Raw genomic sequence first — 57,671 nt, 5'->3', positions numbered from 1 at the left:
CCACTTTCAGCGCTTGCTTCACGGAACCGGATTCAAATTCGTTACCGCACGCACATGTAACGGTTACAATGTTGTACTTTGGATGAATACCTTGTTTCATCTCGCTACACCTCTTTTTGCCCTGAATCGTTTGCCGAAACAGAGTTATTAAACACACCTTACAGATTAGCATGCCTAGCGGCGATTTGCAACAATCTGCCGTGTTATTCCATGCTTTTCCTGCGGCGCAATTCTTCTGGCGGAACATGCGTAAACGATCCGATGATCACATCAGGCAGCTCTTCCTGGTAGATCTCAATCGCTTGCTTCATGCCGAAGACTTCTCCCTGTGCCTTGGGGATCATCGACAGGTAGCTTTCCGGATCGATGTTCAGATTGCGCAACTGAATCAGCTTGATCCCAGTGCGGCGAATAAAGTTGATCATCGCTTCCATCTCTTCCTCGCGATCGAAAACGCCAGGGAAGCAGAGATAATTGATCGAGGTGTACACGCCTTTGGAGGAAGCGTACTCAGCGGATCTGGCTACATTCTCCAGCGTGTAGTTGCGCGGGCGGTAATAGGCATTGTAATGCTCATCGATCGCACTGATAATGCTGACGCGCATCAGGTCGAGACCAGCATCGACGATTCCTTTGATGTGATCAGTCAATCCTGCATTTGTGTTGATATTGATAAAACCCATGTCTGTCTGTTCACGGACACGGCGCATGGCAGGCACAATGATGGATGCCATCGTGGAAGGCTCGCCTTCACAGCCTTGTCCAAAGCTGATGATGCTCTCAGGAGTCTGCAGATGGTGCAGCATGACCTCCACCAGCTCGTCCTCTGTCGGCTTGAAGTTCATCCGGGTCTGTGGAGACGGAAAGCCGCTGTCTTCTGGCTGCTCGGAAATACAGCCGTAGCAACCTGCATTGCAGGTATACGATACTGGCAGGCTGCCTTCCCAGCGGTGGAAAAAGTTGTTGGAAGCAGTCAGGCATTCGTATTCCAGCGCGCAGTGGGACAGATGCTGGAGAATGCGGTTTTGCGGAAACAACTCGAGCGTTTTCTCTACACGCTGCCGCAGCTCGTCCATCGGAAAATTAAGCGGATCCCATTTGTAGATGTCATCGCTCGCTCTGCCCGCTACCCAAAAGCTGCCATCTTTCCAAACGACTGCCGAATACCCGAAGAGAGGAAGTTTGCTCTCTTTTTTGCTCTTTACATAGCCAGGCAGCAACAAGCGGGTGATCCCTTGTGGAACCAACGCCCCCACCGCCGTACAGCCGTCGAGCTTTACCATTTCACCTGTATCCGGGTCCATTCCGATCGGCACGGTATCCGGCAGACTGACCAATGTCGCACCTTCTGGCAGCGGAATCAGCTCTTCCTCGAGAATCTCTGTCAATATATCACCATTTCGCGCCACCGCAAGCAATCCGGGGTGGTCGTATACATGGCCTTTTTCATTTGCATATACCAAATACATGGGAAAAGTCTCCTCGTTTCTTTGCTTTGCCCATTGTATCGTATTGAAAATGCAAAGTAAATTGGGGAAGGTTTTACCTGCTTAAATACGGCAGCGGGTTGATCGGCACATCATCCTGGCGTACTTCAAAATGCAGATGGTATCCTGTCGAATCTCCCGTTCTTCCCATGAACCCCAAGACCTCCCCGGCTTCTACTGACTGACCGGGAGTGACGATGATGCTGCGCATATGCGCATAAAAGGTCTGAAGGCCGTCCCCGTGATCGAGCACCACCATGCGCCCATAACCGGAGCGATTGGCCCCTGCTTCGACCACGACCCCACCTTTAGCTGCATAGATGGGGGCCTTCGCTTCATCCTGGTTCCACAAGTCTACTCCTTTATGAGCTTTCCCCCACCGAACCCCGAAGCCGCTGGTCACGGTAGCTTCTTTCACCGGCCACTCCAGTCCTCCACGAACTCTTGCCGTCACCTGTCTGCTCGCTGCCTGGGCGGTATTTCGTTTTTGCTGAACTTCATTCGCCTGCATCTGTTTGTTTGCCATCACCGGGACATACACAACCTGTCCTACATACAGATTATCCGACAGCCACTTCAACAAAGGATTTCGCTCAACCAAAAGCTCCTTGCTTACGCCATACCGCTGCGCAATGTAATTGAGCGTTTCTCCCCGTTTGACCATATGCCGTACTTCGTCGTTGCTGATGACGAGTTTCAAGCCGATCCCTACGAAGTTGGGATTTTTAATTTTGTTTGCCTCTACCAGTTTATGTAAGCTAAGGCCGTAGCGATGTGCAATCTCGGAGAGTGTCTCCCCTTTCTGGACCGAATAAACCATTACCTTGCTTGGCGAAGCTGTGGTTTGCGCTAATCCTGCAAAAGGGTTAAAGGCTTGAAAAAGAGCTTGCTCGACTACAGCTTTTTGGGCTTCCTCCCTGCTCACCAAGGGAGGGGGTGTTTGTGTATAATCCACTGCCACTCCTCCTTCGCAGCTACTCTTCCTACAGTATGCCTATTGGCATAAAAAAATGACGGTGAGATTAACTGACCGTCGTAGTGCTTGCGGCTTTGCTGCGGGCCTGCTTGGCCTCCAAGGATTGGACAAACTCCTCATTGGTTTTGGTATCCGCTAACTTCCGAATGAACGAATCGACAAACTCGTTCGTCTCGTTCATATTCTTGCGGATCATCCACAGTTTTTCCAGCTCTTCTTTAGAAAGCAGAAGCTCCTCGCGCCGTGTACCAGAACGGCGAATATCGATGGCTGGGAAAATACGGCGTTCGGAAAGCTTGCGATCCAAGTGCAGCTCCATATTTCCGGTTCCTTTAAATTCCTCATAAATGACGTCATCCATCCGGGAGCCTGTCTCTACCAGTGCCGTAGCCAAAATAGTCAGGCTGCCGCCCTCTTCGATATTGCGGGCCGACCCAAAGAAGCGTTTGGGACGGTGGAAGGCTGCTGGATCGATCCCGCCCGATAATGTCCGTCCGCTTGGCGGGATGACGAGGTTGTACGCTCTTGCCAATCGGGTGATGGAATCCAGCAGGATGACGACATCCTTCTTATGCTCTACAAGGCGTTTTGCCCGTTCCAGAACCAATTCCGCCACCTTGATATGATTTTCAGGCAACTCATCAAACGTGGACGCCACCACTTCACCTTTCACAGATCGTTGCATATCGGTTACTTCTTCCGGGCGTTCATCAATTAATAAGACGAATAAATGAATATCGGGGCGGCTTTCCGTAATGCTATTGGCAATTTCTTTGAGCAGCATGGTTTTTCCCGCTTTGGGCGGAGCCACGATCAATCCACGCTGACCAAGTCCGACAGGGGCAATAAGATCCATCAAGCGAGTGGAAATGCGTTCCGGCGCTGTCTCCAGAACAAGCTTGTTTTGCGGATAGAGCGGTGTCAATGCGGGGAAATGAAGTCGTTCCGCTGCCGTCTCAGGGTCTTCTCCGTTTACAGCTTCGACTTGCAAAAGCCCAAAATACCGTTCATTTTCCTTCGGAGGCCTTGCTTTGCCGGAGACGACATCCCCCATGCGCAGATCAAAGCGGCGGATCTGGGATTGAGAAATATAAATATCCTCGGAGCTCGGGAGATAGTTGATGGGACGCAGAAATCCATATCCCTCTGGCAGGATTTCCAACACCCCTTGCATGAACATCAGCCCGTCTTTCTCCGCTCTGGCGCGAAGAATCGCAAATATCAATTCCTTTTTCTTCAGCTGCGAATAATACGGAATGTGATATTCCTTCGCCAGTTTGTACAGATCCGTCAGTTTCTTCTCTTCTAATTCAGAAAGTAACATACATCCACCACTCTTTATATACTCTTCAACTTATTCTCGTCCGAACCGGGCATTACAATACCAGTGTCGGCTTGCGCTCCAAACGATGGTTGCCCTCGATAAAACGAATCGTACCTGTTTTTGCCCGCATGACAACGGAATGGGTCGTAGCCCGCATTCCCTGGAAACGAACTCCCTTTAGCAACTCCCCATCGGTTACACCGGTCGCGGCAAAAATCGCGTCATCGCCTTTGACCAAATCGTCCATAAACAAAACCTGATGCGGATTCACGAGGCCCATTTGCTTGCAACGCTCAATCTCCTCTGCGGATTGCGGCAAAAGCTTCCCTTGAATCTCTCCTCCGAGGCACTTGAGTGCAACAGCGGCGAGAACACCTTCAGGGGCACCGCCAGAGCCGAACAGAATATCCACACCCGTATCCGGAAATGCTGTGTTGATCGCGGCCGCTACATCCCCGTCCGAGATCAAACGAATACGCGCACCTGCTTCACGGATTTCATGGATAATTTTTTGATGGCGATCACGGTCCAGTACAATCGCCACGAGGTCGCTGATATCTTTTCCCTGCGCCTGGGCGACCGCCTTGAGGTTGTCGCGAATCGGCGCGTTGATATCCACTTTGCCGACCGCCTTCGGACCGACTGCCATTTTTTCCATGTACATGTCAGGCGCGTGCAGAAGATTGCCACGGTCCGCAATGGCGATCACGGAGATGGCGCCCCACGTTCCTTTGGCAAGAATATTGGTTCCCTCCAAGGGATCTACCGCGACGTCTACAGCAGGTGATACACCTTGTCCCAGGCGTTCCCCGATGTAGAGCATCGGCGCTTCATCCATTTCGCCTTCCCCGATCACGACGACTCCGTCCATGGGGACCTTTTCAAACTCCTTGCGCATGGCTGTTGTAGCCGCATCGTCTGCCTCGTCTTTTTTGCCAAGACCCATCCAACGGGCAGAAGCCAATGCCGCCGCCTCTGTCACACGTACCAATTCAAGTGTTAAGCTCCGTTCCATTCTGGAAGACTCCTCCTTGGTGATAGGCTAACGTTGATGATTTTCGGTCCGCTGCATGCCAATCCGCTGAACTTCTGCTCCTAATGCCTGCAATTTGCCTACGAGATTTTCATAGCCGCGATCGATATGTTCCAATCCTTCCAGCTCCGTCGTTCCCGACGTAGCCAGCCCTGCTATAAACAGCGCGGCGCCTGCACGCAGATCGGATGCGACGACTTTGGCTCCATTCAACCGGCTGCCGCCTTCTATCACGGCCGAACGGCCCTCTACTTTTAATGAGGCTCCCATCCGGCGCAGCTCGTCTACATGGCGAAAACGGGAGCTGTAGATATTATCGGTCACGATACTGGAGCCCTTTGCCAAGGTCAACAGCGTCGTGATCGGCTGCTGCAAATCAGTCGGAAAGCCCGGATACGGACTTGTTTTGACATCGATGGAGCGATAGGTTTCCTTGCCAATCACCTGAATGGCATCGTCCATCTCTGTCACCTCTACCCCAATCTCACGCAGCTTAGCCGTGACAGATTCCAAATGCTTCGGAATCACGTTTTCCACCATGACATTGCCGTTGGTCGCCGCTGCTGCAATCATATACGTGCCAGCCTCGATCCGATCCGGGATGATCGTATGGCGACAGCCGCGCAAGCGCTCTACCCCGCGAATGCGGATCACATCCGTGCCAGCACCCTTGATGTTGGCTCCCATGTTGTTGAGCAACGTAGCGACATCGACGATTTCCGGCTCTCTCGCTGCATTTTCAATGACTGTCACGCCGTCTGCCTTGGCGGCGGCAAGCATGATGTTGATAGTCGCCCCGACACTTACCAGGTCAAGGTAAATGCGCGCTCCACGAAGCTTGCCATCGCGAGCCCTGATCGTCATGACACCATTTTTATTTTCTACTTCTGCGCCCATGGCCTCGAAGCCCTTTATATGCAAATCGATCGGACGCGGTCCCAAATCACAGCCACCCGGCAAACCTACCTGGGCCTCCCCGAACTTCGCCAGCAACGCTCCCCATAAATAGTAGGAAGCACGCAGTTTTTTGATCCGTCCGTTGGGCATCAGCATCAGCTTCATGTCACGGCCGTCGATTTCCATCCAATCCTCTTCAAACAACACGTCCGCTCCCATCTCTTTCAGGAGCTCGTGATAAATGTCTACATCCTGGATTCGGGGAAGATTCTCTATGACGACAGGCCCATCAGCCAGCAATGCGGCAGGAATCAAAGCAACTGCACTGTTTTTAGCTCCGCTGATGGTAACGGTCCCCGCAAGTGGTTTCCCACCGTTGATGATTAGCTTATCCATGCTTTGCTCTCCTCTGGCTTAATCGGGAAAGAAGCACCTTCCCCGATGAGAAAGGTGCTTGTCTTTTCACACGAATCCTATTTTTGCATACTTGCCCAGTCAGCAAGGAATTTCTCCAAACCACTGGAAGTCAGTGGATGGGCAATAAGCTGCTTGAACACTTTGGCCGGGATCGTCGCAAAATGACCCCCGAGCCGAGCCGCTTCTGTCACATGGACAGGATGGCGAACGGATGCTGCGATGATCTCGGTATCAATATCATGAACAGTGAAAATCTCGGCGATGTCCTCAATCAGCTTCATGCCGTCCTGACTAATGTCGTCGAGACGTCCCAGGAATGGAGACACATACGTCGCTCCAGCTCTGGCCGCCAACAACGCCTGGTTTGCGGAAAAAACCAGGGTGACATTGGTCTTGATTTTCTTCTTGGCAAAATACTTGGTCGCCCTCAAGCCTTCTGCTGTCATTGGCAGCTTGACGACGATGTTTTTGGACAGGGCAGCCAGCTTTTCTCCTTCTTCGATCATGCCTGCTGCATCAGTGCTGATGACCTCTGCACTGATCGGGCCATCCACGATGTCGATAATTTCTTTTAATGTTTGCACAAAGTCGCGGCCTTCCTTGGCTACCAGGGAAGGGTTGGTGGTTACGCCTGCGAGGACGCCCCACTCATGAATCTCGCGGATTTCGTCTACATTTGCTGTATCGATTAAAAAGCGCATGATGTACCTCCTTGGTTACGCACGGTTGCTGCTGCCGAACAGGCGCATTTTCCCTTTGACAACTTCCTTGATGGCATCACGAGCAGGCCCCAAATATTTGCGAGGGTCAATCTCGTTTGGTTTGGCAGCCAGGATTTTGCGAACCGTTTCGGTGCATGCGACTTGGCTTTCCGTATTTACATTGATTTTTCCAACACCCAGGCTGATCGATTTCACAATCGCTTCATCCGGAACACCGGAACCGCCGTGCAGGACGATTGGCGCCTCAATTTGGCTAGCTACTTTTTCAATAATGTCGAAACGGATTTTTGGAACACCTTTGTACATTCCATGGGCTGTACCTACAGCAATCGCCACATAGTCTACTTTGGTTTCATTCCAGAAGTGAATCGCTTCTTCCGGATTCGCAAGTGTCGCATCTTCCTCGTCTACAGACAGGTCGTCCTCTACTCCACCGATCGTACCAAGCTCACCCTCAACGGATACGCCTACGGCATGAGCCGCTTCTACAACCTGCTTCGTCAAGCGGATATTGTCTTCAAAGGAATGATGGGATCCATCGAACATCACCGAAGAGAATCCAGCGCGGATGCATTTCATGACCATGTCAAAGTTGCTGCCATGATCGAGGTGGAGAGCTACAGGAACACCTGCGCGTTCGGCTGCTGTTTTCGCAATCGCGACTGTGTAGTCGATGCCCATGTATTTGAGAGCTCCCTCAGACACACCAAAAATCACAGGAGACTTTTCTTCCATCGCAGCTTCTGTGATTGCTTGAGTAAACTCCAGATTGTTCAAATTGAATTGGCCAACAGCATATTTATGCTTTTTGACGTCCTCAGTAAAAGCGGTCATTGGTACCAGTGGCATGGTTGGTAATCCTCCTCTAGCAGACTTCATTAATGTCGCTTATTATACCACAGACACTCACATGTTAACAGGTACGCTTGTTTTGATTCTGTACCGGGCATCAGTCTAGCAAGCCAACTGTTGTTGTACCGCCATCCGCAATTCATCAATATCAAACGGTTTCGTAAAATGGGTCAAGGCCCCCAGCTGCGTTGCTTCCTTGATCATGTCCAGCTCACCGTAAGCAGTCATCATAATGACTTTGATCTCCTGGTTGATTTTCTTGATATGCTTGAGGATCTCGATGCCGTCCATCCCAGGAATTTTCATATCCAGAATGACCAGGTCAGGCGATTCTTTCTCCACGATTTCCAATGCCATCTTTCCATTTGCAGCCTGAAACGTTTTGTAGCCTTCTTTGCCCAGCACCTCGTACAACAAAATGCGAATGCCGTATTGATCATCGACAACTAACACTTTTTTGTCGTGCTTGTCAAACATGACTAAACTCCTCCTGACCAAAGCTATTACTTAACTACTTACCATTCGCCTAAAAATAGGAAACTCCTTCATGTAAGCGCTGAAATTTTCCTGGTATCCCCTAATCGCGTATAATGGGGGATACCACGTAAGAGGGAGATTGCTCTGATGGATACGATTATCATTATTTGTGTGTTGACCTTTGTCATACATACGACAGAAACGCTGTCTTACGCGCTGCGATTTGCCGGGGTGCAAACAACTCGGCTGGCTGTTGCTTTGTCCCTGTCTGGGGTGGTTTTGCTCGTTTCCCGCACTTCCAATCTGATTCAGTCTCCTTTTTCCGGAGCATTGAGGGATAAAGCTGTCCATTTGCATACAGATCCCAGCTTTCAGCTTCATTTGATCATTGGCGCTGCCTCACTCGGCACCTTGTGCGCAATCTTTCTTTTTCCGACGTTCGTACAGTTGTCCAAGCGCTTGATCTCCCACTTGGAACTGGCAGGTTCGATTCCTGGGATGTTTCGCTCTGCTGTCACGATACATAGTATCCGTCGCGTACGCCATCACGTTCGCTTGCCCAAGCTCTCCTCTCTTTCCCGCTTTCGCATCAGAGGGGTCCCCAAACGATTGCTACTGCTGAACAGCCTTGGGACAGCTATCTACACAACCAGTATCCTATCTGTCCTCTATGCCGCCCTTTTAGTCCCTGAATATACAGCGACTGTACTAATGTCATCAGGTCTGATCAATGGTTTTGCCACCATCTTCATGACCATACTTGTGGACCCTCAGGTCGCTCTGTTGACGGACAAGGCCCTGCAAGGAGAGGCTTCGCACGATTCAATCCGCCAGATGTATCTATGGCTGATGATCTCCCGTTTTTTCGGCACGATTCTGGCTCAGTTCCTGCTGATTCCTGCTGCTTACTGGGTGGCGTGGCTGGCTCCCTTTTTTCAATAGTAGTCTACCAGCTATAGTGGAGGGGGAGGAAACCAGCTAATATTTTGTCAAGAGTATCCTTATTATTTTCTTTGAAGTTGTGCTATATTGTTGAAAAGCATGCAAAATAACCTCTCTAAAGGGAGAGGTTATGGAAATTCATTCCATTACGCTGACTGAAAGTCAGCCTTATAAGGTTCGCTTCTCGTTAAAATGCAGTATATCCAGCGGATTAGCTTATTCACACAAGCAATCACAACCTGTTTGTGGGGCTTTCCTTCCCCCTTTTTCACGTCATAATACTCACGTAATCGCTGATTTACTGAGCTTTGTAAGAGACACCCCTTTCGTCTTCTTACTCCGCATTGTACAGCTTGGTACAGCGCTCTTCGCAAGCGTTTGGAACCCCGTTTGGTAATTCGGTTTGTGCTTGCTGTGAACTTTCCGGAGGATGTGACACTTGGGTCAACCCCAGCGAATGCGACCAATTTCTTTGCGTGGTCAAACCGTTCGATTTCCCCAATTTCGGCCAGGATTGTGGCAGCAATCTTGTTTCCCACGCCGGGAATCGAACGGAGTAGATCATATTCTTTTTTTTCTTCAGCCAGGGCATCTATTTGTTTTTCAAGCTTGGATAGATGCTCCTGGTATTGAAGTAGCAACGTGATGAACATACGTAAACTAAGCACATAACTCTCATGGACCCCTTCTTGAAAGGGGCTTTTTTCTGCCGCTGCCATCATATCTATTGCCTTTTCCTTTGCCCACTTCGGTGACCGTCCACGAACAAGCTTTGTGTTCATACACTCCGCTAGCTTGTCCACTCCTGCCGTTTTTACCGCCCCTGGTGTTGAATACATTTCCAACACTCCCAATGATACCGTTGAATACAAATCCCCAAACACACCTTCATACGTGGGAAAGACCTGGTCTAGGACAGCCCGAAATTGCAATTTTGTCTGAACATACATATCCGTCATTGCCTCATGTTGTCTCGTGAGATGACGTAAATGAAGCCAGTGCGTTTCCTGCTTTTGGTACGGTTCAAACTCCTCTTTGTAATAAAGTTCTCCTAAATGAACCGCGTCCAATTTATCGGTCTTCACTTTTCTTAGGTGCGTTTTCTTAGCCCGCTGGGCTAATAAGGGATTAAGGATATACAGGTCATAATTTTTCTCCTCTGCCCACTCTACAATGGGAAGGTGGTAGTGACCTGTAGCCTCAAGAATAATTGCTGGACGACAACCGCTGTCCTTTTCTACTTCCTTTAGCCTTCCATGAAGCCATTCCAAATCTGTTATGGTATGCGAAAAACGAAATCCTTTTCCGTATAATTTGTTCCGATCCAGAAAGATCTGTGCTTGGCTTTCTCCTTTTGCCACATCGATTCCTACAACTGGATTCACGTTCTTCCTTCCCCTCACTTCTTTTACCGGCAGCCCCTTTAGCACTTGTATGCCATAGCTTCGCATGTGATACGGGATCTTGTCCCAACCAGCCCAAACATAGTTGTACAAGTAGGGGGTGAACAGTTTCCTCCACGGGTTTTTCCCAAAAAGGGGATCGTTCTACCCGGCTACCAATAGAGTAAAGCCATTTCCATGAAAAATGGCCAGCCAGTTTTTTCTGGCTGACCTCATAATACGAAAAAGGGAAAACGCTTCAGGCGGGTTGGGATCTTTGCTGGGGGTCATTCCTGGACGCTTCCACTCCAAAGGCGGAACCGCGGCCAAAAGCAGCCGTCTCTTGAAGTGAATCAGGGTTGGACGCTAACCCCGGTTCCGCCTTTTCCGCTCCGGCTTGGTCAAGATCCCAAATGCCTTCCGCTTTTTTCCCTTTTTCCTCGACCAGCTTTTCTTGGACCTCCTTCTAAATCATTTCAAGAAAAAAACGCACCCGCGACTCCCAAAGGGAAGCGGGTGCGTTTTTGCCATTATGCCCCGTGTTTATTTTTTATGGCTCAGTGAAGCTTGGATAAAGTCGCGGAACAACGGCTGCGGACGGTTCGGGCGGGAAGTAAACTCCGGATGGAATTGGGTCGCCACGAACCAAGGATGGTCTGGCACCTCCACGATCTCGACCAGACGGCCATCCGGGGTCGTTCCTGCAAAGTGCAGTCCCAGATTTGCCAATTGCTCACGGTATTCATTGTTGAACTCGTAGCGATGGCGATGACGCTCGTACACCAGCGTGCTGCCGTATGCACGCTCGGTCAGGCTGCCCGGAACCACTTTAGATGGTCCGACACCCAGACGCATGGTGCCGCCTTTGTCTTCCACTTCTTTTTGCTCAGGCAACAGGTCGATGACCGGATAAGGCGTGTGCGGATTGATCTCGGAGCTGTTTGCTCCCTCCATCCCTGCAACATGGCGGGCAAACTCGATGACCGCAATCTGCATCCCCAGGCAAATCCCCAGGAAAGGAACTTTATTTTCACGCGCAAAACGAGTCGCTGTAATTTTGCCCTCGATTCCGCGATCGCCAAAACCGCCTGGAACCAGAATCCCGTCTACGTCACTCAACAGTTCGCGAACATTGTCCGAGGTTACTTCTTCTGCGCTTACCCACTTGATTTCGACATTGGAGTCATTTGCAAATCCGCCGTGGTAGAGTGCCTCTGCTACGGAGAGATACGCATCGTGCAGCTCTACGTATTTGCCCACGATAGCAATGCGGGTGGTTTTGGACAGATTCTTGATCAAATCAACCAGTTTTTTCCATTCTGTCATATCCGCTTCCCTGCACTCTAGACCCAGGTGGCGGCAGACATAATCGTCCAGTCCCTGTGCCTGCAATTGCAGCGGTACATCATAGAGGGTCTCAGCGTCTGCACATTCTACGACAGCATTTTTATCGATGTCGCAGAACAGAGCCAGCTTGTCTTTCATGTCTTGGGTCATCGGTCTTTCAGTCCGCGCCACGATGACATTTGGCTGTATGCCCAGGCTGCGCAGCTCTTTTACGCTATGCTGTGTCGGCTTGGTCTTCATTTCTCCGGCAGCCTTGATGTACGGCACCAGCGTCACATGGATGTACATGACGTTTTCGCGGCCGATATCGCTTTTGATCTGGCGAATCGACTCCAGGAACGGCAAGCTTTCGATGTCTCCGACCGTACCGCCGATTTCTGTGATGACGACATCCGCTCCCGTTTCACGGCCCGCACGGAAAACACGCTCTTTGATCTCATTGGTGATGTGTGGAATGACCTGCACAGTGCCACCCAAGTAATCGCCGCGGCGCTCCTTCGCGATAACTGTGGAGTAGATTTTACCAGTCGTCACGTTGGAGTTGGCGCTCAGGTTGATATCGATAAAACGCTCATAGTGCCCCAAGTCCAGGTCGGTCTCGGCTCCGTCATCGGTTACGAATACCTCACCGTGTTGAAACGGACTCATGGTTCCCGGGTCCACGTTGATGTAAGGGTCAAATTTTTGAATGGTTACCTTTAGTCCTCTGTTCTTCAGAAGTCGGCCCAGAGAAGCCGCTGTAATCCCTTTTCCCAACGAGGATACAACCCCGCCCGTCACAAAAATATACTTTGTCATCGTTAACGTCCCCTCTTCCCTAAACCTCAATGATGATGAATAAACACGGATAAATGGCCTATGAAAAAAGAAAAAACAAAAGCGAGTCCTATCCCGAAGCAGTTCGGGTAGGGGCACTTTTGTTTTATAGTTTTCCATATTTGTTCCTTCTTCATGTGAAGCCCAAGGAGTATTTTATCTGTCCCCAAGACGGAAGTCAAGGGCTTATCGGTCGTCTTCCAAATCTTCCTCAGGTTCTTCTTCTTCCAGCTCTTCGTCCTCGAAAAGCTCGTCTTCGTCTTCGATTTCCTCTTCGTCGATCTCGGCATCGATCTCTTCTTCCTCGATCTCAGCTTCCTCATCGACAAACTCTTCTTCGTCCTCGAAGATGACGACTTCGTCTTCTTCGTATTCATCCACCAGCTCGTCTTCGCTCTCGAAATCGTCGAAGTCGTCGTCCAGTATGACTTTTTTCTTCTTGCTGACGCCGCCCTCTTGCGTCTCTTCTACGGTGTCGGTCGGGTACCAGCGCTTCAGTCCCCAGACATTGTCACCCAGGCAGACAAAGCGTCCGTCGATATTGATTTCAGTGTATACTTGAGCGATCAGGCTTCTGACTTGTTCTTCTGAGAGTTTGCGAAGGGCAGTCAGTTCATCCATCAGTTCGCGGAAGTTATAGGTGCGATTGTTTTCACGCAGGATTTCGTAGGCGATGTCCACCAATGCCATCTCGCTTAGTCTTTCTGCATCAATATGAGCAAGTTTTTGACTCATTCGGGCACGTCCTTTCTTTCCTATACAAAACTTGACTTCCAATCAGTCCCCATCGTTTGGCGACGAGGGCTGTCTATAAGCATTTTCGTTAGATGATGCTGCCTTTTTCATCGCCTTATCGATAAGAAGGCTATCATACAGTATTCCTTATTTTAGACGAAAATGCAAGGCTTTCAAACAAGGGAGAAGCGATTGACTGAAAAAGAAGTGACCGCCCTGTGAGTTCCTAGCTCCGGCGGTCACTTGTGTCGATTGAAAAGCTGAGTCGTCCCCCTGGGAAACGCTACATATTTCTGCGATACTGTCCCCCGACTTCATACAGGGCTGCACTGATTTGTCCGAGAGATGCGACTTTTACCGTCTCCATCAGCTCGGCGAAGATATTGCCTCCCGCCATCGCCACCTCCTGCAGACGGCTCAATGCCGCAGGAGCCGCGTCGCGGTTGCGCTCCTGGAAGGCACGCAGATTGGCGATCTGCTGTTCTTTTTCCTCCGTCGTCGCCCGCGCCAGCTCGATCTCGTAATCTTCCTCCGAGGCGTTCGGGTTGAGGAAGGTATTGACACCGATGATCGGCAGCTCTCCCGTATGCTTTTTCATTTCGTAGTACATCGATTCATCCTGGATTTTGCCGCGCTGGTACTGCGTCTCCATCGCACCCAGCACGCCGCCGCGATTGCTGAGGCGCTCAAACTCCTGCATCACCGCTTCTTCTACCAGATCGGTCAATTCTTCGATGATAAAGGCCCCTTGCAGCGGATTTTCGTTTTTCGCCAGACCCATTTCCTTGTTGATGATCATCTGGATCGCCATCGCCCGGCGTACGGAATTTTCCGTCGGAGTCGTAATAGCTTCATCATAGGCATTGGTGTGCAGCGAATTGCAGTTGTCATAGATCGCGACCAGCGCCTGCAGGGTGGTGCGAATATCGTTGAAGTCCATCTCCTGGGCATGCAGGGAGCGGCCCGAGGTCTGGATGTGGTATTTCAGCTTCTGGCTGCGATCATTGCCACCGTAGCGATTTTTCATCACAGTCGCCCAGATCCGCCGCGCTACCCGCCCGATGACGGTATACTCAGGGTCCAGTCCGTTGGAGAAAAAGAAGCTCAGATTAGGCGCAAAATCGTCGATATGCATGCCGCGGCTCAGGTAGTACTCTACATAGGTGAAGCCGTTGGCGAGGGTGAACGCAAGCTGCGTGATCGGATTGGCCCCTGCCTCCGCGATGTGGTAGCCGGAAATGGATACCGAGTAGTAGTTGCGCACCTTGTGATCAATAAAATACTGCTGAATATCGCCCATCATCCGCAGAGCAAACTCCGTGGAGAAGATGCAGGTGTTCTGTCCCTGGTCTTCCTTGAGAATGTCTGCCTGCACCGTACCGCGCACCGTAGAGAGCGTATAGGCTTTGATCTTTTCTTTTTCCTGCTCATCCGGCTGGCGTCCCTCGCGCTGGACGAACGCTTCGATCTGCTGCTCGATCGCAGTATTCATGAACATCGCCAGAATCATCGGCGCTGGTCCATTGATCGTCATGGATACAGACGTGCTCGGCGCACACAGGTCAAAGCCTGCATACAGCTTTTTCATGTCGTCCAGCGTGCAGATGCTGACGCCGCTGGTTCCGATCTTGCCGTAGATATCTGGTCGATAATCCGGGTCTTCACCGTACAGCGTAACGGAGTCAAACGCGGTACTCAGGCGCTTCGCCTCGTCATTTTGCGAGAGGAAGTGAAAACGTCTATTAGTGCGCTCTGGCGTCCCTTCCCCGGCAAATTGCCGTTTGGGATCCTCGCCCTCCCGCTTGAATGGGAACACGCCTGCCGTATACGGAAACTCGCCTGGCACGTTTTCTTTCAGCGACCACTTGAGGATCTCGCCCCAATCCTCGAAATCCGGCAGCGATACCTTGGAAATCCGGGTGCCGGAGAGCGACTCGGTGAAAAGCTTGGTCACGATCTCCTTGTCGCGGATTTTGGTCACAAACTGGTCTTGGCGGTACGCTTCTTTCAGTTTGGGCCACTTCTCCAGAATGTTCTTGCACTCCGGATGCAGCTTGGCTTCAAACAGGGCAATTTGTTTATCCAGCACTGCCGCTACATCCTGTGCCGTCTCGTCACCTGACGCCAAGACGGTTTCTTTCGCGCCGTGCAATTGGAACAGCTTTCTGGCAATCGCGGACTGCTCATCCGTATAGACGCGGTATTGGCGCACCGTATTGGCGATTTCCTGCAAGTAATGGATGCGCTCTACCGGAATTAACGAAGTTTTATGAATCTTGACCGGTGTCGGGTCCAAATGGTCAACCTTCCACGCAACACCCGTTTTTTCCACGATCTTGCGCATCAGCGCGGCAAACAGGACATTGGTTCCCGGATCGTTGAACTGGCTGGCTATCGTTCCGTATACCGGCATCTTTTCGTCTGGCACATCAAACATCTCGTGGTTGCGACGGTACTGCTTGCGCACTTCGCGCAGCGCGTCCTCCGAGCCTTTGCGCTCAAACTTGTTGATTGCGATCAGATCGGCAAAGTCCAGCATGTCGATTTTCTCTAATTGGGACGGAGCCCCGAACTCGCTGGTCATGACGTACATGGAGACATCGCACACCTCGGTGACCTGCGCATCTCCCTGTCCGATCCCGCTCGTCTCGACGATGATCAGATCAAATTGAGCCGCACGGGCAACACGAATGGCATCCTTGACGGCAGCCGACAGCTCCGAGCCTGATTTGCGCGTAGCCAGACTGCGCATGTAGACGCGCGGGGTGTTGTTGGCATTCATGCGGATGCGGTCTCCCAAGAGAGCTCCGCCCGATTTTTGTTTGGAAGGGTCGACAGAGAGAATGGCTACCGTTTTGTCCTCATAGGTACGGATAAAACGGCGGACCAACTCGTCAGTCAGAGAGCTTTTTCCCGCTCCCCCTGTCCCCGTTATGCCCAGCACCGGTACGACCGTCTCTGGCTCCGGTATGGCCTGCAGCACAGAATCCTGCCATTCCGGCTTTTCCACAGCGTACTCCGCTACAGAAATCAGCCTGGCGATCGCCTGATGATTTTGCTCCCGCAATGCTGCTACTTCCTGCTCGATCTGTTTCACCGTAGGAAAATCAGACTTGCGGATCATATCGTTGATCATGCCTTGCAGACCCAGCTTGCGCCCTTCATCCGGCGAATAGAGTCTGCAGACACCGTACTCCTCCAACTCGCGGATCTCGCGCGGAACGATGACGCCTCCGCCTCCGCCAAAGACGCGGATATGTTCAGCCCCGCGCTCCTTCAACAAATCAATGATGTATTTAAAATACTCCACATGGCCGCCCTGATAGGAGCTGATTGCAATCCCTTGCACATCCTCCTGTATGGCGGCCGTTACAATATCGTCAACGGAGCGGTTGTGGCCCAGGTGAATGACTTCCACTCCCGATGATTGCAAAATGCGGCGCATGATGTTGATCGAGGCATCGTGACCGTCATACAAACTGGCTGCTGTCACGAAGCGTACCTTGTTGTGCGGACGATACACTTCTGTTTCCATCGTTCCACTCTCCCCGATAGGTTATTTTTCGGAGACGCTGATTTCACGAAGCAACAGTGCAATCTGCTTCTCCGTAAATTCCTCTAATGTATAGTGCTTGTGCAAGGCCCAACGGCGGAATACCCACATTTCAGCAAGAACCATGATGTTGTCGGCCATCAGCTTGACATGCTTTTCGTCGATGTTGATCGAGCCGTCGGCGATTCCTTTTCGCAAAATCTCCACGAAAATCTGCGCAATCTCCTCTTCGCGGCTCAACACATAGCGCAGGGTCTCTTTCGGCAGCGACTTGGACTCCTGATAGATCAGCAAGACACGGTCGCTCATCTGATCCATTACGCGAATCAGGCTTTTCAAAGCCAGCTTCATAATGGACAGACCGGTGCCGTTAAAATTGATCGCTTCGCGCAGACGGCCCTCCATCTCTGCGTGAATGGCATCGCAAACCAGGTACAGCACGTCTTCCTTCGATTCAATATATTCGTACAAGGTTCCGATGCTAAATCCCGATGCACGGGCAATCTCCCTCGTCGTCGTTTTATGAAAACCCTTATGAATAAAAAGCTCGACAGCCGCTTCGACGATTTGTTCGCGCCGTTTTTCAATGAGCTTTGGATCCTTTACCAGAGACGGAATTGTTCTTCGTTTATCAGACACAAAAGAAACCACCTTTCAAACTGACTGAGCGTTTGGTCAGGCAAAATATGGAAAAGAAAGAGACAAAACGCTGCCTTTATCACACTTCGCCACTATTATACGCGAGTTGGACAAAGGAAGCCAAATCTTTCTTTTCCATTTCTAAAAAGGGGTCCCTCTGTCTGGCAAGGGAGCTTCCGCCTATTCTTTCAACAAGAAATTGCTGATCACCACGCGCTGGATCTCATTGGTTCCTTCATAGATCTGCGTGATTTTCGCATCGCGCATGAAGCGCTCCACCGGATACTCGCGGGTATAGCCGTAGCCGCCGAATACCTGCACCGCCTCGGTCGTCACTTCCATCGCGATGTCTCCAGCGAATACCTTGGACATCGCGGAAGCTTTTCCGTACGGCAAGCCCTGATCCTCCAGCCAAGCAGCCTGGTACGTGAGCAAACGTGCTGCTTCGATCTTGGTTACCATATCCGCCAGCTTGAACTGAATGGCTTGCAGGGACGCGATCGGCTTGCCGAACTGGTTGCGCTCTTTGGCATAGGCCAATGCATGCTCGAAAGCTCCCTGCGCGATACCCAGCGCTTGGGCGGCGATCCCGTTGCGGCCGCCATCGAGGGTCATCATCGCAATTTTGAAGCCTTCCCCTTCTTCGCCCAGCCGGTTTTCTACCGGTACACGGACATCTTCGAAATTGACAGCCAACGTAAGCGAGGAGCGAATACCCAGTTTCTTCTCCTTTTTGCCCATCGTAAAGCCGTCCATGCCTTTCTCTACAATAAACGCGGTGATGCCTTTGTGCTTCTTCTCTGGTTCGGTGACGGCAAAGACGATGTAGATTTCCGCCTCGCCGGCATTGGTGATGAAAATTTTGCTGCCGTTCAATATATAGTGATCCCCGTCGCGCACCGCTGTCGTCCGCATTCCGGCCGAGTCAGAACCGGAGCCCGGCTCGGTCAAACAGTAAGCGCCCATTTTCTTGCCTTCTGCCATAGGGCGCAAGAACTTCTGCTTCTGCTCCTCGGTGCCGAACTTGTAGAGCGGCCAGCCTGCCAGCGATACATGCGCCGACAACGTCACGCCGATGGATGCATCCACGCGGGAGAGCTCTTCGACCGCAATCACATAACTGAGGTAGTCAGCTCCGGCACCGCCGTACTCTTCAGGCCAAGGAATCCCTGTCAGACCAAGCTCCGCCATCTGTTCAAAGATGGAGCGGTCAAAGCGCTCTTCCTCATCCCGCTCTGCCGCAGTCGGCGCTACCTGGTTCTCAGCGAAATCACGAATCATTTTGCGCAGCATCTCTTGTTCTTCAGTCAAATGAAAATTCATCTCTATCACTCCCCCATTTGGCGTGTCTATTGGCCCGATCGACGTCAGAGTTTCTGCAACGGGTCAGGGCGTATTATTCAGCAAGCAACTGCTTGGTGATGACGAGGTGTTGGATTTCATTGGTTCCTTCGTAAATCTGCGTGATCTTGGCATCGCGGAAAAGGCGTTCTACCGGATACTCCCGGGTATAGCCGTATCCACCGAAAATCTGCACCGCTTCTGTCGCCAGCTTCATCGCGGCATCGGAGGCAAACAGCTTCGCCATCGACGCTTCTTTGGTGCAGGGAAGGCCTTGGCTGCACAGCCATGCCGCACGATATACCAGGAGCCGAGCCGCCTCCACCTTGGTCGCCATATCCGCCAGCTTGAAGCCGACTGCCTGAATCTTGCCGATCGGTTGGCCGAATTGTTTGCGCTCGCGAGCATAATCCGTAGCGTACTGGAGGGCAGCCTCGGCAATTCCCAGCGCCTGTGCGGCGATGCCGATGCGGCCTTTGTCCAAATTGGCCATCGCAATCGTAAAGCCTTCTCCTTCTTGCCCCAGCAGATTAGCCGTCGGGACGATCGCATTGTCGAAAATCAATTCCGTCGTATTGGAGCCATGCAGCCCCATTTTCTTTTCCTTTTTGCCAACGACCAATCCGGGTGTATCCTTCTCGACGATAAAGGCGGAGATTCCTTTCGCCCCTTTTCCCTGATCGGTGACAGCAAACGCGATATACGTATCTGCTTCTCCGCCGTTGGTAATAAACACCTTGTTGCCATTGAGGACATAGGCATCGTCTTTACGTACCGCTGTAGTACGGATACTGCTTGCATCCGAGCCCGCATGCGGCTCTGTCAGAGCAAACGCGCCCAGGAATTCGCCTGTTGCCAGCTTGGCCACGTAGGCCTGCTTCTGCTCCTCTGTCCCGAAGTAGAGGATCGGGTTGGTCCCTACCGAGGTATGCACGGATAGGATGACCCCCAGCGTGGCACTCACCTTGGAAATCTCGTTGATCGCCAGAATATAGGAAACGAAATCAGCTCCGACACCGCCCCACTCTTCAGGTACGGGGATTCCCATCAGCCCCATTTCGCCCATCTTCTTCACGATGTGGCGCGGAAACTGTTCGGTCTCTTCCATCACCGGGATAAAAGGAGCGATCTCCTTCTCGGCAAAGTCACGAACCATGCGACGCATCATGTGCTGCTCTTCGTTGAAATGAAAATCCATCGTAGTCCTACCTTTCTGCCATCATCTCATCAGTTGTACTCGTAGAAACCCCGACCGGATTTTTTGCCCAGCCATCCTGCCTTGACGTATTTGCGCAAGAGAGGACACGGACGATACTTGGAATCACCGAAGCCCTCGTACAGCACTTCCATGATGGCCAGGCAGGTATCAAGTCCGATAAAATCAGCCAGTTTGATTGGTCCCATCGGGTGATTCATCCCCAGCTTCATCACTTCGTCGATGGCCTCCGGAGTGGCTACGCCTTCGTATACACAGTAGATGGCTTCGTTGATCATCGGCATCAGAACCCGATTGGAGACAAATCCAGGGAAGTCATTGACGCTGACCGGAACCTTTTCCATCTGCTTGGACAAGTCCTCGGTCAATTGGTACACCTCGTCACTGGTTTGCAGTCCGCGGATGATCTCGACCAGCTTCATCACAGGAACGGGATTCATAAAATGCATCCCGATTACTTTTTCAGGACGTTTGGTGACCGCCGCGATCTCGGTGATCGGCAGAGAGGAGGTGTTGCTCGCCAGGACGGTATGCGGCGGGCAGATCTCGTCCAGACGGACAAAAATCTCCGACTTGATTTTCATGTTCTCGGTCGCTGCTTCGACGACGAAATCCGCATCCTTGGCATCTGCCAGATCTGTCGATGGCACGAGGCGAGCCAATATGGCTTCCTTGTCCGCTTCTGTCATGCGACCCTTTTCCACGTTGCGCGACAGGTTTTTGGCAATCCCAGCCAAGCCGCGATCCACAAATTCCTGGCGAATATCGTTGAGGTAGACGCGAAGTCCGGCCTGCGCCGCTACTTGCGCTATCCCGCTGCCCATCTGTCCGGCCCCAATGACCATCATGGTTTGTACATTCATGGTAAAAAGCCTCCTAGTCGACTTTGATCAATACGGCGTCACCTTGTGCTGCTCCACTGCAAATGGCTGCGATGCCCAAACCGCCGCCCCGTCTTTTCAATTCGTAGGCGAGATGCATGATAATCCGCGCTCCACTCGCACCGATCGGGTGACCGAGCGCGATCGCTCCGCCATTTACATTGACTTTCTCTTCGTCCCAGCCCACGATATTGCCGCTGGTCAGCGTGACCGCTGCAAACGCTTCGTTCACTTCAAAGAGGTCGATCTCATCCAGTGCGACCCCAGTCTTTTTCAACAGCTTGAGTATTGCCAGGCCTGGCGTCGTCGCGATATAAGGCGCTTCTGCTCCGACCTGCGCGTGACCAAGGATGGTCGCCAGCGGTTGGATGCCCAGCTCCTTCGCTTTGGCGTCGGACATTAAAACCATTGCTGCCGCGCCATCGTTGATCCCCGGGGCATTCCCTGCGGTAATGGTGCCGTCCTTTTTGTAGACTGGAGGCAGCTTGGCAAGACCCTCCAACGTCGTATCGGGGCGCGGCCCTTCGTCTTGCGTGACGAGGATCGGGTCTCCCTTGCGCTGCGGGATGCTGACGGGCGTGATCTCTTCTGCAAAAAGTCCGTTCTGGATCGATTTGGCAGCGCGCTCCTGGCTTCGCAAGGCCCAGCGGTCCTGCGCCTCGCGCGTAATGCCGTACTCTTCCGCCACATTGCTGCCGTGAACGGCCATCGGCACCTGATCGAACGGGCAGGTCAAACCGTCGTACATCATCAGGTCCCGCACGGTCGCATCTCCCATTCTCATGCCGTAGCGGGCGTCAGGCAGCGCATACGGGGCATTGCTCATGCTCTCCATGCCGCCTGCTACGATGATCTCGCCGTCTCCCGCGCGGATAATCTGGTCTCCCATCGTGACAGCGCGCATCCCGGAAGCGCACACCTTGTTGATCGTCTCGCTTGCGACATCCCAGGGCAGTCCTGCTTTTCGCGCTGCCTGGCGGGAAGGCACCTGTCCTGCTCCTGCCTGTACGACCATTCCCATAATGACCTCGTCTACTTGGTCTCCCGCTACACCGGAGCGTTCCAGTGCCGCCTTGATCGCCACGGCTCCCAGGTCAACAGCAGAGAACGCTTTCAACGAACCTCCGAATTTGCCAAACGGGGTGCGTACCGCTCCTGCAATCACGGTTTTGTTCATGGATCTGGCCCCTCCCTTTTCATAATTAATCCGTCTCTATCGTTCATTGAAAAGGCAATACGTTCCATATGATTGAGCGGTCGCTCACTTTGTATCTCTTTTCATTTTGCCCCCTGTTGTGGCATTAGTCAATGCATTTAGAAAAGAAAAAGTTGTGCCACAACAGCAGCACAACTTTTCTAGAACTACCTGAGAAGGATCAGATCGCGTCTGCCAAAATCTCGGCGACATCGCGTGTCTTGACTTGCTCTTCCTGCTCTTTCATTTTCACGCCATCGTTCATCATCGTCAGGCAATACGGGCAGGCGCTGGCAATCGCCGTCGGATTCACTTCCAACGCTTGCTCGGTACGCGCGACGTTGACACGTGTGCCCTCATGCTCCTCCATCCACATCAAGCCGCCGCCAGCGCCGCAGCACATGCTGTCGCAGCCGCTGCGCTTCATCTCGACAACCTCTACCCCTGGAATAGCTTCCAGAATGACGCGCGGCTTGTCGTAGATTTCATTGTAGCGTCCCAGGTAACAGGAGTCGTGGTAGGTGATGCGTTCTTTTACCTCTTTGGTCGGCTTCAAGCGCCCTTCCTTGACCCACTGGGCCAACAGCTCGGAGTGGTGGTACACCTCCGCCTGCAGGCCAAATTCCGGATATTCGTTTTTGAAGGTATTGTAGGCATGCGGATCGCAGGTGACGATCTTCTTCACTTCATACGCTTCAAACAAAGCGATATTTTCCTGCGCCAGCTGCTGGAACAAGAACTCATTCCCGATGCGGCGGGCGGTATCCCCGGAGTTTTTCTCCTCCGTGCCCAAGATGGCAAATTTGACACCTGCTTCATGCATCAGCTTGACGAATGCTTGGGAGATTTTTTGGCTGCGCAGATCAAACGAACCCATCGCTCCGACCCAGAACAGATACTCGAACTCCTCTGCCTGCTTCACGGTCGGCACTTCGTACTCTCCGTTCAAGCCTTCAATCCATTTCAGGCGGTCCTTGCGGTTGATTCCCCACGGGTTGCCTTGTCGCTCGATGTTGTTGAGCGCGCGCTGTGCCTCTGCCGGCATGCTTCCTTCCGTCATGACCAGATAACGGCGCATATCGATGATCTTGTCTACATGCTCATTCATGACCGGGCATTGGTCTTCACAGTTGCGGCAGGTCGTACAAGCCCACAGCTCCTGCTCCGTGATGACATCTCCGATCAGATTTTTGTCGTAAAAGTCAGCCGTCGCGCCTTCTGCGGCAGCCGCCACCTGGGAGGACTGCACTGCGATCTGGTTGGCTGAGGTTTGCGAAAAGGCGAAGCTCGGCATCCACGGCGTACGGGATGTCACAGCAGCTCCTTTTTCCGTCAGGTGATCGCGCATTTTGGTGATCAGATCCATCGGGGAGAGCATTTTACCGGTTCCAGAAGCCGGACACATATTGGTACAACGACCGCACTCCACACAGGCGTACAGGTCGATCAATTGCGTCTGCGTAAAGTCTTCGATCTTGCCGACTCCAAATACTTCCTGGGTCTCGTCCTCAAAGTTGATGCTGGACAGCTTTCCAGGCGGGTCCAGCTTCTTGAACCAGACGTTGACCGGAGCGAACAGCAAGTGCGCGTGCTTGGATTGCGGAACGTAGACGGCAAAGCCAAGCAGGATGATCAGATGCAGCCACCAGAAGATGTAGAACAGGGCTGCCGATGCGGTCCCGCCAACACTGACGCCGATGGCTGCAAAAAGACCGGCAAGCAGTGAAGAAATCGGTGCGAAGCCGGATGCTTCATGGCCCAGCCAGAGCTGCTCGAAGGCAAGCGACAGCAGCACCGTCGCCATCAGGGAGGAGATCAAGAGGAGCACGATCCCGGATTTGAAGCCGCGCTTGAGGCGCTTCAGCTTTTCGATATAACGGCGGTAAAAAGCGTACCCGACCGCAGCCAGGATCAGGAAGGTGGTGATTTCCTGCATCAGGCTGAAATACTTGTGAGCGCTGCCAAAAGGAAGCTCAAAACCCTTGGACAGTCCTTTGATGATCAGCTCGATTGCGCCAAACTGCAGAATGATAAAGCCGTAAAACATGACCACGTGCATGACGCCGCTCTTTTTGTCCTTGAGCAGCTTTTTGTGAAAGATGACGTTGTCCAGCATCAGGTTGATGCGTGCACCAAAGTCGTCCTTCACATCCGGCTTTTTGCCCAGCTTGATGAAGAGATAACGGCTGTACACAACGTGACCGGCCAGGTACAACCCGTAAGCAAGAACGAGGAAAAAGGCGATCAGGTTTATGAGTGCCAGCATGATTTTCAACTCCCCTTTTTGTCTGATTCTCAATTGTTTTCTATTTTATCAGAATCGATTCAAAAAATGAATGACCATTCACTCACAATTCTCTTTCTGTTCCAAAAATTCCGAGCGACCGCTCAGTTTTCAGGCAATCTTGAACTTAATCTTACATCCTACCGGGCTCTTTGACCACTCCTTTATGAAAAAAAGAGCTGCCTGTATTTGCTTCTGGCAGCTCTTTGCATGTTCACCTATACTGGAATGCTGTTTATTTTCCTGATGCCTCTTGTACATCCTCTGATTTTTTGGCCTTTTGCTCGGAACGCACATCTGCCAGGGATTTGACCTTGGTCGCCTTGATCCGCTTGTTGCGCGGCAGATCGGTCGGCTCCAGATTGTTCGCCTCATCCTGCATGAGCGCCGCGATTCCCACGGCTTTTCCTTTTGCCGTTTTGCAGTATTCGCAGTTCTCCTCATCATGCTCGTGGTAATTCTTCGGCTCCGGATAGGAGGTGATGACGCCCTCGAAGTTGCGCAGCACGACTTTATCGGAGGATTGCGAGATGATGTAGTTCGGGCTGACTGGGATTTTGCCGCCGCCGTGCGGAGCATCCACTACGAAGGTCGGAACGGCGTAGCCGGAAGTATGGCCACGCAGATGCTCGATGATTTCGATCCCCTTGCTGACAGGCGCGCGGAAGTGGCCGATTCCTTCAGACAGGTCGCATTGATAGATATAGTACGGACGCACGCGGATTTTTACCAGGTCGTGCACCAGTTTTTTCATCGTGTTCGGACAGTCGTTGACACCTGCGAGAATAACAGCCTGGTTCCCGAGCGGCACTCCGGCGTTTGCCAGCATTTCACATGCTTGCTTCGCTTCCGGCGTGATTTCCTTCGGATGGTTGAAGTGCGTGTTGAGCCAGACTGGATGGTATTTTTTCAGGATGTTGCAGAGATTCTCGGTGATGCGCTGCGGGAATACGACTGGCGCCCGGGTTCCGATGCGGATGATTTCCACATGGGGGATGTCACGCAGACTGCTGATGATGTACTCCAGCACGCGGTCATTGATCAGCAGGCCGTCCCCGCCGGACAAGAGAACGTCGCGAATCTCTGGCGTGCGGCGGATGTAATCAATACAGGCGTCCAGTTGCTTCTTCGGCACGCCCATCCCGATCTGGCCGGAAAAGCGGCGGCGCGTACAGTAGCGGCAGTACATGGAGCACTGGTTAGTGACAAGGAACAAAACACGGTCTGGATAGCGATGCGTCAGACCTGGCACTGGCGAGTCTTCGTCTTCGTGCAGTGGGTCTTCCATATCGTACTTGGTGCGCACCATTTCGGAGGAAATCGGAACAGATTGCATCCGAACCGGATCGTGCGGATCGTCTTTGTCCATCAAAAGAGCGTAGTAAGGCGTAATATTGAGCGGGATCGTCTGCGTGGAAATGCGGACACCCTCTTCTTCCTCTGGAGTCAGGTTGATGACTTGCTTCAAATCATCTACTGTCCGAATGGTGTGGGTGAGCTGCCACATCCAGTCATTCCATTGCTCATCTGTTACGTCTTTCCACAATTCGATTTGGCGCCAATCACGTTTGGTTGCTACTGTCATTTTCGTCACAACTCCCCTTCATCGATGGTGTAACCCTTTTGGTTCCTCGGCAAAAGAGAGTTGCAAGTGTCGTGCCAACCAAATCGCAATATTTAGAAAATAGGGAATAGCGCGTGCTGCATGCGGTTTTTCTCTCGAACAGCCGGATGAAAAAAGCTTGTCACATCCGTCTTCGCAAAGTTTAAGTGCCGAATTTTCGGCAGATCGTGCTATTCGCTCATGCCTCGCTGTGACAGCTTATACTGCAGGGTTTGTCTCGGAATTCCCAGCAGCTTCGCGGCGCGCAGGACATTTCCTTGCGTTTTTTTCATGGCGTCCGCAATCAGTTGCTCCTCCCATTCACGCAGACGTTCCGGAAGTGTGCGTCCGTCTCCCTCGATCGGAAGCATGATCGCCCCCGCACCAGCAGGCACCGCACTGTGTCGATCCAGCAAATGCGGCGGAAGATGCTCTCGCTCGATCACATCTGCTTCGACCATGTTCATCGCTGCCTCCACGCTATGCTCCAGCTCCCGAACATTGCCCGGCCAGTCGTAGCTCGCAAACAACTTCTGCACGTCCGGACTGACCGACTTGACACTCATCCCGAACTTTCGGTTAAAGGTATCGATGAAATGGCGCACCAGCAGATCAATATCCTCACGACGCTGACGCAACGGCGGCAGTTCCAGGGAGACTACATTGATCCGGTAATACAGGTCTCTTCGCATCAATCCCCGCTGCACAAGAGCATGGGGATCTTCATTGACTGCGGCGATGACGCGCACATCTACTTTTACGGAGCGGCTGCCGCCGATACGGCGAATCTGTCCATCCTGCAGGACGCGAAGCAATTTTGCCTGCAAATCCAGGGGCATGCTGTTCAACTCATCCAAAAACAGCGTCCCGCCATCGGCCAGCTCAAACAAGCCGGGGCGGTCATCTGCCCCTGTGAAGCTGCCTTTGGTCGTCCCGAACAGCAAGCTTTCCAGCAGCGAAGCGGGAAGGGCTGCACAGTTTTGCGCGATAAACGGTTTGGCGCTTCGACCAGACTCCTGGTGAATGGACTGGACGAACAACTCCTTGCCGGTACCCGTCTCGCCAAAGATCAAGACGGGCGAAGAGGTGCGCGCGGCTCGCTTTCCCCGCTCGATGAGATTTTTCATCTTTTCGTTTTGCGTCAAAATATCTTCAAAGTGAAAGCTCAGCCCGTCCGCCTGCCGCTTCGTTCGCTTGGGCTTGCTGATTTGCGCCTGCAAGGCAACCAGCCGCTCCGACAATTCCTTGAGCTTGCCGATGTCCTTGGAGACCTCGACAGCGCCAACCAGCCTTTTGCCGACGCGGACCGGGAGCGTGGTGTTGACGGTCTCGACACGCAGCCCCCTCCAGTTGGTATAAGCTTGCGGCTCGTCGTAGATAGCCTCTCCGCTCTCGATCACCCGAAGCAAGGTACTCGAGTTGCGATCCAGAGAGGGAAACACCTCCAGCAAGGGCTTGCCCAGCACCTCTTCTGGCGTCAGTCCATCCAGTCTGGCTGCCACGTGATTGTAGAAAATCGTGATTCCGTTCGCATCGACGACGTGAATCCCCTCGTCGATCGCCCCCAGTATCGCCTGCAGCATTTCTACTGTGTCTGACAACGGCATCCTGATATTCCCTCCTTTTCAAACGAACTGCCAAAAAACCATCACTATGCCGAATTTTCAGCACATTTATTGTTTAACGCTGCCTTTCCATCTGAACCATCAGCATGACGCTGTAGAGCAGATGTCCCAGCAACCAAATCAAAAAGCCAACCCAAGACATCGAGGTTCCGCTCAGCCAGCTAAACACCACGTAGGCCAGAGCAAAGCCCAAATTCCAGTAGCCCAGGTATTTCGCAACTGCTGCCGCTTGACCGCGGGGGTAAAAATGCATCAAGAAAAAAGCTAGGACGATACTGATCAGCAAGTGGATGAGCAGCTCGACGATTGAAGGCAGATTTTCCATCCCTGGCACATAGCTGACGTCGATTAAGACAGGAAATGTCTGGGTGGCGAACAATCCGTCCCCCAGCGCAAGCATAGCGGCCAGCCCCAGTCCCGCCAGCAGTCCGTTGACTAGTATAAACATATCTGCGTCTCCACCTTCCCTTCAAGCAAGTACCCCTATTGTACGTGCAAAAAACCGCCCTTGCCAAGGACGGTTTCAAGGATTGATCTGTATTTGCAGTCGATGCTCACCGGCGTATTGCCCGCTCATCCACAGTTGATAGGCGATCTCCACATTTCGCGGCATGCCATCCTGAACCTGGATTCTCAGCTTGTTGGTATGCGTCTCCATGTCGAACGGACCATAAGGACTCCGATAGACGGAATGGGTGCTTTTTCCCTTTTCAAACTGCTGTCTGGATGAGACCTGGCCTTGTCGTACCAGCGTCACGCTTTTCTCTTCCAATCGCAGAGTCGTTCCTACTTCCCCGATCCCTTCCATCTGCTCCCGATAGGTCAGATACCAGGCGTTCTCCTTCTTTACGTAACGGCCTGTATAGTCGTGGATCGTCTCTTCCTCGTTTCCCTCTACGAGATGCTTGGCTGTCAGTTTGATGCGTACTTCCTGCATGTTGATCTCCACACTCCGCTTATCTGTATGCTCCGTTCATTGTACGATCATCCTTCTTTTATTTGCAACTCCTTGGCGCGCTCCGCATCTGCCAGCAAATAGCGCATCGTCCCAACTACGCCGACTGCAGCCAGAAGCAAAAGGCCTGACAAAATCAAAAATCCCACGCCAGCCCCGGTGTGATCGATCAGCAGGGTAAAGAATCCGATCAGGATCAGCCTCATCATCATGCCAATCGAGTTGAAGAAGCTCATCACACGTCCCATCATATGTCTCGGGACCATCGACATGTAAAGTGTCTGTCGGATCAGACGAACGGATGCATTGCACCAGCCGTAAAAGACATAGGCCGCGATCAGCACCCAGCCAACGGGAAACGCAACCATCGCAACGATCACGAGTGCAAAAACAAGGATGTTGCCGACCATCGCCTGGAATTCACCGACTTTTTGCACCACCCAGATGACCAAAAGACCTGCCGCTACCGCTCCAAAGGCGTAGGTCATTTCTGCCATGGAAAAGGTGATGACGTCCGCTTGCAGCGTCTGGTTGATATACACCGGTTTGAGCAGGTTCATCGCCATAATCGCAATAAAGGGCATGAAAGCGGCGATTCCGAAGATCAGGAAGCCGCGTTTTTCCCGAATGTACGTCCAGCTTTGCCCCAGTTGTCTGACCCAGGACACTCCCCGGTTGGCGCCTGCTTCTCCTTCCAGGCTGAACGTGTATTTCATCGTGGACAAAAGACAGAATGCAAACAGGTAGGTACAGGCGTTAAAAATGAGGACCACATGCAGACCATAGGATTGGAGCATGATCCCCGCGAACCCTCCGGACAATACGGACGCGGTCTGTCCCTCGATTTCCAGCCAGCTGTTGATGCTATTGTAATGCCGCGGCTCGAAGCTCTCCTGTACGAGAGCGGATTGGGTCGGATAGTGAATCTGGTACATGAAGGTCGTGACCAAATAGATGAGGATGAGCATCCATTCCGAATAGCTTCCCCAGAACCCCCATATGGCAAGAACCCCAAGTACGAGAAAGCCGATCAGATTTTCGGCCAGGAGCATGTTTTTGCGGGAAAAGCGGTCAATCAATGTCCCGATGTAAGGCCCGATAAAAAACATCAGCAGCGCGGATGTAAACATGGTAGAGCCGAGGAACTGCGCAGATCCGGTCTTTTCGACGAGATACCAGGCAATGCCGATCATGGTCATGCCTTGACCGAATCCGGAAAAGAGATTGGAGAAAAAGAGCTTGCGAAAATCGGGATAGGCAAAGACTTCCCTCATGTCTAACATCCCCTCGGAGCGTTAATTTCCATCATCTTCATGTAGCATACACTTTTCGGAATACTTTGTAAACTAAAATGTTTAGTAAATAAAGGCGATTTTGCCGGGGCCGTAGTGGTGGGGAGGAAAAAAGGGAAAACGCTCAAGGCGGGTTGGGATCTTTGCTGGGGGTCATCCCTGTGCGGCTCCACTCCAAAGGCGGAGCCCCGGCCAAAAGCAGCCGCTTCGAAGAAGCGCATCAGGGTGTAGAGTAGAGAACTGACGTTTTCTGGCGACCGTTTGGTCGCCTTACTCCTTTCAGTTCCCCCTCATCAAACCGTACGTGAGGTTCTCCCTCATACGGCTTTCCGATGTTCTTCTTTCCTTGGCATTCGGTTATCGCGTACGGCAAGCTTCACAAGAATTCCTCTTGTAGCTTTTGCTATCTCTCTCATCCGCGCATGTCTCGCTTGTTTATTCCTTTTCTTGTTGTTAAAGAGCACAAGTCTTGTCAGAACATACCAGTCGATGCGACATAACCACTTAGCTCCTATGGGTGAAAGTGAATAATAATTCTTGAAACCTTTAAGTTTTCGATTCAGCCCTTGTATCAGCTCGTCTAGTGACCAGTACAACTTGTTGCGCGGTTTGGTATACTCTTTGATTTTCCTTCTCATTTCCTTCATAGCCTTCTTGCTCGGAATGTGTGACATGACGTACATTTTCTTTCCACCCTTGAGAAGAATGGGAAATTTTCGATGGTGTAAACCAAGGAAGTCAAAGCCCGTCGTATTGTCCCAGATATTAACCAGTCGAGACTTTTCTTTACTAAGTGTAAGGTCCAGTTTGTTTAGTACCGCTTTTATGACTTGTATACTTTCCAAAGCGTCTTGTTTCGATCTACACATGATTACAAAATCATCCGCATATCGGATCAGCTTCCCAAGATGAGTGAATTGCTTCTCCCAAATCGTGTCCATGTAGTCCAAATAAATATTTGCCAACAGTGGAGAGATTACCCCTCCTTGCGGAGTGCCCCATTCGGTTTCATGAAACTGTACATCTTCCATGACGCCCGCACGGAGCCAGTTCCGAATCAGCTTTAGTATCCTGCGATCAGAAATCCTTTTCTCTACTAGCTTCATGAGCTTTTCCTGATTAATGTTGTCAAAGTATCCTTTGATGTCTACATCGACTACCCAGGAGGCCGTCCTGCTGGTTTTCTTGATTTGTGTAATCGCCTGGTGGGCATTTCGTTTGGGACGGAATCCGTATGAGCAATCTTTGAAATCGGCTTCAAAGATAGGCTCAATAACCATCTTGGTTGCCATCTGAACAACACGATCTCGGATGGTCGGGATACCAAGCGGTCTTTGTTTCCCATCCGCTTTCGGGATGTACGTGCGCCGCACAGGAGATGGATGATATTGCTTACCCTTCAGGTCGAGATAAATTTCGTTGAGAAATTTACTTTCCCCATACTCCTGAACGATTCTTTCAATTGTCTGTCCATCTATCCCGCCGCTACCTTTATTGGCTCGAACTCTACGCCACGCTTCCGCAAGAATATCTGGCCGGTACACTTTGTCATACAGAGCATGAAATCGCCGTTTTGGATTTTCCTTGGCACAAAGATATAGGGTTGTCCAAAGTTGTCGAGCTTTTACATTGGTGTAGTTAGCAAGTTTACTTGCATTCACTCACTCTTACCTCCTTTCAACCCAAGAACAAAGCAGGGTTCCTTCCCTCCACAAGGTTGTGTTGTCCTTATGTTCAACGGTACTATAAACCCCTCCGACTCCCTCTCTGCCGTCCACCCTTTCGCATGTGCTTATAGGCTTTCGCTTTACNCCTCCCACTATAAATTAATGTTTTCTCGCGTTTGCTCACTCATTCTTAGATTTTCAACCATCAACATTCCAGAGAAGTGGGCGAAGCATGTAATTATGGAATATTTTTCTGGATGAGCCGGTGGCGGGAATAAAGATTCGAATCTTTTTTCCAATCTATTGGTAAATCGTATGACCGCACATTTGGATATCCACTCCATTCCCCTGACGGCTTACCCTCCCATGTCACGCTGGGTCTTCGCCCTTACATTCCTTCGTTCTGCCTCTCAAGGTGTGGACGCCGCTTCTTGCTCCTTTACTGGGTCGTTGCCCTTACGGAATAGATCCTGCGGCTGCTCCGTGCTTCTGTTGTCATTGGTTTACTTCCAAGCTCTTGTGAGAAACGAGAATATCGTTTGAATTTAAGCTACCATCTGTATTTGGGACTGGCGTACAGGTCCTAATACGTCGGACGCATTGTACGGAATGCACTTCGTGCCTAGTGTGTACAGTACGCGAATGAGCTTCCCGCAGAGTGCCACTATAGACTGCTTCTTCTTGAGCGGATTATGACTTCGCTTCGTAAAGTAATGGTGCAACGCCTTGAATTCGGCGTTTTTGGCGACCATCGGCATCATCGCCCGAAATAGCAAGGCTCTTAGTCGGGATCGTCCACGCTTGGTAATCGTGGACTTGCCCTTCTTCTTGCCGGAACTGTTCTCTTTGAGGTTAAATCCAGCAAGACGGATGATCTGCTGCCCATGGTCATAACCGCTAAGATCACCAACTTCAGCCAAGAAGCCCGCCAGCGTAACAACGCCGATTCCTGGTACTGTCAGCATTTCATTTGTACCTGGAATTTGTGCAAGCAATGCTTCCACTTGCGCCATGATTTCTTCAAGTTGCCTTGAGAATAGTTCATATTGTTCCAGTAAGGCCTTGAGCTCGATTTTCGCCGCCGTCAGCCCTTCGGTAAGTCCAATTGAGTTTGTGGCAGCTTGTAGGAGTTGCGCTGCACGTTTGGAGCCAACCGCTCGCTTCACGTCTTCCTTCCATCGGTTCACGATTGTACTCGCGCCAAGCGATACAATCTCCTGTGGCGTCGGAAATTCACGAAGCGTGATGAGCGAGGCCTTTCCTTCCCAATCTTTAAACACAAGGCTGTACTCCGGAAAGAAGCGATCAAGCCAGTTCTGGATACGCCGTTGGACTTGACCGAAGTTCACCATCACCTTCTCTCGAAGGTTCATGAGAATACGAAGATCGGCATAAACGCTCGTAGGCAATTTGGGCTCGCTGTACTTGCCATTGCGAACTAAATCAGCGATTAACCTAGCATCCTTGTAATCATTCTTCGTCGGTGAATTGTCTTCAAGTTCTTTGCTTTTATTGACGTGATGAGGATTCACGATAACGACTTTGATGTTTTCTCGATGCAGAAATTCGGCCAGTGGAAACCAGTAGTGTCCGGTTGGCTCAATGCCCAAGATGATATCCGTCTTGGCGTATTGCCGCTGAAGCTCCTTCATCCACGAAACGAGTTTCGTCAGGCCAGAATGGTCATTGCCGAACACACAGTCCTTACCAATCTCGATTCCGCGGAAATCGACAGCTCTGGCAACATGCGTTTTCTTGGCAATATCTGCACCGACAACAAGGGTTAATTCGGTAATTTGTTGAATACGTTGATTCTGCTTTTTCGATTGCTTATACTTCATTGTGGAGTACCTCCTGTACGGGTAATTGTTCTTTGGACGGAACGTTTCCCAGTTTACAGAAGGTGCTTTTTTTATTCAAACCCCAAATTCATTCATTACAGGAATGGCTCCTCATTATTTAAAATAAATATAAATAAAAAAAGGCACGATTTCCTTGAAGGAAATGTGCCTTTTTCAAATCCAGAATGGTAAGATTCCGGTTTTATTTGCTGTGGATTGCTGCTGCTTCCTCATCAAATTGAGGAGAAATGCCAATAATCCCTAGCGCTTTAAATACATTGGTTAGTGTACCTGATTTAACCCCTTCGTCTCCGGATTCAATCCGAGAGATGGTTGCTTGTGTCGAGCCAGCTAATTTTGCGAGCTCCTCTTGTGTTAAACGCATCTGAATGCGGCGAGACATTACCAAGTCGGCAATAATAGCCGGAAAACTGTGAAGATATTCCCGGACACCGGGAATTTCTCTTGCACTGGCTTTCAATGCTTGGAAGTCTTGACCTAGCTTTTTACCCATGATGGAATTTCCCCTTTTCAAAGAAATTTATCAGGTTGTTTCAAAAAATCTTCCATGATCGCTTTACTCTTCAAAATGAGCTTCTCAAATTCGCTGTCTGAGGTTTGTTGTTTAATCATCGCATGAGTAAACAGAAGAATTTCTTTGCCCTGGTCATAATAGACAAAGAAAAGTGCACGAAACGCCCCGATTTGGAGCCAGTTAACGCGAAATTCGCATAAAGGAATATGCGCCTTCAATTCTTTGACTAACCTTAACGTGTAGGGGATCCCGTCAATTTCAAGAACAACTTGATCTTTCGTAACCCCATAATGTTCAAGAAACTCTAGACCACGTTGGATACGAGCAAAGAATTGTTCGTACTTTTTATCAACTTTTGCTTTCTCTTGTATTTCGAGTAAGAACTGCAGCGCCTGTTGATTTCCATGATCATCTCGTAAAAATTCAATGATTGCTTTGTTCATGATTATATCGTCAGCAATATAAATTGTCAAATAATTTATATTCAGTACGATATATTCCCCTCCTTTCGGTTTTTGAAATAAAAAACTACCCAATAGTTGTGATCAACCAAAGGGTAGTTCATTTAAAATTAGTATGAAGATTCAGTTTTGTGCTCTTCTCCAAAAAGAAGAGAAAACAGTGGGGCAAACTTTCATTTACCTCTTTTGCCGATCTTACGAAGACGGTCACCCCTTTTACATCCAGCTCACCTAAAAAGGTGGGGAGGAAAGGGGAATACTAAAGAAAATTTGGCCCAGTCTATTCGGCACGCAACTCTATTGAGTTTGCGGGAATTATAAGGGCAGAACAAGTGCATTGTCCCTACACTCGATAACGGCCAGTTGCAATTGAAACTGGTGACGATTTCTTCTTGAGGAAGAAAATAAATATAAACCGATAATAACACGAAACATGTACTATCACAAGAAAAAACAGATTTTATAAAAAAGATGAGTGAATGATGATCCATTTACATCCTCAGCCGAGGTCAATATTTACGTATCTGAATGGTTCCTAGCACTACTCGAACAATCTGAACATACTAATTTTCCTTTGAACCTATTTGAAGTAACTGTGTCGCAAAACACGCAGCCGGCAGCATACTTCCCCAAAATAATGATCTCTTTATCTTTATCTATAAAGATTTCGAGAGGATCTTTGATTTTAATGTCCAGTACCTGTCTAACTTCTGCTGGTATTACAACTCTGCCCAGCTCGTCTACATGGCGAACTACTCCGATAGAATTCATGGTTTGCACATCCTTTTTTTCTCTTCTTGATATCACCTCACCATATTGCCATGGATGTGGAGAATAAGAGTACGAGATGAGAATGAAACTGCTGAGTTTACCATTCCATGTTATTTAAAAGGTTTTAAGTAACGTGCATACACCCAACCTTTTTCCATAACATCTTCATTCATTTTCCATTCCACTAATACCCAATCTTTTCGTTCACGAATTACCTGCACCACTTGACCAAATTCCAATACATTAGCCCTTTTAGATTGACGTGCTGCCCGTTCAAATACCGGTAATGAATGAGTAGTAACAAATCGATAATTCTCTAAAAACGCTCTGTCTAACCCCATATCTTTCGATGTCTCTCTATGTAATTTATTTGCAATCTCCTTCTCATTTGACGTACTAGAAACTGTGTTTTTTACATGTTCTAATAATGGATCGATGATGTGGGTCGATGTAGCATTTAAAAAAAGGGTTAGAATTACCATTGCCAAAAAGCCATTTCCCTTTTTAAGTAGTATTTGAATTATTTTAATTAATAGTTCTTGGATACTTTTTAATGAATCCTGGACTCCACTCTCATAAATTGCTTCTAGGAACGATTCCTTTACAATTTTCTTCATTTCCTCTAGGGTAATTATTCGATCCAATTTAACAGATGTCATCTCATTAACTTCTACTAGAAAAGGAATATCGTGCAACCTCATACTCAGGGAACGGTCAAAATGCAAAGGTTTAATTAAAGATTCAGTTAATCTTATTAATTCATTATCTTTAACTAAGTTTTCAATTGATGCTGGACGTATCATTTCCGTCGCTGCTGATACTCTCGCCATTTCTTGCATGATCGACTGTATACCGAATACTGGAGATATGGATACTGACAAGCCAAGTTTCGCCATCTTTGTTGCTCGCTCAGTTGCTCTTAAAACTGGTAGCATTGCCTCTGTTGCTGCTGACACTCTCGCCATGTCTTGCATGATCGATTGTACTCCGAATACTGGAGATATGGATGCCGACAAGCCAAGTTTCGCCATCTTTGTTGCTCGCTCAGTTGCTCTTATGACCGGAAGCATTGCCTCTGTCACTGCTGATACTCTCGCCATGTCTTGCATGATCGATTGTACTCCGAATACTGGAGATATGGATGCCGACAAGCCAAGTTTCGCCATCTTTGTTGCTCGCTCAGTTGCTCTTATGACCGGAAGCATTGCCTCTGTCACTGCTGATACTCTCGCCATGTCTTGCATGATCGATTGTACTCCGAATACTGGAGATATGGATGCCGACAAGCCAAGTTTCGCCATCTTTGTTGCTCGCTCAGTTGCTCTTAAAACTGGAAGCATTGCCTCTGTTGCCGCTGACACTCTCGCCATTTCTTGCATGATTGATTGTACTCCATTTATGGCATGACTCTTTTTATTGTTCATATTATGCTTTTTCAACGATCCCCCACTCTCCATCCCTCGACGACCTCCAAATTCTATAATTTCTCCACCTGCTGGCTGACGCGTTTTCTAGTCCTATACATACTGCGTAACAAGCTTAGATCCTGAGATTTTAATGATCTCTTTTTTCTTATCGTACCCTAACTCAAGCTTCCAATCTTTCACTTCAAAATCCTCATATAAAAGAGTATCCGTCTTTGGCCCCAATATAGATGCCAATACCGTAAACGACTTAGCATCGTCTTTTTCAATTTTCAAATCCCTGATGTCTATGAACTCCTTTTCTTTATCAGTCCAAATCGTAATTAAATCTACTATCTTATCTTTTGGTTCCTGATTAATTAAGGGTAGAAAGTGGGTTATATTAAAATAAGCTTCTCCTTCTTTATTAAAGGTGTATTGGGGTGTCAGATTTGGTGGCGTTATAGCAGAAAGATTGGTCGCATGAATTGAATCGTGCTGAAGTGTAGCTGTTCTTAAATAAACAGGGCCGTGGATTGCTTTTAACCTAAGATTTACCTGTAAATGAGCAAGTCCTGGTTCATTTGAAACGATTCGACAAGAATCAAGTATCTCTACATCTAATTTTGGCTTTCTTAGGAATTGAATATATAGATGCGCTGCTGAATTGATAACCCCTAAGATAAATCCACCAACACCAAGCCATTCGGTTAAAGTCATATTGTCGTCATCCCTCTACTTTGTCCTAACAACTATGCCTTTTATTGACGGTGAGCTTCATCCAAGAAGAACATATTAACCCCCCTGGGTTATTGTCCCAATATAGGCATACCACTATTTTACATTCTACCAAGAGAAATGAAATCTTAAATATCTTTCAATAAGCGCTTAAGTAGCATGTTCTGTGCCCATACTGAATAAAAAGGACTCAGGAGGGACATGGTATGTATTTTGTAAGCAATGAACATGAGCAGAACTATAAAAAGATGTTACTTCTCTTTCCAGAAGCACGTAAACAAAACCCCGACCGCGAGTATCAGGTAGCATGTTATATGAGAGCGTAAAAAGTTTTGTGTAAATGGTTAAACTTTCCATTAAGGAGATGATCATTTATGCAAGACAAAAGAGATCTTACGATCAAAGAATTAGCAAAGGATTGCCGCACCATCGAGGACGTCCATGTGATGCTGAAGGACCTGTTTCGTGACACGATCCAGCAGTTGTTTGAAGCCGAAATGGATGATCACTTAGGCTACAACAAGCATAGTTCCGACGGTGACCATACAGGAAATAGTCGAAATGGCTACAGCAAAAAGACAGTGAAAACGAAGTTTGGTAACACAGAACTTCGTGTGCCTCGCGATCGCAACGGCGAATTTGAACCTCATATTGTGAAAAAACACGAGACTACCGCAAATGGTTTAGAAGAGCAAATCATTGCTCTCTATGCGAAAGGAATGTCTACGCGAGACATCGAGGAACACATGAAGGATTTATATGGGATTGAAGTGTCAGCGGCGATGGTCAGTAAAGTAACGGATAAGATCATGCCAATGGTGGCGGAATGGCAATGTAGGCCTCTTGACCGCGTTTATCCCATTGTATTCCTTGACGCTATTCATTTTAAAGTTCGCCAGGATAATCGGATCATCAATAAAGCAGCATACAGCGTTCTAGGCATTACAGTATCAGGACATAAGGACATTTTGGGTATCTGGATTGGCGAGCACGAGAGTGCTAGCTTTTGGCTAAATGTGTGTACGGAGTTGAAAAGTCGCGGGGTAGAAGATATCCTGATCGCGTGTAAGGACGGACTCTCAGGATTTTCAGAGGCAATTAATGCTGCGTTCCCGAGAACCCAGATTCAACTATGCGTCATCCACCAGATACGTAATTCAATGAAATATGTTCCCTTCAAAGAAGAGAAGCTAGTCTTGGCAGACTTAAAGAAAGTCTATCAAGCTCTTACATTAGAAGAAGCCGAGGTGGCTTTCGCTACGTTTAAAGAGAGATGGGAGAAAAAATATCCCATTATCATTCGCTCCTGGGAAAATAACTGGATTGAGTTGACCGCCTATTTTAACTATCCTGCTGAAATTCGTAAGATGATCTATACCACAAATATTATTGAGGGATACCACCGTCAACTCCGCAAAGTAACCAAAACGAAAACTGCCTATCCAACCGACGACGCCCTACGGAAGATCATCTATCTTGCAACGATTGAGGCTTCGAAGAAGTGGACTATGCCAGTCAGGAGTTGGAAAGAATGTATATCGCAGCTTGCTATCCATTTTGGAGACAGATTGCAAGCGGAACTGTCCGCCTGATCCATCGGTTGAGCCGGCTTGACATGGAGCCTCTGCGGGCATGAGATCTTGCGATTGGGCGATCCCTGTAAAAACATGCATCGCATGGCAAACGAGCCTATCATGCCCGCCCCTCCATGTAAAGCCTTCGATGTGACTTTTTATTTCTTAAAAACCCATTTACACAAAATAATTTACAATCCCTGTTATATTATCTCGTATCCAGGTTTGTTTGACATTCACCAGGGGAAACCAGGCGATCATCCATTTACTTGGTACACTGACCATGAAGATGACTTGCAGGTGCCCCTTCAGTATAAGGATCTCATTGATTTGGGTCTCCATTTATACGGTGGCGGATACCACGAGTTCAACCTATTAAGGTCACTCAGCCATTGGTCGTTTTCACCAGACATAGTGAATGTCTTTTTCCAGGCACTTGCTGTTCGTAAGGGTTGGGAAATGGAGCAGGCATTGTAACATCAATATTGTACACGTTTTTCTTCTGGGTCCTAATTGTTCACATTTGCACGTTCGCCTCTCGTTCGCATATAATAATTACGAACAAACGTTCCTTGTACGGGTGATTATATGCAAAATGATCAATGGCGTGAGATCTTAACTGAATTTATTGTTTACGGTCTGCTTTTTAAAGCAGTAGCCCGGGATGCGGCAAGTATGGATCTGGTCGAGCTGAAGTTGTCCTATCGACCGGTTTTGGACGCGATTTCGTTATGGGCTGAACGTAAACATCATGATTATCGCCGCCAATTTGGACGTCTCGGTGGGAAGATTCATGTGCAAGAAACACAAGATGGCTTTATCTACTATGTCTTGGTCAAGGTAAATGGTATCCAGTATGAAAGCATTTATAACCGGGAGATTTTGCGCGCCGAATGCCAAGAGCGTCTAAATCGATTTTTACTGACAGCAACACAGGGAAGATAATATTAATTGTCATAGTTAAAAAATTTCAATCATAGGTTATAGTAAAATACAAACCAAAAAGGATGATGTCACAAAGCCCCATACTTTAAGGTATGGGGCTTTGTGTTATCTTGATGTTATCTATTGATTTTCACTTTCTCGTGATTTGATTTCGTACCAATCCTGTCTAGGCGATTACCATACATTAATTTAACGCTTTTGTAAGCTGTCCTGGAACTCGTTTCGAAGCTGTAGGGGTAGTAACAGCGCCGCCTAACATAATCCGCAAACGTATTTCCATACTTTTTCGGGTGTCCTACTTTATGGATTTGGCGATATTGACCATTTCTTCTTTAGACAGTCTTGAACTTACCATTTCGACATAAGTACCTTTTTGAATCCAACGTAAAAATCCACCAGGAATATTACCATTTCTGGTACCAACCCAAGCTTCGTAATGTCCTTCAATGCTACCTATTTGAACAATCTCAGTATTGTCACCGATGTTTTGGTAAGAATCCAGTTCCTTAAATATGGCTTTTTTTTGGTTTAGAGACATCATTAAGTATTGATCATTTTTGTCCAAAAAATTTAAATTACAATATTCATGTTTTCCATTTTTCCGAGGACCATCTTTTATTTCTAATACCCATTCTTTGGGTATTTTGGTTGGTACAAGTAAATTGAAATCAATTTCTTTTTGCAGTGCTTCAATCGTAATTGTGTTATGTGGACCATACTTGAAGGTTTCAGCATGTATCACAGTTATAATTAGGCTTAATACAATACATAGACTTAGAAAGAAAACCGTAATAATTCTCATGAATTCACCCCTAGTTGTAAAGTAATAGTAGTTTTCCTAAGACAAGAAAATTTTATTCTCATTTTTTGTAAGAACAGGAAGGATAAAGAATAAGGATGCAGAATTCTAAATATTATTAAAAAATAGGGGTGTTAAATATGATGCTGAGAAAAGCTTTGATTTCCACTCTTACCTTAGGTTTAGTATTTTGCTCTTTCATACCTAGTTTTGCAGCAGAAAGTCAAACCAATAAAAATTCACCACAGACTATTGATAAACTCGCCATTTATAAAAAATGGGGTCCATTTTTAGTTCGCCCTACTGATATTGGAGATCATGATGAGGTCAGTATTCATTTGTATGAAGATGGCTATATATCACTACATCTTTTTCAACAGGGAATTCATAGAGGCGAACAAGCGAGCACAATATGGAAATTATATGATACATATGGAGACATAGTGTGGAGTAAAACTATTGGTGAAGTTAACACCATGACTATTTTCAATCTCGGGTATCGTGAGCAAGGGAGGTATAAATTAACATGGCAATCAAGGACGAACAACGATACTGAAGGAGGATTTTATGTTGAAATTCCAGTTGGTGAGGTTTCGCAATAACCTGTAAGAATATTCATATAGTCTTGAGGTGAAAAAAAATCAGGTTCCCCTTTATAGGAACCTGATTTTCAATTAGAACCCAAAGTCAAATGCCAGTTGATTGTTTGAAATTGGTATTCTTTTCTTTGGTTGTATTTGCAGCACCTTGATGTCGTAAAGCTCAAAGAGATCCAGCTGCTCGGATTGAGCTTGATTCTCTGGTTTATGCTTGCTTCTCCTTCCCCTTGCCTCTTGCAAGTCAATTACCTTGGAGTCTTCGTCAGAAACAGTATCATCTACAGGAGGCAAACCACACAACCGCCTCGTTTCATTGGCCATTGATTTCATGCGATTTTGTAAAACGGTTTTGAAATCAGATTCTTTTACCAATTCAACGCCCTCAATATCTTTTGCAGCTAATTTTGTCCATGCATCTGCCACATCGGAACCAGCAAAGCAATTAGCCAAATCAGATGCCAGGGCAGACTGGGAGTCACGCGAATATTGAGCTAATGCCGATTTATCCAACCTTCCTTCAACCATCATGGCATGACCGCGGGCTGACATAATACGCAAAAACTGAGCCATTTGTTGAGTCCCATTGTACACCAGATAAAAGACTCTACATTCTCTTTCTTGTCCAATACGCCACGCTCGACGAGATGCCTGACGAACGGTCGAGACATCATAGTTCAATTGATTGTAGATAATAGTTGGCCATGGCAGCAGATCGAGTCCCACTTCAACGAGCTTCATGTTGCAAATAATCACCTTCACATTATTGGCGGCTAACTCATCTATGCGCTCCTGGCGTTTATCCGGTTTTGGTTCATCTAAGATGACCGCATCTATCCCATGATGATTCAGAACCTCTTTTGTGCGTTCGTTCAAACCATAGGAGTCCGTATAGTTATTGTAGATAACAACACCGCGGTCTTCAGATAACTCCTTCCGAACGATTTCAACCAACCTACGTTCCTTAGCATGAAAGTAGTTTTCTCCAAAAGAAGGAGCCGTAATTTTCGTACCTGTTTCATCGCCGCGGCAAGCCCCAAAGGCAACAAAACCTCCAAGATGAGGAACATCGGCATAATTAATGGTGCTTGGTATAAATTTTGACCATGCGCCTTTAATCCCTAATCGCGAGCGTAACTTGCATTCCTGTTGCAGATGATTGTGAAAGCGATTATATGCCTGCTTGTGGTCCTCGTCCATGTCGATGAATATGGGATACTCTTTTAACTCAACAAGAGGAAGTCCCATATCCGGAAGTTCTAGGAACCCAGCTTTGTGCAACAAAAACTGAGCAGTCAGCTGCGGAGCTATACCTGGTTCCTCCTGTGGTTGTTGTGGAACGCGCTTTTGCCGGGTAACCCATCCGTCATCAACCTCTTTAAGAGTGACAACTTCTTTTAACTTACCATAGCGATCTGCCCACTGAACCATCCCTGTATGGCGATCGAAACCTTGGCTTAGTAGCGCCTTTGCATCGGTACGCCACAATATTTCCTTGATCGATGTTGATTTTCCGTTCACCAATGTTCCGGTTAACAAGAGGTTTTTTTTAGCTGATCCTACCAGCTGATGAAGTGCGTCCCCACGACCAGATCCATCTGCTTTGCATTGATGTACCTCATCTACAATCAATAGATCAAAGAATTTCTTGGTTTTCTTTAATACCCGAGATATGTTGACTCTTGGTTTATTTCGCGTTTCACCACGACTTTTTAATGCTGGGCGCCAAAGTTTGCTTGAGCAGTCTTCATGGCAGCATTGCATCATCCGATTAGTTCTTTCCCATTTGACAACATAATCTGCAGGTAATCCATTGGCGTTCAGTGTATGGCTTTTTAATGCAGCATGAATTTCCTGCATAGGTGCAACACCTTCGGCACAATCCTCCCATGTTAATGGCACCATCTCGTCCAAATCTTTGTCATATCGTTCCAATGGTCGATGACATTCTGGACAATGCCAGGAATACGTGAATTTCTTTCCGGATTGCCTTTTCCAAACACCAGAAAAATAAGGTTCTGATCCAAGCTTTGCCCGGTCGATACTTACCAACCAGAACTCAAGTCCAGTTGGCTTATATCCGGCCCTGATTTTACGGAGTAATCTCAAAGCATCTTCACCGGTTTGAATGATCTAGGTTTTTGCGTTGACTGTTCCGGCAATCTCCTTTTTTGCCCATTTTGGAATAGTAATACCTGGTGCTGAAATCAATACAGCAGTTCCACGTTTTGAACCATTATTTTTTCGTTGTTCATGCATGACATGGGCAACGCCAATAGACTGTATCGTTTTTCCAGTTCCCATATCGGAACATGTAAACACACTATTCTCGTACTTTAAGGTATTTACAAGACCTTGAATCATATGTGCTTGGGCCGGAAAAGGGATACGTTTCATCTGACCAATTGCTGGGTGTAATGTTTGGCTAGGAGTATGTCGAGGTTGTTTTTCGTTCAGTTTTTCTGCCAATATGGATGCGTTTGCCCGTAGATACTCCTGCATGTTCATTCCTTTTGTATATGTTCCGTTGATGATCGACTGAGGAATTTCTAGGTATCCATCTTGAATGGCTCTACTAACGATCTTTAGAACTTCCTCTTCAGAAATGCTTAATTTTACTACCTGGAGAGCATCCCACATAGTAGTCATCGGATTACGAATAATCTGTAATGGTTTTAGGTACTTCCGGAATAGAAACTCGTATTGATACAACCATTCGTTTGGTAATCCAAAGCGACTCGATATGTGTTCTCCGAAAGCCTTTTGTAAATCGCCGTCCGAAGCAAAAATATAAGCATCGCCTTGGCCACCAGCTTCCTCCAGCCCATTTATCGTTGCACGACTGTTTAATACCATCCCGTGTACAACATCACCTAATCCGATTGGTCTTTCGATCCTTCTGTACTTATCTTTCGTGCTTCTGCTATAGGTAGCTTTTGATTCAATCTGTACCTCACGACTTTCAATAATCCCGGCTGATATGGCACGAACGGAAGTTTCCAATCCTACGTAGGATGCCGCGATCAGGCAGTTATTTTTTCCAGATGAGTCAGTCTCTACAACTGCAAAATGCATAAAAGCTTCAAAATAGCGATCGATCGTGGATAGTGATATTTTCATATTGATTGCCCCAAGCAGGATACTCAGGGCAAGAATAGCCCTGAGTAATAACTGCTCTCAGGGCTACCCCCTTTCAATATTTAGAATGTCAAGGAATTGCTTACAAGATCACCTGAACGTGCATATCATCATCTAGTGAATTTGACATAAATAAGGTGTAGAATTCAACGGATGCTTCCACTATTTCCGATAGAGTGAGGTTAGACACATCGACGTTATAATCAAACCAGGCGAAAGCATCATAATCAAAAACGACGGTCTGATCTTTTTCAAAGTCTCCTCCCGAATATGTCACGTAAAAAGCAAATCTCTCTTTTTTGATAATGGTTTTCTCATTAGTAAGCTCTGTGAAGAACCAATCGGTAAATAAATATTCTTTACCTTCTACCATCTCGGATACTTTCAATTTGGATTGCTCAAGATGTTTCATATTAAAATTTTCTCCTTTCGAGTTGATTGATGAGGGGACAAAGGTTGACCCTTCCTATTCCAGGTCAAAAATGCCTTCTTTGGTAAACACTCGAACAATAGATTTGTGGTGTTTTATGGTTACTTCCCCCGTTTTGTTGCCATCATCATTAAACGTGTCAGAATGCTCCTGTATTTGTTTGGTAACACCGACTAACAAATGATTCCCCATATTTCCTCCAACGGCGCCTGCTGCTATTGCTAGGGCATAGTGTGTTGGTTTTAAAGGAAGTACAGGGTTTTTCAGTTCGGCATTACGAGAATTTGCAGGAGAAAACCACTCTGAAATGGTTTGGAAGACGGGTGAGGAGTGCAGATCTTTGGCCAACTCTTCCTCATGTAATTTGCCGGCCCGAAATAGACGAATCTCATCATCAATTGGCTGAAGATGAAAGGTAACTCCGTCTGCTTCCTCAAGACTGGGAAGTGATTCATGACTCTGCATAGCGATCTCTCGTAAGTGGAGTGCTGTTTGTTTTCTTTCATCCGGATCAGGGCGCTCATGTGTTGCGAAGACAACGACCTGCTTAAATGCAGGATAGTTCTCATCGGTAAAGCGATATACTTTGATGTTTGAAAACCGGGAGGCTAACAATAGCGCGGCATCATCCAAGACGTACTGAGGGATGCAGAATAGTAGCAAACCACCTTTTAAAAGTACGTTAGTAGATTTGTTTGTTAATCTACGCAAAAAAGTGGTCTCCACACGTTCTGTAAACCCGTTATCATACGGTGGATTTAGCCATAGTAATGAAAATTTGTCCTCGGTTCGGATATTTTCATAGCCATCTTGTATAACCTGATCCAAAACATTACCGGCATTGGCAGCTCTCTCTTTCTCCAACTCAACCCCATAGGTTTGAATTTTAGAGTGATCGTGGTGCAATACCTCTGCGATCGCTCGAAGGGCTTCTCCTTTTCCGCAGCAAGGGTCTAACAGGTGTAAATTCCCGGAGCCCTGTACACGCAATCTGGATGCCACCAGACGAATTTCTTTCTCAGGGGTAGGGGTAATATCCCCCTTTGCTTTCAGACGCAATACGAGCCATTTCTGACGCCCTCTGCGCACGCGGGGGAAGCCCCCCTGCAAATTGCACGCAGAGGACTCCCTCCTTTTTTGGTTTTATAGATTTACTCGTTCTGCACGCATGTACTGTTTTTTTGCATGGAAGAACGTAACGTGATTGGATATCGTCTTGTCGCCAAAGATCTCACTTAAATACCCGGCAACGGCTTGAGCTGCTAAACGATTGGTGATCAAACGCTGGGGTTCCGACGAAACGACATTGGAGCAAGCCATCTCGGAGGGCGCGATCTCATCCTGATCCAACAAAATATCGGGGAATCGTTCGGCAACCGGGTCCAAAACGGTTTTACCATCCAGACGTAAGCCGGCAACTACTTGACCAGTCCATCCCGTTTGATTATGACGTTTTTTTTCATGTTCGGACCATTCGCTTGGCGGCCGTTGATCTTGTGGTACCCATGCACTTTCGACTCCGACGTCAATGTACAATAGGTTGTCTTGACTTAGAAAATAGTCATTCATGACTTGGCGAGTGAAGTTATTGTCTACTGCCCCTATCAGTACCGGTAACATGAAGGTATCCCATCGGTAACAACCGGTGTAATCGGTGTGCTGAAACAATCGATGAAGACTCTGCACATCCTCGATGTATCTCTCATCATAGGCAGCGATAGGAAGGTTATAGTGGCTTCTGTATCTTTTTGCCAACACAGAAGCCTTTTTAAGTCCTACATCCTTGCTGATAAATAATTGGTTGGCCAAGTTTTTCTCTTCCACTACATCTGGATCCGCAACAACATACATGCCTTTGGCGTGGAAGATGTTCATCATCTGGGCGCATTGTTGAAGAATGTATCCCCCATTACCACCAGCGCCTAACTGAACGATATAGAAGAAGATCTTTTTAAACTGCTTATTCAGCTGCAGATCGATCATCGTTTGAATCTCCTTTCACCTTTATCTGTTCCAATTCATAAGAAACACTCGATGCTCCAAAAGGTGAATCAAACACTTCCTTGGGATCAACAGCAAGGTATGTCCCATTCAGGCATGTTCTTACCTGGATTTGTGGAAGGAAATCGGTCACGCGACCAACAACTGCATACAAGATGGGGGCCTGTTCAGATTCATTATCTTGTTCTGAAAAGTAGGCATTCATCAGGTTATGGCTGTGTATTTCCATCACTTTGATGGCTTGCTCATCCTGGGTAAAAATTTCTGTTGGTTCAACCCATTCTTTGCTTACCTCTTGTTTTGGAATGAATAGAAAGTATCTTGTACCATTCCAGTAAACTTCCCCATGGACCTCGGTCTCATATTGCATTGCATAATATCGGGAGATTTTCATGAACTCGGATAATATATCCCATTCGATTTTTGGAAGTTTGAATCGGATACCCTCCTTTAGATTTGGAAGGTCTGGTACATGATTTGTTTTTGTGCAAATGGTAAGACATTCCGTTTCCCGAATGTGATACACATTACCATCGGAAGCCGGAAAGAACATGTGGGTACGTTTGTGCTCGACAGCATCCTGGATATCAAGGTAGATGCCATGTCTGCGACCCAACTTCATACCGGCTCCTTTTTTGCGAGCCTGGAGAATTGGAACAATGAGATTCTTCTCTTTTATCCAGGACATATGGGTCAATTCTTCAGTCAGTTCAGCAAAGTCCTGTTCAAGTCTTTTCCGAATATCATCCGCGGTGATTGGTCGAAGTTCCTCTTCCTCGTTCTCTTCTGTACTGACCTTGCCAACCAAACCTATTTTGAATTCGTCATTGGTAAAGTAATCGGTAAGAGGAATATTTTCGCCGCCATACCGGATTATTGTGTTCTCGTTTAATTCAATCGGCTCTTCCTTTTTTGGAATTGGAGTGACTGGTTTCGTTACCTTTCCTTTCTTTTGAGAAGGTTTGGTGTTTTTTGATTCCCCCAAAGGTTGAGGGTTTTCTTCTCCCAAAAAGCTGAATAGGGTTTCTTGGTAAACTTCCATTTTCTTTGTCATTTGTATATACATCCTTTCGGTTAATTTGAATTGAACAAAATAAAAAAAGACCTTTGTTAAATCAAAGTGTCTTTGCTATCTAAAATCGTTTGCAGCATTCAGCAAACGTTATCTGTTTGGTTTGTAACCATTCATCTGGAAAGTCCTTTCTTTGAAGGGAGGTATACAACTCCCTCAAATCTGATATGCCAGACAAATTTCGTCCTTCACTGAAATAGCAACTAGAACTTGGAGCAGTGAAGAAGATATTGTGTAAGGTACTTAATTGGGCGAGATCCGTAATTTCCGGAAATATGTTTCCTCCCATGCAGACCAATCCATTTGATACATTGGCAAAGGGAAACTTGAAAAGTTCCGTATCCCCTTTGATCCGACCCTTCTCTTTTACAGCAAAAATGTAAAGGGATGTGATTTCCTGGCCTCTAATTCTGTACCCGAAGAGCATTCGAGGAAATCCTACCATTTCTAAAGACGTGTTGTAATATGAGGTATTCCATTGTTGTTTTGGGATTTCTACGAAAACAATCTGCTCCCTTTTGATCCGGTTTATCCAGATATGTTTTACACAATTGACGGGTAGGGTAGGCGTTTCGATTCTGGTCAAAGGATTCGGTATTCGCCTTTTGCCAACAATCGAACGGAGACGCTTTCTTTTCACCATCCCCATGATTTTCTGGGGTTTTAGTGACTTCATACGTGAGTCCATGATGGCTTCAGCAAAATCATCAAAACTCATTTCAAACTCTTCCAGAACGGTTTCGCCCTGAGTAACCTTGATTTGGCAATATGGAGTACCATTCGAAAAATCATCATTAAATTGCACGATATACCTGGGCATTTGATTACTTCCTTTCTTGTGAATGTGAAAGAGATTCCATCACTTTCTTTAGTTGAATGAGATGTTTGACAAAAGTATGGTATAGGTACGGAATATCATGGATTTCAATGATTAACCCATCTTCTTTTAAAGTTAAGATCAATTCAGCCCCTCCAAAGGGGTCGTACTGGGTTACTAGGTAGCTCTGCAGCTTCTTTTGAAGTTCTGGTAACGAATAAATATTGATACACTTTTGAATCGTATCGTCCTGAAGAACAAATTTATACATGTTGTATTGGGATCCACTACAGTCTTCTTCCGTAACACCTGTAAATAAAAAATCCAGAGTGCTATAGAATAGAGAATAACCATAATCCCTGGTATAGTGATACGCTGAATCCTCGATCCAATGCTCGATAGTAGAAATATCAAAACCATCGTCGTGTAACAATTTGAGAATATGCAGGTTATCCAATGAATTTTGAATAAAGTCTACATCTTCTTGGGAAAAATACATGTTCCTCATCCTTCCTAGATAAAATCATCCTCACTCGGATAGATTTTCTCCTTACTATGATGAAGGTCGGACATTATGTGGGATGACCTTGTGTACTCATAGAAAGGGTTATACCACAGAAGATATAACTCATCCTCGTACCTTTCGTCGTCCAGTTCTCTGGTTGCTTCAAGCAAGCAATTAATGTCATTGGTCGAAAACATATCGAAATCAATGCCATCCACACTTACCCTGTTAAATAAACAATCCAGAATATAAAAGTGTTTTGTTGGGCTTTTCAATGTTTGTGCTTTTTTGCTTCGTTTCCTGAGTTCATTTCGAAGAAGCACTGAAGAAAAATTCAAAAGAACTACCTCCTGACTGTTTGGAATGAGGAAAATAGAAAAGGCGTGTCTGCTCTTAAGCCCCAAAATTGGATTTGAGTCTACCCCCCTTATCTTGTTAAGCTGGTATCAGAAGAACAGAGGGGGATTTTTTATGCAACGAAAACGCTATCCAATCGAGTTTAAACAACAGCTGGTTCAAGAAGCCCAAGATGCAGGAAATGCAAGCCAAGTTGCCAGACGGCATGGGATCGATGCGAAAATGTTGTATCGTTGGATACGTGATTCGAAACATGCGGATTGGAAAAACACTCCTGCCGAAGCCAAAGCGGTAACGAGTTATACTCCGAGCCCGGGAGAATTTCGTGAATTGGAAACCGAGAATGATCAACTGAAGAAACTACTTGGAGAAAAGGATTTGGAAATCGCGATCCTCCGTGATCTTGTAAAAAAGGTGAACCCAGCTTATCGGACAAAGTGGAAATAGCCGACAAGTGGATACAGCTGGGGTATACAGCCAAATTGGTGCTACGTATTGTCGGCATCCTTGAAGCAACCTACTACTATCGGAAAAATAAGGCCTCTCAAAAGCCACGGGTTTACCATGGAGGGCGGCCGATCCCTGGTTATTCATTGTCAACGGACGGACAACCTGTCAGTGACGAGCAAATTAAAGAATGGATATCGGAACTGATTGCGGATGAAGAATCTGCTTATGGCTATCGAAAGCTTACGGTCTGCCTGCGGCGAGATCACCAGTTGATCATCAACAAGAAAAAAGTGTACCGCCTGCTGAAAGAAGAAGGACTTTTACAACCACAACGAAAAAAGAATAGTCATCATCCCCGGAGGCTTGCCAATAACCGAGAGATCACCGCTCCGAATCAATTGTGGGAGATGGACGTAAAATACGGATTTATCGCCGGGGAACATCGTTTCTTTTTCCTGATGAGTCTCATTGACGTCTATGATCGAGCGATCGTAGACTATCATTTTGGTTTGTCATGCGAAGGAAAACATGCATCTCAGATTCTTCAAAGAGCTTTGTGGAAACGGCAACAATTCGACAACGAGAATCCCCCTGTTATCCGTACGGATAACGGTCCGCAGTTTATTAGTCATGTATTCGAGGAGGCCTGTCAAAGCTTCCGAACCGTTCACGAACGAATTCCTCCAAAGACGCCAAACAAAAACGCTCACATTGAGTCCTTTCACAGCGTTTTGGAGAAAGAATGTTTGCAGCGGAATGAATTTCAGAGCTATCAAGAAGCCTATGAAACCGTGACAAACTATCTGCTCTTTTACAATCAGCGCCGGATTCACGGAAGCTTGTACGATTTATCACCTGTAGAATTTGGTAAAGCTTTTACCCTGCAACGCATTACACCATTTGTTGTGAAAGTGTAGTGTGGCAAAGGATTGCAGAACGATCCCTACTTCAACCTAGCTGACAAGCAGAAAGGAAACCGTCTGGGGTCAAGTGATCTCCTTGACGCTAGACGGTTTCCTTTCTAGACTCCGACTCCAAGGTGGTTGAAGTAGGGAAGAAGGAAGAATCATATGAAAATGCGAGAATAAGGGAGAAAGACTCTAATTTTGAGGGGTTAAACCGTCTGAACCTTTCAGATACGCCCTTTCATTTCTAGTAGGTGCCCCCTATACGGCAGACAACCACGCTGCCTCAAATTAGGTACAGCAAACAAGTTCCCCCAAAAAATTCACCCCAACATGTGAACTCTTCACTTGTGGGTTGTCTGCTGAAATAAAGAAGCCCTTTTCTGAGGGGGATTAAGATACCATCCGTACAGGAAGAACCAGAGCAAGATCTTTATCATCTTCAACAGGTCGAATGATAAATGGTGAGGTTGCTCCGTTTCCCAAAATGGTAATTTTTTTTGAGCTCATGTTCCTGAGCGCATCTACAAAATACTTTGCATTGATCGCAAACTTCAGCTCTTCACCTTTAAAATCTGCTATGAAGACTTGTTCTTTCACCTTCCCTACTTCCTCCCCCATCGCATTGATGTTTAAGGAGGGGATGGTTCCAGAAGAAACCAAATGAAAGAAACACGTTTTGTTTTTGGATTCCTGGGCCATGATATTGACTCGCTCCAGTGACCCAAACAGTTCTTCACGATTCAATGTAAATTGTAAAGTAAAGTCTTGAGGAATGATTCGTTTGGTATCAGGAAAGGTCCCTTCTATCAAACGGGTTGAAAATGTGATTCCATTCACTGAAATCCTTAGCTCTCCATCGTTACATTGGACATGTACCTTGCCGGCTTCATCTTTGAGAAGCTTAATCATTTCGTTGGCTGAAGTGGATGGTATCAATACGTTCATGAAAGTATCCACCTCCTCATCCATTACGATATGAATTTGACTCAGACGATGCGAATCTGTTGAAACAAACGAGAGTTTGTTTCCTGCTCCCGATAAACAAACAGCTTTCAGAACGGGTCGCATGTCATTTGTGGAGGCAGCGTACATGCTGCTTAAACCTTTCATGAACAAAGAGCCTTCCACTTCAAACGATACTGTATACGGATTGGAAGACCGTAAGGGATATTCATCGACCGGCATGGTCTTCAATTCGAAGGAACTTTTGGATGCTTGAATGAGGACTTTATTTTCCTCAATCTGCAGCTTCATCTCTCCTGGGGGCAATTTACGGATGATTTCAGTAAACAGCCTTCCTGGTACAACGAAAGAAACTGGATCTGAACCAATTGCCTTTCCAATTGATTTTTGTACGATCCTGACCATGGTTTTATCATCTGATCCTGTGATGGTGATACATTCACCTTCCGCGTGGATATGGATGCCTGTCAGTATCGGAATCGATGTAGATGTTGCTACAGCTTTCATTGCCTTAGATAGCGCGGCTGCAAATCCTTGTGAGTCGGAGCAAACAATCTCCCTTTTTACCATTGTCATTGCCATGAATGACCCTCCTTGAATAGATTTTTAATATAAAAAAAGCCCAATTCATGAATTCATGAATTAGGCTTTTAAAACGAATTGAAATATCCTATTTTAAAAACACCCATTTGGGCGTATGGAATAAATTTTTTGATTACATTTCACATTCATACATAAAGGTTACTCAGTGGACGTGCTTTCGCTTATCCTTCGGCCGGTCTTTCGACTGTGGCGTCCCGACGTATCCTGCTCATCAAAAAAGATGGGGACTATTTGGGATCAAAGTGCGGCTTACTTTCGCGAACCGATGGCCAACCTTACGGTGAAGGCAGTCCAATACATTCTGCTCGTATCACTAACGGGGATACGGGAATCATTTGGAACAAAATGAGAATCGTATTGTCCCTACGACTCTTTTACGGACACTCCCTGAGTGCTGACCGTGCCTTTTAAAACACATTAGTGTTCCAAAAGGACTTACATATACTTTGATTATACAAAAGTTAATTTGAATCTACAATCATGAAATATGTACAAGACATAAAATGTGTACAACGTGATGTAATACTAATGTCCTACTAATCTTGAAACGGAAAAGAACGCCAGGATCTCTCAGGCGTTCTTTTCCCTCTTGGAAATACAAATTTACGGCATGTCGACATAGGAAGTTCCTGTATAGATAGGTAGATCTCCATGGTCAAAAGCTGCTTTAGAGTACCAAACTTCTACTTTTGTATAGAATTTGAAGTCATCAAACCAACCGGTATGTTTGTAGTAATGACCAGCCACTGGTTGTGGGAGTCCCGTTGAGTAACCTGCTGAACCGGTAAAACCAGAAATTAAGGACCAACCAGCACTAGCTGATGCGGCAATCTGGATAAGCCTACTAGTAGGGTTTAGTTTTACTAATATTCCTGGAACAATAAATTGCCATGCCCAGCCAGCAACAGCTTCTTCTCGGGTCAGCTCATGATAAGAAACAGTAGTTTCGGAGGGTGGAGGGGCATTAAAATATCTTCCAACAGTTTTTGTTTCTCCATAACTTGTTGTACCGTATCCAATCTTTAGGACCTGGGTTCCTATATACCTACCCTCGCCACTCCAACTAGCAAGGGGCTCAAATAATCTAGAGTATGTTCCAGGTTTATTGGGTGTTCCCCATTGTATAAATATATTCGGATTGCCTGCCATATAAGTCTCAAGTGACATCCACTGATATACATTATTTCCAAGGTCATTTTTAAATTCCTTAAGCAGGGTGTAATTTAATATCATACTCCCATCCGAAAACCGTGAAACGGAATTAACCTTGATGTAAGAATCAATAACAGCAGTACTAGCTTTAGCAGGTGTGGGTGGACCAGTAACAAGAATTGCTAATGTGAGCAGTGTTAATGTGAGAAATGATGAGAGGAACTTTTTGAACATCATATCATTTACCCCCAATTCATTTAGAATAAGTAAATTCTAAATTATGGGTGATTAACATTTCTTTTACCAAACATGTCAAAAGTACCTATAAATCGTAATATTTTGGGTGTAGTATAAATAGCAACTCTAATTGCTAGGGAGAGGAGAGAGGGCGTGCGTGTTAGGTGTAGAATCTATTATTCCAATAGCTGAAAAAACATTTACTGGGATACACTCAATCAACTATAACCAAACTGTTTTTTCAGAGAGTATTTTTCTCATAACAAATAGCTCTTTAAAAATCGTTTATTTATATACGCCATTTGACTTTAAATACAAGATACTTTTTGAAGATAAGGATTTCTTGAATGTGTTTGGCAAAATAAAAGTACACACTTTGGCAACCGAAAAGTGCAGAACATTTCCGAATATGAAAAAAGCCTTGCCAGCTAACTAAACAACCCTCTACTCTTCTATTTGGTGAACAGATAGGAGAGGGATGAAAGGAATGCTGGCAATGGCTCAACAACACTATATCAAATACTTACGGGATGTAAAAGATCAATCCATTTCCCAGATTGCAGAACAACTTGGTGTAAGCTGGAGAACGGCAAAGAAATATGCAGACTGTTCAGACTGGAACAAAGCAGAGCCTCCTCTTCGAGGAAAATTCCCTATCATGGAAGCTTACCGTGTACAAGTGGATACCTGGCTTATGGAAGATCAAGCCCGCCCCAAAAAACAAAGACATACAGCAAAACGTATCTATGACCGCCTTGTTACCGAATTTGGCTTTGCAGGATCAGACCGTACCGTACGGTACTATGTTGCCAAACGGAAGTCAGAACTGCAAATCGAAAAATCGGAGCCTTATATTCGTTTAGAACACCCAGGGGGAGAAGCACAGGCGGACTTTGGAACATTTCAAGCGATTATCGGTGGTCAACTGGTGGAGCGGAAAATGTTGATCCTCTCCTACCCATACAGCAATGCAGCATTTGTCTTTGTTACTCCGAAGGAGAACACAGAGTGTTTCTTAGAGGGATTACGGCAGCTATTCGAAATGAGCGGTGGTGTACCCAATCGAATCTGGTTTGACAATCTTTCAGCAGCTGTTGTATCTGTAGGAACCGATGGAAACCGGAAGCTTACGGACGAATTTCAACGCTTTGCCCTCCATTACCGCTTCCAACCTGTCTTTTGCAACCCTGCACAAGGGAACGAAAAAGGACATGTTGAGAACAAAGTGGGGTATGCTCGGAGAAATTGGTGTGTTCCATTACCTGTAGCCAATGATTTGGAACAACTACAGAAAATCATGAATCAGCAAGCTCTTGAAGATTTGAGAAGACCTCATTATGCGAAGGAAGTCTTACAGCAAGACCTTTGGGAGCAAGAGAAAATCAAACTTCTGGAACTCCCTATCATACCTTATGAAGCTTTCCGTTTGGAATCCGTAAAAGCCAATGGATACGGTGAGGTTCTCATTGATCAAAAAACAGTAAAGATCCCTTCTATTCGTTCTCACGAACGAGTATGGGTGAAGTATTGGTGGGACAAGGTAGATGTACTTAATGATAGCTACGAAGTGCTGATTACACTACCAAGAGGATATATGGATGAATCGGTTCCGGTTGATCTACAAACTCTGTTACAACCACTTTATAGTAAGCCAAAAGCTCTCGACTACAGTTCTGTTCTTGCTTTCCTCCCCAGTCAAACAAAGGGTTTTCTGCAATCTGTTGAAGGGAAAAGCCGCAAAACAAGAATTGGCTGGATCATTCGGATGCTAAAAACATACCAGATCGAGGAGATTGAAAGATGCCTTACGCAAGAAGATCAAGATGATGTGAGTCGATTGGAGCATGTTCTGTACCGTTTACGTCATCCTGAAATCATCCCAGCACCTATGAAAGACAGTCGCACCCCATCTGTTTTCGTTGGATATCAGCCAGATCTAACGAGATATGATCAACTTCAACGGACAGAGGTGCGAAAATGAAGGAAGAATTACGTCAACTTTGCAAGCAGATGAGATTAGCCCATGTCATGAATGTCTATGAGCAAGTTCCATTTGAACACCCGACTCAATTTCTTCATGCGGTACTATCTTCGGAACGAAGTTCCCGTGAGCAGGGAAAAATCCGACGATTGTTGCAGAAGGCCAGATTTACACAGATAAAGACCTTTGAAGGGTACTCTTTCGAGTCGGTTTCATTACCTGATAGCGTCACGATTGAGGAGCTAAAGAGAGCATCATTTGTAGAACGCAAGGAAAATGCTATATTGCTTGGTCCCGTAGGGACAGGAAAGACACATCTGGCAACTGCAATGGGTGTGGAGACGTGTAAACAGGGTAAAAAAGTGAGGTTTTATCGAGTGGCAGAGTTGGTTTCCATTTTGCAAACCAAGTTTCACGCTGGCAACCTTCCACGATTTCAGAAGGAATTACTGGACACTGATGTATTGATTTTAGATGAGTTAGGCTTTGTTCCGTTTCACAAGGACGGTGCTGATCTGCTTTTTCATCTTATCTCAGAATGTTATGAACGGATCAGTATAATCGTTACCTCCAATTTGGAGTTTAGCCAATGGAATACGGTTTTCGGAGATAACCGCCTCACCGCTGCCTTGATCGACCGTCTTGTACATCACGCTCATATCGTAGCTTTCACAGGAGAGAGCTATCGCCTTCGGCATGCTCTTTCCCACCGTTAAAATTATGAAAATTTAGCCTGGCAAGGCTATGCACAAAATGGTTTCCGAACTCTGCATTTTTTGCTTGCCAAATACATCTTGAATAAAAACAAAACTGCTTTTGATTTTTCACGACTAAGAAATAGTTTTGCCCTTTCAAAAGGACAGTACGGTAGAACAAAAATAGTTCTCAATTCGATTGCAATGCCTATCTACAAACAGAATCAATTACTGGGTTACATTGGTTTAATTTCAGAAAAAGAAGTTAAAGGTATGGAACCAGTTATTGAATTACTTTCAAAGTTGATATCAGATCAAATTATGATGGAAAACAGTACATTTAGACAAAAGTTCGAAAGCATTTCGGAAGTTGAGATGGAAATTCTCGAGTTAATCTTTTTAGGAAAAACAGATGACGAGATTGCAAAAACGATTCAATTTAGTAAATCAACAGTAAGGTTTTATATATCAAAACTTTTCAAAAAATTTAAAGTCAAAAAGAGAATAGAACTATCAAATATATATAATGAATTAAACAGTTCAAGAATGAAAAAGGGTGATAGTCATGCGGAAAAAGACAACCATTTCTAGACTTCTATATATCTTAGGATTTCTTGTATTAATTTTTAGTTTTTCTTATCCACTTGGATATGTTCAACATCCTTTCGTTTTTTATATTGTACCAATTGGAATTGCATTAATTTTTTGGGGTTCAAAATTGAAAAAGTCTACTAAACGCTGATAAATTCAATTAATGACATTAGCCCAAAAATCAAAAATGCCAGTAATCCATTAGAAGTGATTACTGGCATTTTTGATAAAGATTGTTTTTGCTCAATAGCCCTGCCTTTTACTGACGATATCCCATAAGGATTAATGAGTTATTTGATCATTTGTTCAGGTGACCATATACACTTGTCTCGCCAAGGTATTAGGTAACAGGTGCGAATGTAGTAAGAAAAGAGAGCGTAAAAAGTTTTGTGTAAATGGTTAAACTTTCCATTAAGGAGATGATCATTTATGCAAGACAAAAGAGATCTT

The 57,671-nt window shown here is 47.1% G+C and carries 52 protein-coding genes (1 of these 52 running past the window's edge); 10 read left to right on the top strand and 42 right to left on the bottom strand.

The window, feature by feature from the left end; translation table 11 throughout:
* The 9 genes from rpmE to T458_RS53685 form a co-directional block, all read right to left on the bottom strand.
* Positions 1–100, bottom strand: the 5' portion of a protein-coding gene (gene rpmE / locus T458_RS53725) for a 50S ribosomal protein L31 (RefSeq protein WP_023555174.1). The gene continues 101 nt to the left of window position 1, outside the view; 100 of the gene's 201 nt are visible here — the first part of the coding sequence; the start codon lies at positions 98–100; its stop codon lies off the left edge, out of view.
* 103 nt (positions 101–203) lie between these two features.
* Positions 204–1,469 carry a radical SAM family protein gene (locus T458_RS53720; protein WP_023555173.1) on the bottom strand — a complete coding sequence of 422 codons (1,266 nt, stop codon included), beginning with the start codon at positions 1,467–1,469 and terminating at the stop codon, positions 204–206.
* A 73-nt stretch (positions 1,470–1,542) separates the two neighbouring features.
* The gene (locus T458_RS53715; RefSeq protein ID WP_023555172.1) at positions 1,543–2,442 is read right to left on the bottom strand and encodes a M23 family metallopeptidase; all 900 of its coding nucleotides are present in this window, start codon (positions 2,440–2,442) and stop codon (positions 1,543–1,545) included.
* Between the two features lie 67 nt (positions 2,443–2,509).
* Complete coding sequence (rho, locus tag T458_RS53710; RefSeq protein WP_023555171.1) at positions 2,510–3,787, bottom strand: transcription termination factor Rho; 1,278 nt, start codon at positions 3,785–3,787, stop codon at positions 2,510–2,512.
* A 52-nt stretch (positions 3,788–3,839) separates the two neighbouring features.
* The gene (gene glpX / locus T458_RS53705; RefSeq protein WP_023555170.1) at positions 3,840–4,802 is read right to left on the bottom strand and encodes a class II fructose-bisphosphatase; all 963 of its coding nucleotides are present in this window, start codon (positions 4,800–4,802) and stop codon (positions 3,840–3,842) included.
* Between the two features lie 27 nt (positions 4,803–4,829).
* Complete coding sequence (locus T458_RS53700; protein ID WP_023555169.1) at positions 4,830–6,113, bottom strand: UDP-N-acetylglucosamine 1-carboxyvinyltransferase; 1,284 nt, start codon at positions 6,111–6,113, stop codon at positions 4,830–4,832.
* 77 nt (positions 6,114–6,190) lie between these two features.
* Positions 6,191–6,835, bottom strand: a complete 645-nt coding sequence (fsa, locus tag T458_RS53695; RefSeq protein WP_023555168.1) for a fructose-6-phosphate aldolase — start codon at positions 6,833–6,835, stop codon at positions 6,191–6,193.
* Positions 6,836–6,850: 15 nt separating this feature from the next.
* A complete protein-coding gene (fba, locus tag T458_RS53690; RefSeq protein WP_023555167.1) occupies positions 6,851–7,705 on the bottom strand; it encodes a class II fructose-1,6-bisphosphate aldolase in 855 nt (284 codons plus the stop codon).
* 105 nt (positions 7,706–7,810) lie between these two features.
* Positions 7,811–8,185, bottom strand: a complete 375-nt coding sequence (locus T458_RS53685; protein ID WP_023555166.1) for a response regulator — start codon at positions 8,183–8,185, stop codon at positions 7,811–7,813.
* Positions 8,186–8,332: 147 nt separating this feature from the next.
* Between T458_RS53685 and T458_RS53680 the strand changes: the two genes are divergently transcribed.
* Positions 8,333–9,127 (top strand): lipid II flippase Amj family protein, encoded by a 795-nt coding sequence (locus T458_RS53680; RefSeq protein WP_023555165.1) that lies wholly within the window; start codon positions 8,333–8,335, stop codon positions 9,125–9,127.
* Positions 9,128–9,273: 146 nt separating this feature from the next.
* Here T458_RS53680 and T458_RS53675 read toward each other — a convergent pair whose 3' ends face one another.
* From T458_RS53675 to T458_RS53575, 22 genes are all read right to left on the bottom strand, one after another.
* Positions 9,274–10,512, bottom strand: a complete 1,239-nt coding sequence (locus tag T458_RS53675) for an IS110 family RNA-guided transposase (RefSeq protein ID WP_031305278.1) — start codon at positions 10,510–10,512, stop codon at positions 9,274–9,276.
* A gap of 540 nt (positions 10,513–11,052) precedes the next feature.
* On the bottom strand, positions 11,053–12,654 hold the full coding sequence (locus T458_RS53670; RefSeq protein WP_023555163.1) for a CTP synthase: 1,602 nt from the start codon (positions 12,652–12,654) through the stop codon (positions 11,053–11,055).
* 204 nt (positions 12,655–12,858) lie between these two features.
* Positions 12,859–13,407, bottom strand: a complete 549-nt coding sequence (gene rpoE, locus T458_RS53665) for a DNA-directed RNA polymerase subunit delta (protein WP_023555162.1) — start codon at positions 13,405–13,407, stop codon at positions 12,859–12,861.
* Between the two features lie 283 nt (positions 13,408–13,690).
* Entirely contained in the window at positions 13,691–16,942 is a 3,252-nt protein-coding gene (gene icmF, locus T458_RS53660; RefSeq protein WP_023555161.1) for a fused isobutyryl-CoA mutase/GTPase IcmF, read from the bottom strand.
* A gap of 21 nt (positions 16,943–16,963) precedes the next feature.
* On the bottom strand, positions 16,964–17,599 hold the full coding sequence (locus T458_RS53655; protein WP_023555160.1) for a TetR/AcrR family transcriptional regulator: 636 nt from the start codon (positions 17,597–17,599) through the stop codon (positions 16,964–16,966).
* 180 nt (positions 17,600–17,779) lie between these two features.
* Positions 17,780–18,922: an acyl-CoA dehydrogenase gene (locus T458_RS53650; protein WP_023555159.1), complete on the bottom strand. Its 1,143-nt coding sequence runs from the start codon at positions 18,920–18,922 to the stop codon at positions 17,780–17,782.
* Between the two features lie 73 nt (positions 18,923–18,995).
* On the bottom strand, positions 18,996–20,138 hold the full coding sequence (locus T458_RS53645; RefSeq protein ID WP_023555158.1) for an acyl-CoA dehydrogenase: 1,143 nt from the start codon (positions 20,136–20,138) through the stop codon (positions 18,996–18,998).
* Between the two features lie 29 nt (positions 20,139–20,167).
* Positions 20,168–21,019 carry a 3-hydroxybutyryl-CoA dehydrogenase gene (locus tag T458_RS53640; protein WP_023555157.1) on the bottom strand — a complete coding sequence of 284 codons (852 nt, stop codon included), beginning with the start codon at positions 21,017–21,019 and terminating at the stop codon, positions 20,168–20,170.
* Between the two features lie 13 nt (positions 21,020–21,032).
* Positions 21,033–22,214, bottom strand: a complete 1,182-nt coding sequence (locus tag T458_RS53635) for an acetyl-CoA C-acetyltransferase (RefSeq protein WP_023555156.1) — start codon at positions 22,212–22,214, stop codon at positions 21,033–21,035.
* Between the two features lie 199 nt (positions 22,215–22,413).
* Entirely contained in the window at positions 22,414–24,498 is a 2,085-nt protein-coding gene (locus T458_RS53630) for a (Fe-S)-binding protein (RefSeq protein WP_023555155.1), read from the bottom strand.
* A 253-nt stretch (positions 24,499–24,751) separates the two neighbouring features.
* Positions 24,752–26,101 (bottom strand): lysine 2,3-aminomutase, encoded by a 1,350-nt coding sequence (ablA, locus tag T458_RS53625; protein WP_023555154.1) that lies wholly within the window; start codon positions 26,099–26,101, stop codon positions 24,752–24,754.
* Between the two features lie 209 nt (positions 26,102–26,310).
* Positions 26,311–27,726, bottom strand: coding sequence for a sigma-54 interaction domain-containing protein (locus T458_RS53620; RefSeq protein ID WP_023555153.1), 1,416 nt, complete (start codon positions 27,724–27,726; stop codon positions 26,311–26,313).
* Between the two features lie 73 nt (positions 27,727–27,799).
* Entirely contained in the window at positions 27,800–28,192 is a 393-nt protein-coding gene (locus T458_RS53615; protein ID WP_023555152.1) for a hypothetical protein, read from the bottom strand.
* A gap of 75 nt (positions 28,193–28,267) precedes the next feature.
* Positions 28,268–28,681 carry a YwiB family protein gene (locus T458_RS53610; protein ID WP_023555151.1) on the bottom strand — a complete coding sequence of 138 codons (414 nt, stop codon included), beginning with the start codon at positions 28,679–28,681 and terminating at the stop codon, positions 28,268–28,270.
* A gap of 47 nt (positions 28,682–28,728) precedes the next feature.
* The gene (locus tag T458_RS53605; RefSeq protein WP_023555150.1) at positions 28,729–29,973 is read right to left on the bottom strand and encodes an MFS transporter; all 1,245 of its coding nucleotides are present in this window, start codon (positions 29,971–29,973) and stop codon (positions 28,729–28,731) included.
* Positions 29,974–30,308: 335 nt separating this feature from the next.
* Positions 30,309–31,652 carry a group II intron reverse transcriptase/maturase gene (ltrA, locus tag T458_RS53600; RefSeq protein ID WP_023555148.1) on the bottom strand — a complete coding sequence of 448 codons (1,344 nt, stop codon included), beginning with the start codon at positions 31,650–31,652 and terminating at the stop codon, positions 30,309–30,311.
* A gap of 551 nt (positions 31,653–32,203) precedes the next feature.
* Entirely contained in the window at positions 32,204–33,499 is a 1,296-nt protein-coding gene (locus T458_RS53595) for an IS110 family RNA-guided transposase (RefSeq protein WP_023555147.1), read from the bottom strand.
* Positions 33,500–33,701: 202 nt separating this feature from the next.
* The gene (locus tag T458_RS0129495; RefSeq protein WP_023555146.1) at positions 33,702–34,013 is read right to left on the bottom strand and encodes a helix-turn-helix domain-containing protein; all 312 of its coding nucleotides are present in this window, start codon (positions 34,011–34,013) and stop codon (positions 33,702–33,704) included.
* Positions 34,014–34,030: 17 nt separating this feature from the next.
* Positions 34,031–34,477, bottom strand: a complete 447-nt coding sequence (locus tag T458_RS53590; RefSeq protein ID WP_144083915.1) for a hypothetical protein — start codon at positions 34,475–34,477, stop codon at positions 34,031–34,033.
* A gap of 534 nt (positions 34,478–35,011) precedes the next feature.
* On the bottom strand, positions 35,012–35,266 hold the full coding sequence (locus T458_RS53585) for an AbrB/MazE/SpoVT family DNA-binding domain-containing protein (RefSeq protein WP_023555144.1): 255 nt from the start codon (positions 35,264–35,266) through the stop codon (positions 35,012–35,014).
* 110 nt (positions 35,267–35,376) lie between these two features.
* Positions 35,377–36,705: an SH3 domain-containing protein gene (locus T458_RS53580; RefSeq protein WP_144083914.1), complete on the bottom strand. Its 1,329-nt coding sequence runs from the start codon at positions 36,703–36,705 to the stop codon at positions 35,377–35,379.
* A gap of 78 nt (positions 36,706–36,783) precedes the next feature.
* Positions 36,784–37,389 (bottom strand): hypothetical protein, encoded by a 606-nt coding sequence (locus T458_RS53575; protein WP_023555142.1) that lies wholly within the window; start codon positions 37,387–37,389, stop codon positions 36,784–36,786.
* A 392-nt stretch (positions 37,390–37,781) separates the two neighbouring features.
* On the opposite strand from T458_RS53575, the gene T458_RS53570 reads away from it, so the two are divergent.
* Positions 37,782–38,999: an IS256 family transposase gene (locus tag T458_RS53570; RefSeq protein WP_023555140.1), complete on the top strand. Its 1,218-nt coding sequence runs from the start codon at positions 37,782–37,784 to the stop codon at positions 38,997–38,999.
* A 570-nt stretch (positions 39,000–39,569) separates the two neighbouring features.
* Positions 39,570–39,926, top strand: a complete 357-nt coding sequence (locus tag T458_RS53560) for a YhjD family protein (RefSeq protein WP_023555138.1) — start codon at positions 39,570–39,572, stop codon at positions 39,924–39,926.
* Positions 39,927–40,221: 295 nt separating this feature from the next.
* On the opposite strand, the gene T458_RS53555 is transcribed toward T458_RS53560, so the two are convergent.
* Positions 40,222–40,728: a DUF4367 domain-containing protein gene (locus T458_RS53555; protein WP_023555137.1), complete on the bottom strand. Its 507-nt coding sequence runs from the start codon at positions 40,726–40,728 to the stop codon at positions 40,222–40,224.
* Positions 40,729–40,865: 137 nt separating this feature from the next.
* On the opposite strand from T458_RS53555, the gene T458_RS53550 reads away from it, so the two are divergent.
* Positions 40,866–41,327 carry a hypothetical protein gene (locus T458_RS53550; RefSeq protein WP_023555136.1) on the top strand — a complete coding sequence of 154 codons (462 nt, stop codon included), beginning with the start codon at positions 40,866–40,868 and terminating at the stop codon, positions 41,325–41,327.
* Between the two features lie 72 nt (positions 41,328–41,399).
* Here T458_RS53550 and T458_RS53545 read toward each other — a convergent pair whose 3' ends face one another.
* The 8 genes from T458_RS53545 to T458_RS53510 all read right to left on the bottom strand — a co-directional run bounded on the left by T458_RS53545 (position 41,400) and on the right by T458_RS53510 (position 49,278).
* Complete coding sequence (locus T458_RS53545; protein ID WP_084568085.1) at positions 41,400–43,256, bottom strand: helicase-related protein; 1,857 nt, start codon at positions 43,254–43,256, stop codon at positions 41,400–41,402.
* Between the two features lie 198 nt (positions 43,257–43,454).
* Positions 43,455–44,441: a DEAD/DEAH box helicase family protein gene (locus T458_RS53540; protein WP_023555134.1), complete on the bottom strand. Its 987-nt coding sequence runs from the start codon at positions 44,439–44,441 to the stop codon at positions 43,455–43,457.
* Positions 44,442–44,541: 100 nt separating this feature from the next.
* Positions 44,542–44,871, bottom strand: coding sequence for a hypothetical protein (locus T458_RS53535; protein ID WP_023555133.1), 330 nt, complete (start codon positions 44,869–44,871; stop codon positions 44,542–44,544).
* Positions 44,872–44,925: 54 nt separating this feature from the next.
* Positions 44,926–45,978, bottom strand: coding sequence for a DUF6094 domain-containing protein (locus T458_RS56185; RefSeq protein WP_023555132.1), 1,053 nt, complete (start codon positions 45,976–45,978; stop codon positions 44,926–44,928).
* 54 nt (positions 45,979–46,032) lie between these two features.
* Positions 46,033–46,872, bottom strand: a complete 840-nt coding sequence (locus T458_RS53525) for a ThiF family adenylyltransferase (RefSeq protein WP_023555131.1) — start codon at positions 46,870–46,872, stop codon at positions 46,033–46,035.
* Entirely contained in the window at positions 46,850–47,944 is a 1,095-nt protein-coding gene (locus T458_RS56180; RefSeq protein WP_023555130.1) for a hypothetical protein, read from the bottom strand. The genes T458_RS53525 and T458_RS56180 overlap by 23 nt, the downstream gene beginning before the upstream one ends.
* A gap of 79 nt (positions 47,945–48,023) precedes the next feature.
* Entirely contained in the window at positions 48,024–48,782 is a 759-nt protein-coding gene (locus T458_RS0129490; RefSeq protein ID WP_023555129.1) for a hypothetical protein, read from the bottom strand.
* Positions 48,783–48,786: 4 nt separating this feature from the next.
* Complete coding sequence (locus T458_RS53510) at positions 48,787–49,278, bottom strand: hypothetical protein (RefSeq protein ID WP_023555128.1); 492 nt, start codon at positions 49,276–49,278, stop codon at positions 48,787–48,789.
* A gap of 477 nt (positions 49,279–49,755) precedes the next feature.
* Here T458_RS53510 and T458_RS53500 point away from each other — a divergent pair, with 477 nt between their 5' ends.
* On the top strand, positions 49,756–50,088 hold the full coding sequence (locus T458_RS53500) for a transposase (protein ID WP_023555126.1): 333 nt from the start codon (positions 49,756–49,758) through the stop codon (positions 50,086–50,088).
* Complete coding sequence (locus tag T458_RS53495) at positions 50,079–51,008, top strand: IS3 family transposase (RefSeq protein WP_023555125.1); 930 nt, start codon at positions 50,079–50,081, stop codon at positions 51,006–51,008. The genes T458_RS53500 and T458_RS53495 overlap by 10 nt, the downstream gene beginning before the upstream one ends.
* A 381-nt stretch (positions 51,009–51,389) precedes the next feature.
* Here the strand turns inward: T458_RS53495 and dnaN are convergent, their stop codons facing one another.
* A complete protein-coding gene (gene dnaN, locus T458_RS53490) occupies positions 51,390–52,544 on the bottom strand; it encodes a DNA polymerase III subunit beta (RefSeq protein WP_023555124.1) in 1,155 nt (384 codons plus the stop codon).
* Positions 52,545–53,168: 624 nt separating this feature from the next.
* On the bottom strand, positions 53,169–53,954 hold the full coding sequence (locus T458_RS53485) for a hypothetical protein (RefSeq protein ID WP_023555123.1): 786 nt from the start codon (positions 53,952–53,954) through the stop codon (positions 53,169–53,171).
* A gap of 157 nt (positions 53,955–54,111) precedes the next feature.
* Between T458_RS53485 and T458_RS53480 the strand changes: the two genes are divergently transcribed.
* The 4 genes from T458_RS53480 (at position 54,112) to T458_RS56750 (ending at position 57,221) form a co-directional block, all read left to right on the top strand.
* Positions 54,112–54,390 (top strand): hypothetical protein, encoded by a 279-nt coding sequence (locus T458_RS53480; protein ID WP_023555122.1) that lies wholly within the window; start codon positions 54,112–54,114, stop codon positions 54,388–54,390.
* A 51-nt stretch (positions 54,391–54,441) separates the two neighbouring features.
* Entirely contained in the window at positions 54,442–55,935 is a 1,494-nt protein-coding gene (gene istA, locus T458_RS53475; protein WP_031306277.1) for an IS21 family transposase, read from the top strand.
* Positions 55,932–56,651, top strand: coding sequence for an IS21-like element helper ATPase IstB (gene istB, locus T458_RS53470; protein WP_023555120.1), 720 nt, complete (start codon positions 55,932–55,934; stop codon positions 56,649–56,651). The genes istA and istB overlap by 4 nt, the downstream gene beginning before the upstream one ends.
* A gap of 78 nt (positions 56,652–56,729) precedes the next feature.
* Positions 56,730–57,221 carry a LuxR C-terminal-related transcriptional regulator gene (locus T458_RS56750; RefSeq protein WP_144083913.1) on the top strand — a complete coding sequence of 164 codons (492 nt, stop codon included), beginning with the start codon at positions 56,730–56,732 and terminating at the stop codon, positions 57,219–57,221.
* The last annotated feature ends 450 nt before the right edge of the window (positions 57,222–57,671 follow it).

The organism is Brevibacillus panacihumi W25, assembly GCF_000503775.1.
Classification (GTDB): domain Bacteria; phylum Bacillota; class Bacilli; order Brevibacillales; family Brevibacillaceae; genus Brevibacillus; species Brevibacillus panacihumi_A.
The sequence above is the reverse complement of the archived record's forward strand: the minus strand, read 5'-3'. Positions and strand labels throughout refer to the sequence as shown.

Excerpts from the sequence above, each read along its gene's own strand:
- T458_RS53500 (WP_023555126.1), top strand. The coding sequence starts at position 49,756 with ATGCAACGAAAACGCTATCCAATCGAGTTTAAACAACAGCTGGTTCAA.
- T458_RS53645 (WP_023555158.1), bottom strand. The coding sequence starts at position 20,138 with ATGGATTTTCATTTCAACGAAGAGCAGCACATGATGCGTCGCATGGTT.
- T458_RS53555 (WP_023555137.1), bottom strand. The coding sequence starts at position 40,728 with ATGAGAATTATTACGGTTTTCTTTCTAAGTCTATGTATTGTATTAAGC.
- T458_RS53685 (WP_023555166.1), bottom strand. The coding sequence starts at position 8,185 with ATGTTTGACAAGCACGACAAAAAAGTGTTAGTTGTCGATGATCAATAC.
- T458_RS53620 (WP_023555153.1), bottom strand. The coding sequence starts at position 27,726 with ATGCCGTTGTCAGACACAGTAGAAATGCTGCAGGCGATACTGGGGGCG.
- dnaN (WP_023555124.1), bottom strand. The coding sequence starts at position 52,544 with ATGGCAATGACAATGGTAAAAAGGGAGATTGTTTGCTCCGACTCACAA.
- icmF (WP_023555161.1), bottom strand. The coding sequence starts at position 16,942 with ATGGAAACAGAAGTGTATCGTCCGCACAACAAGGTACGCTTCGTGACA.
- T458_RS53720 (WP_023555173.1), bottom strand. The coding sequence starts at position 1,469 with ATGTATTTGGTATATGCAAATGAAAAAGGCCATGTATACGACCACCCC.
- T458_RS53540 (WP_023555134.1), bottom strand. The coding sequence starts at position 44,441 with ATGAAAATATCACTATCCACGATCGATCGCTATTTTGAAGCTTTTATG.
- T458_RS53575 (WP_023555142.1), bottom strand. The coding sequence starts at position 37,389 with ATGACTTTAACCGAATGGCTTGGTGTTGGTGGATTTATCTTAGGGGTT.
- T458_RS53635 (WP_023555156.1), bottom strand. The coding sequence starts at position 22,214 with ATGAACAAAACCGTGATTGCAGGAGCGGTACGCACCCCGTTTGGCAAA.
- T458_RS53630 (WP_023555155.1), bottom strand. The coding sequence starts at position 24,498 with ATGCTGGCACTCATAAACCTGATCGCCTTTTTCCTCGTTCTTGCTTAC.
- T458_RS53640 (WP_023555157.1), bottom strand. The coding sequence starts at position 21,019 with ATGAATGTACAAACCATGATGGTCATTGGGGCCGGACAGATGGGCAGC.
- rpoE (WP_023555162.1), bottom strand. The coding sequence starts at position 13,407 with ATGAGTCAAAAACTTGCTCATATTGATGCAGAAAGACTAAGCGAGATG.
- ablA (WP_023555154.1), bottom strand. The coding sequence starts at position 26,101 with ATGACAGTAGCAACCAAACGTGATTGGCGCCAAATCGAATTGTGGAAA.
- T458_RS0129490 (WP_023555129.1), bottom strand. The coding sequence starts at position 48,782 with ATGCCCAGGTATATCGTGCAATTTAATGATGATTTTTCGAATGGTACT.
- T458_RS53700 (WP_023555169.1), bottom strand. The coding sequence starts at position 6,113 with ATGGATAAGCTAATCATCAACGGTGGGAAACCACTTGCGGGGACCGTT.
- T458_RS53680 (WP_023555165.1), top strand. The coding sequence starts at position 8,333 with ATGGATACGATTATCATTATTTGTGTGTTGACCTTTGTCATACATACG.
- T458_RS53615 (WP_023555152.1), bottom strand. The coding sequence starts at position 28,192 with ATGTTTATACTAGTCAACGGACTGCTGGCGGGACTGGGGCTGGCCGCT.
- rho (WP_023555171.1), bottom strand. The coding sequence starts at position 3,787 with ATGTTACTTTCTGAATTAGAAGAGAAGAAACTGACGGATCTGTACAAA.
- T458_RS53510 (WP_023555128.1), bottom strand. The coding sequence starts at position 49,278 with ATGTATTTTTCCCAAGAAGATGTAGACTTTATTCAAAATTCATTGGAT.
- T458_RS0129495 (WP_023555146.1), bottom strand. The coding sequence starts at position 34,013 with ATGGGTAAAAAGCTAGGTCAAGACTTCCAAGCATTGAAAGCCAGTGCA.
- T458_RS53535 (WP_023555133.1), bottom strand. The coding sequence starts at position 44,871 with ATGAAACATCTTGAGCAATCCAAATTGAAAGTATCCGAGATGGTAGAA.
- T458_RS56180 (WP_023555130.1), bottom strand. The coding sequence starts at position 47,944 with ATGACAAAGAAAATGGAAGTTTACCAAGAAACCCTATTCAGCTTTTTG.
- T458_RS53595 (WP_023555147.1), bottom strand. The coding sequence starts at position 33,499 with ATGAAGTATAAGCAATCGAAAAAGCAGAATCAACGTATTCAACAAATT.
- T458_RS53670 (WP_023555163.1), bottom strand. The coding sequence starts at position 12,654 with ATGACAAAGTATATTTTTGTGACGGGCGGGGTTGTATCCTCGTTGGGA.
- T458_RS53485 (WP_023555123.1), bottom strand. The coding sequence starts at position 53,954 with ATGATGTTCAAAAAGTTCCTCTCATCATTTCTCACATTAACACTGCTC.
- T458_RS53550 (WP_023555136.1), top strand. The coding sequence starts at position 40,866 with ATGATGCTGAGAAAAGCTTTGATTTCCACTCTTACCTTAGGTTTAGTA.
- fsa (WP_023555168.1), bottom strand. The coding sequence starts at position 6,835 with ATGCGCTTTTTAATCGATACAGCAAATGTAGACGAAATCCGCGAGATT.
- fba (WP_023555167.1), bottom strand. The coding sequence starts at position 7,705 with ATGCCACTGGTACCAATGACCGCTTTTACTGAGGACGTCAAAAAGCAT.
- glpX (WP_023555170.1), bottom strand. The coding sequence starts at position 4,802 with ATGGAACGGAGCTTAACACTTGAATTGGTACGTGTGACAGAGGCGGCG.
- T458_RS53650 (WP_023555159.1), bottom strand. The coding sequence starts at position 18,922 with ATGAATTTTCATTTGACTGAAGAACAAGAGATGCTGCGCAAAATGATT.
- T458_RS53560 (WP_023555138.1), top strand. The coding sequence starts at position 39,570 with ATGCAAAATGATCAATGGCGTGAGATCTTAACTGAATTTATTGTTTAC.
- T458_RS53585 (WP_023555144.1), bottom strand. The coding sequence starts at position 35,266 with ATGAATTCTATCGGAGTAGTTCGCCATGTAGACGAGCTGGGCAGAGTT.
- T458_RS53605 (WP_023555150.1), bottom strand. The coding sequence starts at position 29,973 with ATGAGGGAAGTCTTTGCCTATCCCGATTTTCGCAAGCTCTTTTTCTCC.
- T458_RS53525 (WP_023555131.1), bottom strand. The coding sequence starts at position 46,872 with ATGATCGATCTGCAGCTGAATAAGCAGTTTAAAAAGATCTTCTTCTAT.
- istA (WP_031306277.1), top strand. The coding sequence starts at position 54,442 with ATGCTGGCAATGGCTCAACAACACTATATCAAATACTTACGGGATGTA.
- T458_RS53570 (WP_023555140.1), top strand. The coding sequence starts at position 37,782 with ATGCAAGACAAAAGAGATCTTACGATCAAAGAATTAGCAAAGGATTGC.
- T458_RS53610 (WP_023555151.1), bottom strand. The coding sequence starts at position 28,681 with ATGCAGGAAGTACGCATCAAACTGACAGCCAAGCATCTCGTAGAGGGA.
- istB (WP_023555120.1), top strand. The coding sequence starts at position 55,932 with ATGAAGGAAGAATTACGTCAACTTTGCAAGCAGATGAGATTAGCCCAT.
- T458_RS53590 (WP_144083915.1), bottom strand. The coding sequence starts at position 34,477 with ATGAACAAAGCAATCATTGAATTTTTACGAGATGATCATGGAAATCAA.